Raw genomic sequence first — 57,671 nt, forward strand, 5'->3', positions numbered from 1 at the left:
CCGCAGACCTGCCGGGCTCTGGTCGCAGCCGTTGCCAGAGACAGCGACTGGCTGGTCAAACGTCCGGTTCCCACCGGCAAGGGGCATTTGCCGGCCGCCATCGGCAAACTCTCGGATACCCCTGCCCTGCATCTTCTCTTCGCGGTCGAAACCATTCTGGGCAATCTCGACCCCGGTACGGACTTCGAGGAGGAAGCGGCAAGCGAAGAGACAGTCGCATCCGATGTCACAACACCTCTTGCGATTGCTGACGACATTGGTGTCGTCTCGGACGTATCCGAGGAGACAGAAACAGCGGCAGAGCTTGTAGAAATGCCGGTCAATTTCGAAGACGACGCATTCGCTGCAGCTTCACGCGAATCGAACACACGCACGGAAATCGAACCGAACGAGATCGCAGCTCCGGCGGAAGAACTGAAAACAGAAACCGCGGCGACCGTGCAGGACGAACAGGCGATTTCCACGCCGGAGACGACATCCGGGACGGACGCTGATATTTCTGCTGAAGACGCTGAGGGCTCTGAGGCTGTTGGCGACGCCATCGTGACGGCCGCCGAACCGGATCAGCAAAACGCGGATGAAACCGGTTCGAGCCTTGAAACGGTCGTTGCGATGCTTGACCGGGCGGAATCGTCGGAAGCGGACGAAGCTGCACCCTCTTTCGACGCGAGTCTCGATGCGGAAACAGACATTGCCGCGGATGATATCGAATCCGATGGAACCATCGACGAAGATGCAAAGGCGGTTGCTGCGGAGAGCATGACCGCTATCGCCTCGATTGATGAGGGTGGCCAAGGCCCGGCCACGACGACCGACGCGGACGCGGACGCGGACGCGGACGAAAACAATCTTTTTGCTGACCAAAAGGCAATGGTGCCAGCGGGGGAACAGGTCGTGGCGGGTCACGACGAAGACTTTGCGCCGCTGGCGGAAGCCGAAACTGCCGAGACTTCCGAAGCTGTTCATGCTGGCTTCGTCTTCAATCCTAACAGCCGCGCCGTGCGTTTCGTCTGGAAGATCGATTCAGAAGGGCGGTTCCGGGAGATCTCCGATGAGTTTGCAATGGCGGTCGGCCCCGCCTCGGCGGATATTTCCGGCGTGACCTTCAGTGAAGTCGCAGAACGTTTTGACTTCGATGCGGGCGGCAAGATCGGCGAGCTTTTGAAGCGCCGCGACACATGGTCGGGCAAGACCATTCTCTGGCCGGTCGAGGGTACCGGCCTGCATGTGCCGGTCGATCTCGCCGCCCTGCCGACCTATTCCCGCACCCGCGAATTCGACGGCTTCCGCGGCTTTGGTATCGTCCGGGTCGCCGACGCGATCGTAGACCCACGCGGCACCGGTCTGAACCTCGGCCAGTCTATCGCAGAGCCGAAAGAACAGAACACGGACGCGCAGACGGATATGGCTGCGCTGCCTGTCATCGAAACCCTTACCGCCGAGGCAGACGATCACGTCGTTGCGACCGAACCGTCGTTGGACCAAGCGGACCTCGACGATGTGCAGGTGACGGACAATCAGTTGGACGATGCAATCATCGCAGAGGACAGCCCGTCGCTCTCCGAAGACAAGGACCGCAACACCGATGAATTGCCTGCCGAGCCTGCCGATGAAATTCAGACCGGCGACAGCAACGATGCGTCCGAGAACGACGACACGTTCGAGGACCCATTCCGCGGCGAGCGTCCGGCCCTGCAGATCGCCGAAAATCCGGGACGGCGCACCTCGGACAAGGTCGTGCGGCTCGACAATCATCGCCCAGGCATTGAAAGCCTGACGCGCGGCGAACAAGCGGCCTTCCGCGAGATTGCACGGCAACTCGGTGAGACCTTCGGGAAGCGGCAGGACGGCCCACCGCCTGCTGCAACCGACGAACCGGACGAAACGTTCGAACCAGCCTTGCAGCCGGAAACAATCGAACAGCAACCAGACGAGAACGCGGTTGCGTTGATCGGTGAGGTCTTGCCGGAGGCCGAAGGCAACGAAGCCACCATCGCTGACGAGGACATTGCCGGCGACGTGGATGTCGAAGAGGACGCGCCGAAAGCCATTGTTGACACTTTGCCGACCCGCAGCAGCATTGACGCAGGCGGCCTGAACCGGGATCTTCTGGACAGCCTTCCTATCGCTCTGCTGGTCCATGCCGGCGATGAACTGTTCCATGCCAATCCGGAATTCCTGGCCCTGACCGGCTTTGCCTCGCTGGACGAATTGCGCGAAGAAGGCGGCATCGACGCGCTTTTCGTTGCCGAAGAGGATGGCCTGTTCGACATGCCTGATGGCACGATGATGCTGATCCGCAATGACGGGCGCCTTGTGCCCGTCAAGGCACGGCTGCAATCGATCCGTTGGGAAGAAAAAAGCGCTCTGGTAATGGCGCTATCGACCGCAACACAAAACGAAAAACCGGCAGAGAACGCCCAGACGGAAATGGCAGCGGCACCTGTTGCGGAAAGCATAGACCAGAACACCATCGCGACGCTGCGGATGGAGGCGGAGGAACTGCGCTCCATCCTGGAAACCGCGACCGACGGCGTCGCCATCATCGGTGCCGATGGCGAAATCCGCTCGCTCAACCGCTCGGCCAGCGCTCTCTTCAATTATGATGACGCAGAAATCCGCGGTAAGCCCTTTGCCATGCTGTTTGCCCATGAGAGCCAGAAGGCCGTGCTCGATTATCTGGCCGGCCTCTCAGGGCACGGCGTCGCCAGCGTGCTCAACGATGGCCGCGAGGTGATCGGCCGCGAAGCATCCGGCGGCTTTATCCCTCTGTTCATGACCATGGGCAGGCTCGCCTCTTCGAACGGTTACTGCGCCGTCATCCGCGACATTACCCAGTGGAAGCGGACGGAGGAGGAACTGCGCAATGCCAAGCGCGCGGCCGAAACCGCCAACGCCCACAAGACCGACTTCCTCGCCCGCGTCAGCCACGAGATCCGCACGCCGCTCAATGCCATCATCGGCTTTTCCGACATGATGGCGAGCGAGCATTTCGGCGCTATCGGCAATCCGCGTTATGTCGAATATGCGAATGACATAGGCCGCTCCGGTCGACACGTTCTCGACATCGTCAACGATCTACTCGATATTTCCAAGATCGAAGCCGGCGAGATGGATCTCGAGTTTACCGCCGTCGAGATCAACGATGCCGTCGCCGAAGCCGTCGCTCTCGTGCAGCCGCAGGCGAACAGCCAACGGGTGATCATCCGCACATCGCTCTCCGGATCAGTGCCAAATATTGTTGCCGACAGCCGGTCTATCAAGCAGATGGCCCTGAACATCCTCTCGAACGCCATCCGCTTTACGCCGTCGGGCGGGCAGATCGTCGTCTCGACCGCTTACGAGGCAAACGGTAGCGTCATCCTGCGCATTCGCGATACCGGCCTTGGCATGACGCGCAGCGAGTTGGAACAGGCGATGAAGCCGTTCCGGCAGGTGACAACCGGCGTGCGCAAGCGCGGCGACGGCACCGGGCTCGGCCTGCCGCTGACCAAGGCCATGGCGGAAGCCAATCGGGCGCAGTTCTCGATCAACTCGGCCCCCAATGAAGGAACGCTGGTGGAAATCTCCTTCCCGTCGCAGCGCGTGCTGGCGGATTAACGGCGAGTAGGCTAGGAAATGTTGAGCGTTGCAAACCAGTTTGCCCGCGCTCGTTTTCGACCTTTTGCGGTGTCATGCCCGCGCTGCGGAAAGATGGACCTTGCCGGCTGATACCCCTGCCCTGAAGCGATCGCGGCTTTTCGCCGGTATCGGTGGTGCGCATCCGATGCTTGCCGCAGCGGCGGCGCTCACCTGCATCGTCGTGCTGCTGCCGGTTCTCGCCATCGCCTGGCTCGCCATAACCGGCGGCGACAGCGACTGGCCGCATCTGATGGCCAATGTGATACCGCGCGCGACGGGGCGAACGCTGCTGTTGATCGCACTGACCGGCATCGTTACCAGCATAACCGGCATCGTCACCGCTTGGCTGGTCGCAAGCTGTGATTTTCCGTTCAGGCGGTTTCTTGCGGCAGCGCTCGTGCTGCCGCTCGCCATTCCCGCCTATCTCTCTGCCTATGCCTTCGGCGAACTCTTCACTTATACTGGTCCTCTGCAATCCGCCGTGCGGGCTGTTTTCAGCTTTCAATCGAGCCGCGACTATTGGTTTCCGGATGTGCGATCGCTGGGCGGGGCCGTGCTGGTGCTGGGATCGGTGCTTTATCCCTATATTTATCTGGCCTGCCGGGCGATGTTCCTGATGCAGGGCCGGGCCGCAGCCGATGTGGCGCGCACGCTTGGCGCAGGGCCGCTCAAGGTGTTTCTCAAGGTCCAGATCCCGATGGCCCGCCCGGCGATCATGGTCGGCATCACGCTTGTCGCCATGGAAACCCTCAACGATATAGGCGCCGTCGAGTTTCTCGGGGTGCAGACCCTGACGTTTTCGATCTTCGACACCTGGCTCAACCGCGGCAGCCTTGCAGGCGCAGCCCAGATTGCCTGCATCATGCTGGTCTTCGTGGTCATCCTGATGATGATCGAGCGCGCTGCACGCCGGCGCCAGCGTTTCGCAAGCCAGAAGACGACGGCTGGTGTTCATGATGTCGTTAGGCTGCGTCTTGCCGGCTGGAAGAAATGGGCGGCGACGCTCATATGCCTTCTGCCGGTCCTGCTGGGTTTTGCCGTTCCGCTGATCGTGCTTGGCGGTTATGCCTTGAGGCGTCTCGACCAGTTTCTCGAGCCGCGACTCCTGAAGGCACTGATGCACAGCATTTTCGTTTCCGGTTCAGCCGCCGTGATTACCGTCATCCTTGCTTTCATCCTTGCCTATGCCGCCCGGACCAGTCGGTCCCGCTTCATCAGCCTTGCCGGGCGGTTGTCTGCCTTCGGTTATGGCGTTCCCGGCACGGTGCTTGCCATTGGCGTCCTGTTTCCACTGGCCGGTATCGACAACGGCATCGATGCCTTTCTGCGTACCCATATCGGCATCTCCACAGGCCTTCTCCTGTCGGGAACAGGCTTTGCCATCATCTATACCTGCTCGGTTCGGTTCCTCACCATGGCGGAAGGATCGATCGAGGCCGGCTTCCAAAAGCTGTCGCCCCATCTCGACATGGCCGCGCGCACGCTCGGCCGAACAAGCGGCCAGACGTTGAAGAGCGTTCTCTTGCCGATGATGCGCCCAGCCGTTCTGTCTGCGGCACTGATGGTTTTCATCGAAACGATGAAGGAGCTTTCGGCAACGATCATGCTGCGGCCGTTCAACTTCAATACGCTGGCAACACTTGTTTATGAAGATGCCTCGCGAGCGAAGGTCGAGGATGCCTCGGTCGCCGCAATCATCATCATAGTTGCCGGCATGATCCCGGTCATTCTTGTGTCGCGGTCGCTGGAGCGTCCGCGCTGACGCATTCATAGATTCGGCAAAAAAGAGGCAGCTCTGGGCTGCCTCGATAAGTTGAATGCTAACACACGCTCGACAGGGGAAAGACATCATGTCCGTATCAGCATCTCTGCTGCAAGCAGCCACTCCATTGGATGCCATCAAGTTGGGATCAACATGCGCCGCCAGTCGTTAACAAAACCTTGCCGCGATTCTCTCAAATTTTACCTGTCGGCTCTCAACTGAAAGCCTTGGTTAATTCCACGGCCCTGAAAAGGTTAACCGCGCCGGTTCAGGTCTTCAATTGCGCCAGATCGGCATAAAGGTCGAGCGCCTCCGGATTGGCGAGCGCCTCCTTGTTCTTGACGATCCGGCCATGGACGACATCGCGAACGGCGAGTTCGACAATCTTACCCGACTTCGTGCGCGGAATATCCGCTACCGCAACAATCTTTGCCGGCACATGCCGCGGCGAAGCCCCCGTGCGGATACGGGTCTTGATCGCTTTTTCCAGCGCTTCGGTCAGGGTGAAGCCAGAAGCCAAACGCACGAACAGCACGACGCGAACATCATCGTCCCAGTCCTGTCCGACGCAGAGCGCCTCGGCGACCTCTTCCATCTGCTCGACCTGGTTATAGATCTCCGCCGTGCCGATGCGCACGCCACCGGGATTGAGTGTTGCGTCCGAGCGGCCATGAATGACGATCCCATCATGCTCGGTCCATTCAGCGAAATCGCCATGGCACCAGACATTGTCGAACCGTTCGAAATAGGCCGCACGATACTTAGCGCCATCAGGATCGTTCCAGAACATCACCGGCATGGACGGAAAGGCCTTGGTGCAGACGAGTTCACCCTTTTCGCGACGAACAGGCTCGCCCTCGTCGTTCCAGACATCCATGGCAAGACCGAGACCCGGCCCCTGGATCTCGCCGCGCCAGACGGGCTTCAGCGGATTGCCGAGCACGAAACACGATACGATATCGGTACCGCCCGAAATCGACGCCAGTTGCACGTCCGGCTTGATGCCCTCGTAGACGAAGGAGAAGCCCTCCGGCGAAAGCGGTGATCCGGTCGATGTCATCAGCCGCAAGGCGCCGAGATCGTGGGTGCTCACCGGCGTGAAGCCGCCCTTGCGCACCGCATCGATGTATTTCGCCGACGTTCCGAAGATCGCAAACTGATCGGCCTGCGCATAGTCAAAGAGGACATTGCCATCGGGATGAAACGGCGAACCGTCATAGAGGCAGAGCGTCGCGCCGACGGCCAGCCCCGAGACCAGCCAGTTCCACATCATCCAGCCGCAGGTGGTAAAATAGAAGAGCTTTTCCCCTTCGCGCAGGCCGCAATGGAACCGATGCTCCTTGAGGTGCTGCAAAAGGTGCCGCCGGCCGAATGCACGATGCACTTGGGTACGCCCGTAGTGCCGGAGGAAAACAGGATATAGAGCGGATGCGAGAACGGCAGGCGGACATACTCGATCGCTTTGGCCTCGAAGGGCGCGACGAACTCGGGAAGCGTGCGTCCGTCCTCCAGTGAGAGCGCAAGCGAAGAGGCATCGCCGGCATAGGGGATAACCAGGGCCGGAACTCCTAGTTTTCGCGTCACAGCCTGCACCTTGACGGAGACATCCTGCAGCTTGCCGCCATACCAGTAGCCGTCGCAGGCGATGAAGAGCTTGGGTTCGATCTGACCGAAGCGGTCAAGCACGCCCTGCTCGCCGAAATCCGGAGAACAGGACGACCAGATTGCCCCGATCGACGTCACCGCCAGCATCAGCGCGATGGTTTCCGGCATGTTCGGCATCATCGCCGCCACCCGGTCGCCTTTTGTGATGCCCATGGCCATAAGTGCCTGCTGCGCCCGCGAAACCAGGGCATGCAGATCGTCCCATGACATGCGCGAACTGGCCTTGTCCTCGCCGCGAAAGACCATCGCATCGTCGCTACCGGTCTTTACCAGGAGATTTTCGGCAAAATTCAAGGTCGCGTCGGGAAAGAACCGGGCGTCGAGCATGATGTCGCCGTGGACCAGTGCGCGATCACCGCGATTGCCGACCACGCCGCAATGCTCCCAGACCGCCGTCCAGAAATCGCCGCGCTCGGCAACCGACCACGCATGGAAAGCGTCATAATCGGCAAACTCCCGCGAAAATCGCGTCTCGCACCAGGTCATGAAAGCACGCATCGGTGTCTGCGCGATGAAGCTTTCCGACGGTATCCACAAAGGCCGATCTGACTGCATGCTGTCCTCCACTCCAATGCCTGAGTGTATATCATGCTGCGCCGCAAGATAAATAGCTTGGCCCCGTCAGCAACGTCACTGCGGCGACATTTCCCTTCCTGCCATTTGATTTCTTTCGGTCATGAGACTATCCAGAGGCCGGGGTCGGCTGCGGTCGCAACAATCCGTCGGACATCAATGAGAAACCTTGCCAAGAACAGGATAACGATAGCCGGCTTGCGCAGGTTGCTGCGCTCCACCCTCTTCCGGCTGGCTCTGTTGTCAGCCATTGTTTTCCTGGTGCTTTTCAAGGTGGCCCTGCCTCAGTTCGTTTCGACGGCGAGCGTCAAGACGAACATGGAGAATGCGCTCTCCTCCTGGACCGGCGGCCGCGCGAGCATCAGCGGTGACCCGACGATCAGTTTCTGGCCGCGTCCGCAATTGACCTTGCATGATGTCACGATCGTTTCGGACGGCGCCAATCCGCAGCTCATGGCAAGAGCCGATGCGATCACCGCTGACTTCGATGTGTTGGCCGCCTTGCGCGGCATTCCGGTGTTTTACGATTTCCGTCTGCTCGCACCGGTTTTCCGCATCGAGCGGCTGAAGGATGACGCACTGAACTGGCGCCGAGCGGGGTGGATGGCCGATGCTATGCGCAGCAAGCCAGACCATGCACCGGTGCTTACGCGTGAAGTACCGATCGGCGACATCGCGATCGAAAACGGCGCCCTGGACATCATCGACAATATGAGCGGTAGCGTCCGGCGCATCGCGAATATAAGCGGCATGGTGACCTGGCCAACGCCGTCGGAGCAAGTCCGTATCGACCTCTCTGCCATGGTCAAGGGGAAGTCGTCAACTGGACCTTCGCCTGTGACGACCCCCTGTCGTTCTTATCGGGGCGGAGCACGGCGGTTGACACGACATTTTTTCCGCGCCTTTGAATTTGGCTTTTGATGGCACTGGCAGCCTATCGTCAAACGCCTTTTTTCCGGGCAATCTTCCGTTTCTGCTCCCTCGATTGCCGCCCTTCTTCGCTGGTACGGTATCGATCTCAGCGAAAATTCCATGCTTGGGGCGGTTAATCTCGACGCTGCAGTGACGATTGGAAGTCAGGCAGTGAAGCTCGACAATCTCGCCCTGACGATCGACAGTGCAACTGCGACCGGCGTGCTCGATATCGCCCTTCCCGTGGACCAGCTTCCCCGCTTCGGCGGAACTCTGGCCTTCGACCGGCTTGATCTCAACAGTTTGTTTCTGGCCCTGTCACCGAAACCGGTCGCATCCGGCGGAATAGCGAGAGCAGTCGATACCAACTTTCTGGAATGGCTGCGTCTCGATCTGCGGCTTTCAGCCCAGCAGGCAAACCTTGGACCTGTAGTGCTGACGGATCTTGCGGCCGGCGTCATGGTGCGGGATGGGCGGGCATCCTTCGATATCGGCGACAGCGCCTATGCCGGAGGCTCACTTAGCGGTCGCATCGCCATATCCGAGCAATGGATCAATGGCGGCGGCCAGTTGGCACTGTCGCTCAAGGGCGCCGATCTGGGACCAATTGCCAGCCAACTCGGCCTGCAAGGTCCTTTGCCGATCGGCCAAAGCGATCTCAGCCTCGAGCTTTCGACCGATAAGCCGATGTGGGCCATGACCCTTGGCGATCTGTCCGGTCGCATCAGGCTGGCGGTCGATGACGGGACGCTAGTGAATTTTAACGAAGCAAGCTTCGAAACACTGGTGGCTAAGGACGCATTCTTCAACCTCTCCGACGTTTCAGCGGGCGCCTATTCATTTTCGAGTGCCGACATAGAGGCGACCCTCAAGGATGGGGTTGCCGAGCTGACGCGCGCAGACATTGCCGGCCAGGACAAGATGCTCTCGCTGTCGGGCCGCATTCTCTATCGAAGCGGCAGTCTCGCCCTTGCCGGCGCGTCGAAACCGGCGGATCCGCAGTCGAGCACGATGCCCCTGCGCTTTTTCGTCGGCGGCTCCTGGCCAAACGCGGTGATTTCACCGATTTCCGCGCTGATACAGCCTTGAAGACGGTGGATCGCCACCGAAAGCCTTATGCGCATCGCCTGATAAACCTCTAAAATAAACCATCGAATCAGCCCGCGGGAGATGTGCCGTGCTGCGTTTTCTGGCCGCCGTATTCAAGATTGCGCTTGCGTCACTGCTGGCAGGCGCCGGGCTTTCGCTGTTCAACATCTCGTCTGCGCAAATCCTGGAGCAGATCGGCATGACGCCGGAAGCGGTCTGGGGGTATGTGCTGCGGGCCACGAATTGGGCGGTGCCAAACATGCTTCTGGGATCGATGATCGTGCTGCCGCTGTGGTTTCTCACCTACGTTTTCATACCGCCGCGGGAACGCGAGCGCGACTGACCGCCGCCTTCAGAGATTTGGCGGACAAGCGGCTCGGGCCAAAGACCTCACGAATCTTCGTCCAGTGCCTTGAGGACACGCTTCAGCAGCTCTTCCTCATCGTGAACACCGTGCCTGTACAGCGTCAGGACCAAGGCAGCGACCGGGTCGTTGGCATCGCTTTGGGCAGATATTTTCCTTGCCGCGCGCGCTCTGTCGAAGACGCGCTGACAGAGATCGACATGATGCGGCAGCATGGGTTCATTGCGCCATTTGCTCATTCCACCGCCTCCATCAAAATACCCCCAGCCCTCTTGTCCGCCACTGAAGCACCGTGAGGACGTTGGACTCAAAGGGGAGCCGGCCTTTGCGCGGCTCCCGGCTTCTTTAGACGTCCGGAAACTGTTCAAATCATGTCACAATCAAAGCCCGCACGCCCGCATATAGCAAAACGCAAGACAACTTTAGCAGATCGGCCCTTCGCATGACGCCTGCGCTAGTGCCCGAACGCCGCTTGTTCGTCCTTGACGCGCTGCGTCTCGCGTTGACGAGAGACGACCGACGCGATGATGACGCCAATGGCAACGATGCCGATCAGGATGGTGCAGACCGCGTTGATTTCGGGCGTCACGCCGAGGCGCACTTGGCTATAGATTTTCATCGGCAGCGTCGTCGCTCCCGGCCCGGAGGTGAAGCTGGAAATAACGAGATCATCCAGTGACAGGGTAAAAGCCAGGACCCAGCCGGAAAAGACGGCCGGCGCAATGATCGGCAGTGTGATCTTCATGAAGGTGGTGACCGGCGTTGCCCCCAGATCCATCGCCGCTTCCTCGACCGAGCGGTCGAAGCTGAGCAGCCGCGACTGCACGACGACAGCCACAAAGCACATGGTGAAGGTGATGTGAGCCAAGGTCAACGTCCAGAAGCCACGATCAAAGCCGAGAGCAACGAAGAGCAAGAGCAGGGAAAGGCCGGTGATGACCTCGGGCATGACGAGCGGGGCAAAGACCATGCCGGAAAACAGCATGCGTCCGCGAAAGCGTGTGTAGCGCGTCAAGGCAAGCGCGGCGAGTGTTCCAAGCACGGTCGCGCAGGTGGCAGACACAAGCGCCACCCGGATCGTCACCCAGGCGGCGTCAAGAAGCGCCTGGTTCTGGAAGAGTTGCACGTACCATTTCGTTGAGAAACCAGCCCAGACGGTGACGAGCTTGGATTCGTTGAACGAAAAGATCACGAGAAGCACGATCGGCAAATACAGAAAGGCAAAGCCGAAGATCAGTGAGACGATGTTGAAGCGGGACCAGCGTTGCATGTTATCTGCCCTCCCCGTCGGCCTTGGCCTGCGCCTGCTGGAAAAACATGATCGGCACCACCAGGATGAGCAGCAGGATCGTCGCCACGGCCGCCGAGACCGGCCAGTCCCGGTTGGCGTTGAACTCGTTCCACAACGTCTTACCGATCATCAGCGTTTCGGATCCGCCGAGCAGGTCGGGAATGACGAATTCGCCGACGGCGGGGATGAAGACCAGCATGCAGCCGGCGATCACGCCGGGCAACGACAGCCGGAACGTGACCTGCCAGAAGGCGGAAATCGGCGTGCAGCCGAGATCCTGTGCGGCTTCGTTCAGACTGTGATCCATCTTTTCCAGCGCGGAGTAGATCGGCAGAACCATGAATGGCAGGTAGGAATAGACGATGCCGATATAGATCGCCCAGTTGGTGTTGAGGATGATCAATGGTTGATCGATCACCCCGATGCCGAGCAGAAACTGATTGAGCAGGCCTTCCGGCTTGAGGATGGCGATCCAGGCGTAAACGCGAATAAGGAAGCTCGTCCAGAACGGCAGGATCACCAACATCAATAGCGTCGCCCGGAGATTGCTGGGGGCCTGCGCCATGCCGTAGGCGATCGGATAGGCGATCAGGAGCGTGCACAGCGTGGAGACGCCGGCGATCCAGAGGCTGGCGCCATAGGCATTGATGTAGAGCGCGTCCTGGGTCAGCCAGAGATAGTTGTCGATCGAAAATTCGCGGATACCGGAAAAAATGCCGGAAAGTCCATCGGCGAGATCGAAGACCGGTAGATAGGGAGGCATGGCAACCGCCGTCTGGGACAGCGAAATGCGAAAGACGATGAAGAACGGGATGAGGAAGAAGAACATCAACCAGGCATAGGGAATGATGATCACGAGCCGGTTGAACACTGCCGATCCGAATTTTGTCATGGTCAATCCCTCAGCACGACGCCGGCATTTTCATCGAACCAGATCCAGACTTCCTGATCGTAACCGAGCGGGTCTTCGACGGCGCGCACGGCGTTCAGCGACGAGGCCTTGACCACGCGACCGTCCTTCAGCTTCACATGGAAAACCGTCATATCGCCGAGATAGCCGATGTCCCAGATCACGCCCTCAGCGGCGTTGAGCGGTGCGCAGGCAGGCCGGGCGTTGCCGACCCTGATCTTCTCCGGGCGAACAGCAAAGCCGGCCTTGGCACCGACCGACGGTGTTTCCGGCGACGCCACGCGAATTGAAAGACCGCCGTCGGTGGTCAGTTCAACATAACCGCCGCCCGCCGCGGATACCGTGCCGTCAAAAATATTCACGTCGCCAATAAAGTCCGCAACAAAACGCGAGTTCGGCGCCTCGTAGATCTCCGGCGGGGTCGCCACCTGGATGACTTTGCCATGGGCCATCACGGCGATACGATCGGCCATGGTCATCGCCTCTTCCTGGTCGTGCGTGACGACGACGAAAGTCAGGCCCAGTTCCTGCTGCAGATCCATCAACTCGAATTGCGTTTCCTCGCGCAATTTCTTGTCAAGCGCGCCGAGCGGTTCGTCCAGCAATAGCACCTTCGGGCGCTTGGCCAACGAGCGGGCAAGCGCCACGCGCTGACGCTGTCCGCCGGAGAGTTGGTGCGGCTTGCGCTTGGCGAACTTGTCGAGCTTCACCAGCTTCAGCATCTGGTCGACGCGTTCAGCGATCTCGGTCTTCGGCATGCCATCCTGTTTGAGACCGAAGGCGATATTGTTCTCGACCGTCATATGCGGAAACAGCGCATAGGACTGGAACATCATGTTGACCGGCCGGCGGTAGGGCGGAGTGCCGGCAAGGCTTTGTCCGTCGAGAATGATTTCGCCCGATGTCGGCTGTTCGAAGCCGGCGAGCATGCGCAGAAGCGTCGATTTTCCGCAGCCCGACGCCCCCAGAAGCGCGAAGAATTCGCGCGGGAAGATATCGAGCGACAAATTGTCGACGGCAACGAAATCACCGAATTTTTTGGTGACGTTCCTGAATGAGATGAACGGCTTGGACGCGGGGTCCGACCATGGAGCAAAGGAACGCCTGATACTGCCGAGTGATTTCATCACTGATCCCCGAATGACAAAGACAGGGTGCCCCCGGCACCCACAGAAAGAAATTGCCCGGATTTTCAAGGTCCGGGCAATTCACTTCTTGAGTTATTGGCCAGTAACGACCTTGGTCCACAACCGCGTCACGACGCGCTGCGTTTTCGGATCGTACGGCAAGAAGGAGAAGAGCTTGGCGAGCACATCGTCTTTCGGATAGATCGCCGGATCATCGAGGACCTCCTTACTGACGAAGGCCTGCGAAGCCTTGTTGCCGTTCGCATAGAAGACGTAGTCGCTGGCCTTTGCGATGACTTCCGGCTTCATCAGGTAATTGAGGAAGGCGTGGGCCTCCTCGACATGCGGCGCATCACCCGGAATGGCCATCATGTCGAACCACATCTTCGCGCCCTGGGCGGGAACGACATAGCCGACCTCGACACCGGCCTTGGCTTCGGCGGCACGGTCGCGGGCCTGAAGCACGTCACCCGACCAGCCGACGGCGAGGCAAATATCGCCATTGGCCAGCGCGTTGATATATTCCGAGGAATGGAACTTGCGGATGTTCGGACGCACCGTCAGCAACAGTTCCTCGGCCTTCTTCAGGTCGTCGGGATTGTGACTGTTGGGGTCGAGCCCAAGATAGAGCAGTGCGGTCGGCACGATATCGGTCGGGGAATCGAGCAGATAGATGCCGCAATCCTTGAACTTGGCAGCGATTTCCGGCTTGAATATCACGTCCCAGGTCGGCGCGTCAGCGCTGCCGAGGATCGCCTTGGTCTTTTCGACATTGTAGCCGATACCGGTCGTGCCCCACATATAATCGAGGCCGTATTCGTTGCCCGGATCATACTGGGCGGTGCGTGTCATCACCATGTCCCACATGTTGGAAATATTCGGCAGCTTCGATTTGTCGAGCTTCTGGAAGGCGCCGGCCTGGATCTGTCGCTGGAGGAAGTCGGCCGTCGGCACCACGACATCGTAGCCGCTTGAGCCAGCGAGAAGCTTGGTTTCGAGGATTTCGTTGGAATCGAAGACGTCATAGACGACCTTGATGCCGGTTTCCTTGGTGAAATCTTCCAGAATGCTGGCGTCGATATAGTCCGACCAGTTGTAGACGTTGACGACCTTCTCCTGTGCCGCCGCAAAAGTCGCCGACCCGGCAACCAGCAGGGCGGACAGGGTTGTGACAATCTTTTTCGACATAAACTTCCCCTTTTATCGGCCCGGATGAGACCGCGGCGCACCGCCGGCCTCCTCCATGACCCGTCTCTCTTGATTGTTCAAATTGGAAGTTAGGCATGTTTTCAAACAACCACAAGCGCTTTTACGCAAGCTTGCAAGGCAAGTTCGAGCCATGCAAAAAATTCAGGCAAATGGGAAATAGGCAAACTTTTCAGTACCCTTTGAGCAAGACAATACGCCTCGGACAAAATGGGGCGCATTTTAACCATATGCGCAGTTCGTGCGGGCGCAACCGGATTAATGATTGATTAACCCTGTCCGAGCTGCGATTTTGGAGCTTCTAGTTTCGGCGTTACGGGGTTGAGCATCATGAGTGTGAAGTCGCAGCGGATTGACCCGCGGGAGTTGAAACGGCTCTCCGTCCTTCAGCCCCACCGGACGCTTCTGGCGATCTTCGCGGACTGGGCGATCATCGCCGCCGCAATTGCGGCTAGCAAATATCTGCAACATCCGCTCGCCTACATCGCGGCCGTGCTCGTGATTGCCGGCCGGATGCACGCCTTCGGCTGCCTGATGCACGAGGCGGCTCATTACCGGATCATCAAGAACCGCAAGGCGAGCGACTGGATGAGCGACCTTCTGCTCGCCTGGCCGATCATGGCGACGGTCGACGGCTACCGGCAGAACCACCTCGCCCACCACCAGCACACCAATACCGACGACGATCCGGACTGGGCGGCAAAGCTCGGCATGGCGCAGTTTACGTTCCCACAGAAGCTGATGCACGGCATCATCCAGCTGCTCGGCTATCTCGTGGCGATCAATTCGATCCGTGATATTCTCCACATGTCCAAGCGCATCGGCAAGAACGACCGCTCAACCCGCACCTACAAACTCCTGCGCATCGGCTTCTACGTCTTCGCTTCGATCATCTTCACGGTTTTCGGCCTGTGGACGGACTTCGCCGCCTACTGGCTTGTGCCGTTCTTCACTTTCTTCTGCCTTTTCCTTTATGTCCGCAGCGTTGCCGAGCATTTCGGCAGCATGGACTATTCCGACGAACTCGGCAGTTCACGCACCGTCTATCCGCATGCCTGGGAGAAGCTGTTCTTCGCGCCCCACAACATCAACTACCACCTCGAACACCATCTCTATCCGGGCGTGCCCTACTACAATCTACCGGAACTGCATGCCGTGCTCATGCGCAACGGCAATTACGCCGAGCGGGCGCATATCACGCGCGGCTACACCACCGGACTTGCCTCGGAATGCTTCGCCCCCAGCGCGCCGCTTCTGCCGAGCCACCACCCCGTCAGCTATTGAGCGCTACTGGAAATCGAAAGCGCTGAGGCCCGTTACCATTTCGTCGAGCCCCAGCGGCCGTGTGACGGGCGGCTCCGCCCTTGAAAGACAGCCCTGCCGCTCGCAGAGGCGGCAGGCGGTACCGGCGAGAACCGGTGGCAGTGCCGCATCGCCATAGACCGTCTCGCCGGCATGGGCGACATCGCAGCCGAGTAGCAGGGCGGTACGACGCACGCGCTCCTGAAAACCGGCCTGCGGCCCCTCCAGCGTCCGCGCGACCGTCAGGAAGGTCGCTCCGCCGAGAATTTCGACCCTGTCGACCAGAACCTGCCCCGGCTGCGTGAAGGCTGAATGGATTGCGAGCTTCGGACAGTGGCCGCCGAAGCGCGCCCGCGGAAACCCCTGCGCACCGCCTCGGCGCAGCCGATGGCCGGCATTGTCGATTTCCATCAGGAAGAAGGGAATGCCCATGGCATCCGGACGCTGCAATGTCGTCAGCCGACATGCCACCTGTTCAAATGAAACCCGGAAACGCGCCCTGAGCAGATCCAGATCATAGCGCGCCCGCACGGCCGTCGTGTGGAAGGCGACATAGGGCATCATCAGCGCATGGGCGGCATAGCGCGCCAGCTCGAAACGGGCGATGCGCCGCGCCTCGCCGCTCGACAAGGACATGCCGTCCAGCGTCTCCGTGAAAACATCCGGAAACGCCAGCGCCGAGGCCTCCATGGCGATTTCACGCAATTGCTCATCCGGTGACAGCCGCTCGGACAGGAACAACCGCATCGAGTGACGGTCGTAGCGGCGGCGCAGGTTCGGCATGGCGTGGATCGGCAAGGTGCGGACGGCAAGCCCCTGCTCCCGGCGCAGCCAGTCCTTCAGCGCGGCCACCAGATCATCCGCCGGCGCAAGCCGGGCATGAAACGCTTCGGCCGCCGCGTCGATACAGTGGAAATAGGCGGGCCGGGTCTCGAACACGTCGCGAACCTCGTCGATCGGCAGGCGCGTTTCGGACAGGGCCGCGGCATGGCCTTCCTGTGACAGCAGTCCCGTCAGATCCTTCAGCCGCAGCGACTGTTCGCGATAAGCCCGGTAGAGCTTGAGGATGCCGCTCGCCGCATTCGGGGCGGCTTCCGCCACCTCGATCAATTCCTGGTCGCCCGGCAGTTCGCCGGCAAGCAGCGGATCGGCAAACACCTCGCGCAATTGCGCGGCACTTCCTGAAGTTTCGCCCTGCAACTCGTCCAGATCGACCTTGTAGACGGAGGCCAGCTTCAAAAGCAGCTGGACGGTCAGCGGCCGCTGGTTGCGCTCGATGAGGTTGAGATAGGACGGTGAGATGCCGAGGGCCTCGGCCATCGCCGTCTGCGTCAGCGCCAAACCATTGCGCACACGCCGCACACGCGGCCCCGCAAAAATCTTGGTTTCAGCCATCCTGTCACATCCTTTACAGCATCAACCGCAGATATTTAATTTACAGTATTTACAAAATTACAAGCACGCTCTGTCAAAATCAAGACACCATAACCTCTTTATAGAGTGTATTTTCTCGTTTCATCTGGCGATATTTTGCTCTGCAGTGTAAATCTTGTCACATCAAACAACACATCAAACGCACCTTAAACGAAAGTCTAAGCGCGGCATTTAATTTTACGGAGAATAACATGACTGAATTTTACAATCTCATATCAAGCGCACCGCAGGGCCGTTTCGACGGTATCGAGCGCCCCTACACGGCTGATGACGTCAAGCGCCTGCGCGGTTCGGTCCAGATCAGCCACACGCTGGCAGAACGCGGCGCCAACCGTCTGTGGCAGCTGATCCACGAGGAAGATTTCGTCAATGCGCTGGGCGCGCTGTCCGGCAACCAGGCCATGCAGATGGTTCGCGCCGGCCTGAAGGCGATCTACCTTTCCGGCTGGCAGGTTGCGGCCGATGCCAACACGGCATCGTCCATGTATCCGGACCAGTCGCTCTATCCGGCCAATGCGGCCCCTGAGCTTGCCAAGCGCATCAACAAGACACTGCAGCGCGCCGACCAGATCGAAACGTCCGAAGGCAACGGCCTTTCCGTCGATACCTGGTTTGCACCGATCGTTGCCGATGCCGAAGCCGGTTTCGGCGGACCACTGAACGCTTTCGAGATTATGAAGGCCTTCATCGAGGCGGGTGCCGCCGGCGTTCACTATGAAGACCAGCTGGCATCGGAAAAGAAGTGCGGCCATCTCGGCGGCAAGGTTCTGATCCCGACGGCCGCCCATATCCGCAACCTGACGGCAGCACGCCTTGCAGCCGACGTCATGGGCACGCCGACGCTGATCATCGCCCGCACCGATGCCGAAGCCGCAAAGCTTCTGACATCAGACATCGACGAGCGCGACCAGCCTTTCGTCGATTACGATGCCGGCCGCACGGTCGAAGGCTTCTATCAGGTCAAGAACGGCATCGAGCCGTGCATCGCCCGCGCCATTGCCTATGCACCCTATTGCGACATGATCTGGATGGAAACATCCAAGCCGGATCTCGGCCAGGCGAAGAAATTCGCCGAAGCCGTGCACAAGGTGCATCCCGGCAAGAAGCTTGCCTACAACTGCTCGCCGTCGTTCAACTGGAAGAAGAACCTCGATGACGCGACGATCGCCATGTACCAGCGCGAACTCGGCAAGATGGGCTACAAGTTCCAGTTCATCACGCTGGCCGGCTTCCATCAGCTGAACTACGGCATGTTCGAGCTTGCCCGCGGCTACAAGGATCGGCAGATGGCCGCCTATTCGGAGCTTCAGGAAGCGGAATTCGCAGCCGAGGTCAACGGCTACACCGCCACCAAGCACCAGCGCGAAGTCGGCACCGGCTATTTCGACGCCGTGTCGATGGCCATCTCCGGCGGCAAGTCGTCGACGACGGCCATGAAAGAATCCACCGAGCACGACCAGTTCCGCCCAGCGGCGGAGTGACGAACTTCCCTCCCCAACCCTTCCCACAAGGGGGAGGGTTGGGGAGGGTCTCAAAACAACTTCAAAAACCCCGAATAGAAGAGGAGAAATGCCATGACAGTCCAGACCCCAATCAAGACCCACGTCAAGGAACGTGCCGAGGAACAATCGTCGGCCATGACACCGGAACAGCAGGCGATGATCCGCATGGTCGCCAACGACCTGCACCGCCTCAATCAGGCCGTCATGAAGGCAGTCGATGCCGGCGTCTCCGTCGAACTCGTCCGTTCCGCCCGGCATCACGGCGGCGAAGGCAACTGGGGCGATCTGCTGATCCCCGTCATCGTCACACAGGGCCGCGGCTGAGGGAAGAGCAGCCGCGTGTCTGAAAACCCGGCGGATCGACGTCCGCCGGGTTTTGCATGTTTATACCGCCAAGCATGAAATCGCGTCGGCCTTTGCGGTACAGCCTCCCTGGACATCGTCGCCTTGGACGCAGACAGTATCGTCGTCATCTCGTAACAGGCCGCGGGCGATCACACCGTCCGGCTCGGCCGCTTCCCAGCAATGAGGTCGGCGTGACTTTTCAGAAGACGAAACAGCCGCTCAGAAACCGTGCGAATGTCGCGGCGGTGCCGATCCTCGCTGTTGGTGACGATCCACTGTGGGTGGCGCAAGGACTTGACCTCGTCGCCGCCCCGCTCCAACCCCGGATCGAGATCGCCGACGAAACAGGGTAAAATCGCTTGCCCGGCGCCGCCCCGCGCCAGATCGAGCAAAGACCGCGGGCGGCTGACGATCACGGCAATGGAAGAACCGGCATTCTCATGCGGCCACCGCAGATAGGGCGAGATCGCATCCTCTTCCGATACGGCAAGCCAGGAGAGCGATGAGCCATCCGGTGCATTGCGCTGCCGATAGGCAGCGTAGGCGACCTCGCCGGCACTGCGACGCGTAAGATTCGGCTCGTCCGGCGCGACCGCCCGGATGCCGATGTCATGCTCGCGGTGCGTCAGCGTTGCCCGGCGCTCCGACACTGACATATCGAGCCGGAAACTGTCCCTGTCGCTGCGGATCGCCTGGATATTCTCGCAGATCAGCCAGGTCCCCCAGGTGCCTGCCATCAGGCGCACCACAGAAGAACCCTGCGCCTGCTCGCGCCAGCCATCGACCTTGCGGGCAGCCGATTCCATCGCCTGGACCTGCTCGAATAGTCCCTGCCCGTCCGGGGTCAGCCGGTAGCCCGTCTGGCTACGCAGGAAAAGCTGGTGACCCATGGCCTGCTCGAGATCGAGCACCCGGCGCCCGACCGTGGCTGGGCTCAGGCCACTTGCCAGGGCGGCACCGGTGAGCCCGCCCTGGCGGGCAACGAGCAAGAATATCTGATAGGAATCCCAGGTTATGTTTTTCATGGTTGAAAAACATAACTCACTTTTTTCATTTATAAATCAAATTTTGATCGATAGGGTCACTGGGTAGAACGAGCGCGGCCAGAGGATGTCGCCTCCCCCGAAACATCCGGAAATGCACGCTGGACGATGTCTCGGCGCGGCTTTCCGTTGCCTATGGAGATACGTGATGCACGATATGCTGGGAATGATCCTGTACATCGAGATGTTGCAGAAGGACAATCGTCGGCAACATGAGTTCGAATATCTGCAGCGTCGAGTGACGCTCAGGGAAAGGCTCGTTGCGGGTCTGCGCCGGATCCGGACACGCCTTCCCACCTGAGCTGTATGCCGAGGCGCGAACGGCCCGGATTGCTCCGGGCCGTTTCAATTCCAGTCGATCCCTGTGTCCGGATCAGGCAGCCCGGCCCCGCTGCGGCGCTGAGGTCGCCGCATTCAGGCGGAATTGCTCGACCAGCATCATCAGCGTATCGGCCTCATTGGCGAGCTGGCGGCTGGCCTGCGTTGTCTCTTCCACCATCGCGGCATTCTGCTGAGTCATCTGGTCCATCTGGTTCACGGAGCCGTTGACCTCGGAAAGTGCCGCCGACTGATCGCTGCTGGCGGTTGCAATCATTTCGACATGCTGGCTGATCGCGACGATCTGGGTGCTGATCGAGGCCAAGACCGCGCCGGTTTCCTGCACGAGCCGCGAACCGGTGCTGACCTCGCTGGTCGATTTGTTGATCAGTTCCTTGATTTCGCGTGCGGCACCCGCCGAACGCTGCGCCAGTTCGCGCACTTCCTGAGCGACGACGGCAAAGCCCTTGCCCGCATCGCCGGCCCGTGCGGCTTCGATGCCGGCGTTCAGGGCGAGCAGGTTCGTCTGGAAAGCGATTTCATCGATGACTTCGATGATCTGTTCGATCTGATGGGACGCATCTTCGATACGCCCCATCGCGGCAATCGCGTTGGATACGACGGTGGCTGAACTGTCGGCACTCTTCTTGGTTTCGGCAACGGCGCGGTTGGTCTCATGGGCTCGGCCGGCCGACGATTTTACGGTGACGGTGATTTCCTCCACCGCAGCGGCGGTCTCTTCGAGAGAGGCGGCCTGTGCTTCGGTGCGCTTCGACAGGGCATCGGCGGAAGACCGCATCTGCGTGCCGTTGCGCTGGATCGCCATTGCATTGTCGCGAATGTTTCCAAGCGTATCCTGAAGGCGCACGATAGATCCGTTGAAATCGATACGCAACTGCTCGAGACGGCCGGTAAACGGCGTTTCGATCTGGCGCGAAAGGTCACCCTGCGACAGGCGCCCGAGACCGGCAGCCAGTTCGCTGACGGCGAAATCGATCTGGCGGTCGAGATCCTTCTTTTCCGCGTCGCGGTGCGCACGTTCGGCGTCCGTTTCCAGGCGGCGGTTTTCGCTTTCACTTTCCATCTGGCGCTTGGCCAGCGCGTTTTCCCGGAAGACGGCAAGCGCGCGAGCAATGCCGCCGAACTCGTTCTGCTTTTCGAGATAGGGAACATCGACGTCGAGATTACCGGCGGAAATGCTCTGCACGGAGCCGGTCAGCTTGCTCAGCGGGCTGATCGACGCGCGGATGGCGACATAGGCCAAGCCACCGAACAACAGCATGACTCCGACGCCAATCGCCAGGATCAGATACTGCAGATCCGTGATCTTCTGGAAATAGACTTCGGTCGGAATACCGATGAAGAGCATGCCGACATTGGCGCCCGCCGCATTCTTGACCGGGAAATAACCCGTGATGAAATCACGGCCGAACAGGACGGCCGGGCCGTAATAGGCCTCGCCGCGGGCAAGATGGGCGTGTGCTGGATGTTCAGGTGCGAGTTTCGTGCCGACGGCGCGTTCACCGTTTTCCTTTTTCACATTGGTGGACATGCGCACGTAGTCGTTGCCCTGTTTCTCGAATATGGTCGCAACGCCGCCGATGGTTTCGGCCGTGCGATCCACGAGATCATGATCCGGCAGGGCTGCCATCTTTTCTTCGGTAACAGAGGCGAGGGTTCCGTCCTTCACCTGGATCGACGCATCACCAACCTTCATCCCGTAAAGGACGGCCAGGGCACGGCTGGCGTCCCGCGCATCGGTCGTCGCATCCTGCATCACGGTTGAGCGAAGATTATAATGCATGACGCCGGCAATTGTCGCGATGCTGAGAAATATCAATCGGAGCGTAATGGCGACATTCTGGTAAACGATCGACGACTTGAAGAGGCGGAACATGCGTTGACCCTTTGTCCAAAACTTAAAATTTGAAATGACTTTGAAATAGAAGTCTTTAAAAAGCCTTATTCAAATAGGGTCTTTTCTTCCCCTATAAGTTGTCCCGAATTCTGCCGTTTTCAACATCCGCTCAAACAACAATACCCGGCTGTGGCCGGGTATTGGCTTGTGATTTTGTGCTTGAGTTCAGGCTGCGCGATAGCTTCGGCTGGCCGGCACATCGGCTTCCAACCGGAACTGCTCGACCAGCATCATCAGCGTATCGGCCTGATTGGCGAGTTGACGGCTGGCGGCCGTTGCCTCGTCTACCATGATGGCGTTTTGCTGGGTCATCTGATCCATCTGGTTGACCGAACCATTGACCTCGTGCAGCGCTGCGGCCTGGTCGCGGCTGGCGGTTGCGATCATGTCCACATGGTTGCTCACGGATACGATCTGCTGGCTGATCGAGGCCAGCACCGCTCCAGTCTCCTGAACAAGGTGGGAGCCGGAATTCACTTCCTGCGTCGATTTGTTGATGAGATCCTTAATTTCGCGGGCTGCACCTGCCGAACGCTGTGCAAGTTCACGAACCTCCTGAGCGACGACGGCAAAGCCCTTGCCCGCATCGCCGGCCCGGGCCGCTTCGATACCGGCGTTGAGCGCCAGAAGATTGGTCTGGAAGGCGATCTCGTCGATGACCTCGATGATCTGCTCGATCTGTCTTGAAGCATCCTCGATACGGCCCATCGCCGAAATGGCATTGCTGACGACCACGGCAGAGCTGTCGGCGCTTTTCTTGGTCTGCGAAACCGCGAGGTTGGCTTCATGGGCGCGATCGGCAGAAGAGCGGACCGTGACCGTAATTTCATCGACGGCGGCCGCGGTTTCCTCAAGCGAAGCGGCCTGAGCTTCCGTACGCTTGGAAAGCTGGTCGGCCGACCCATGCAGATCATTGCCGCTGCGCTGGATTGCCAGCGCATTGTTGCGGATCTGGACCAGCGTATCCTGCAGGCGAACCAGCGAGCCGTTGAAGTCCATGCGCAACTGTTCGAGACGACCACTGAACGGCGTGTCGATCTGGCGCGAGAGGTCGCCCTGGGCCAGGCGACCGAGGCCGGCGGCCAGTTCGTTGACCGCGAAGTCGATCTGCCGATCGATCTCGCGCTTTTCCGCATCGTTGCGCAGGCGCTCTTCTTCGGCGCGGGCGCGCTGTTCTTCGCTTTCCGACTCGATTCGGACCTTCGACAGCGCATTTTCCTTGAAGATGCCCAGCGCGCGCGCCATGTCGCCGATTTCGTCGCGGCGTGCGTCACCCTCAATGTTCGTGTCGAGTGCCCCATCGGCGAGGCAGCGCATGGCAGCAGTGATCCGCCCGATCGGGCCTTTCAACGTCAGCACCAGCGCACCGCCGGCGACAAGCGCGATCAGCACGCCGCCGATGGTCGCGGCCACTGAAATAGTGTTGGCTTCCTGGCGTTCCGTACCGGCGCTTTGCTTCTGCTCCTCGGCAAAGTCGCTCAGGTGCCCCCAGATCGTATCGATCGAGGCCGCCGCCGCCGCGAATTCGCGCGCACGATCCTGGCTGATGGTGACGAGCGAGGCACTGTCGGCTTCCATTCTGGCAATCGCTGGCAGCAAGGTCTCGGTAATCGAGTCGAAGAATGTCAGACCGCTGGCACTGCCTTTCAGGGCCTCCATGTCGCTTTTCACGATCCCGAGCTGGGTAAGGAGCTTGGCGCGGTTTTCCTCCGTGGTCTTGCCAAGAAAGCCGGCCGCGCTGATCTGGATCGCATAAACGGAATTGACCAACGTGCGGGTCGCACCCAGAACCGCTTCGCTCCTGATGATCGGTTCATCGAGCTCGCTGAAGGTCTGGCTCGCCTGCAGGGTCTTGGTCCGCGACAGGGTTTGAAGCTGGGTGGTGACACTGCGGAAGCGGGACACCATCACGGACATCTCGGACGCCATGACGTCAATGGGTCCACCAGCGGCCATACGCGCGTTGATATCGGTCACCGTCTGCGTAATGGTTTTTCCAAGATTGACGAGGTTTTTGGGAAGGAGCGGTGTCACGATGCGCTGGTTCTTGGCGATGAAGGGCATCTTGTCCTTGTAGGCCTTGATCTTTGCTTCCGGCGTCCGGCCCATGGAATAAGCAGAAACCAGATCGCCAAAGAACTTGGCGCCGTTCGACAGGCGGTCCGCTTCGCGCAGCATGGTTTTTGCCGAGTTTTCGTCCTTGCGGACCGAGCGCTGGATCTTCGTGGCCTCCTCGAGGACCTTGATCTGCTCACCCGCCATGAAGTTGAGATTCTTGGTCATGGCTTCGCGCAGGGCCTGCTCGCCGACATACAACTTCCAGAGACCGTCCATCTTCGTTTCGATGTCGGATGTCTGTGCCGTCGCCTCGGCTAGCTTGCTGGTATCGACGCCCTCGCCAACGCCGCCCATCGTATTGGCAAGTACCGTTTTCTGCGCGGTCAGGCGGGCATAGACCTCGTCGCGGCTCTTTTCGCTGGTATTCTGCAAAAAGCGTTCATGCCGGCATAGACATCCTTGAAGCCGCTCAGCGACTGGAGGACATTGTTGGAAATCTCCATCCGCCCCTGCAAGAGGCCCGACGCATAAAGACCCGTTATGCCGACGGCGCAGATGCTGACGACGAACGGAAAGATGAACAGAAGCACCTTGGTCTGAATTTTGAATCGGGCAAGAATCTTGTCGATGAACATGAACGCACCTTGGCTCGCAGCCGAGCGCGTCCCCCAACCTTTTAAAAGGTCTCCCTGGACACGGCACGGCTAATGTTATGGCGATACATGCGGAATGGCGCCGCGAGCCTGCCAGGCAATCATTGCATGATCGTGCGACATTCATGGCGCCAATCACGGCAGACTTCTTTGGAGAGCAATCTTCGGCTGGAAACTTTAATATTTAAATAAATGTGATTTAATCGTTTCGCACGGCTGCAAAATTCCATTGGCCGGTGAAACGCGCAGCAACGATCAGTCGCCTCAATATCATTGTCGCACAGGCAGCGACGGACATACCAAACTGAATAGGCCCGGAGAATCGGAACTGGAGGCGCGTGGCTTAGAAGGACCAGATCGATGGCAGGACTGCAAAGGCAGCAACGGCGCAAAGGGCAATGAGCGTCAGCTTGATGGCGACGATCTTCTGCGCACGACTTTCGTCGGCACGGGTGATTGCGATGGCACGAGCGGTAGCACGACGAGTGTTCTGGTTCATGGCTTCCTGTCCTTCAGACAATGCACAACAATAGACCCGGTTGATCCAGACCGCCAGCCCAGACCATAGTCGAAAGCGCTCAAGCCCAAAAATAAACAGCAAACAGCTGCCTTTTTGTCGAATCCGCGTTTCCCTACGGCCGCGCACGGTTGCCCCGGCTTAAAGCAGCGTCTCGTATATCCGTTAACAACCGCTGAACAGAGGTAGCCGCTGCGCCGATGGCGTCACGCAGCCTGCCCGGCCGAGAATCCCGACGACCAGGCCCATTGGAAATTATAGCCTCCGAGCCATCCGGTGACATCGACGCATTCGCCGATGAAATAAAGACCCGGAACATCCTTGGCCTGCATGGTGCGAGAATCAAGCGCATGGGTATCGACACCACCCAACGTCACTTCTGCTGTGCGGTAACCTTCCGACCCCGCGGGCCGGATCGTCCAATCGCGGATCCCGAGACACAAAGCATCGAGCGCCTTGTCCGAGAGATCGGCAAGCGCCTTGTTGGCCAGCCCGGCCTTGTCGGCAAAGAATTGCGCCAGCCTCTTGGGCAGATGCTCGGCAAGCGCCGTCTGCGGCGCCTGTCGTCCGTTGGCCTTGCGCGCGGCCTTCAACGCTGCCAGCAGGTCGATGTCCGGCAAAAGATGCAGGCGGATCTCGCCGCCCTCTCGCCAGAAAGACGACAACTGCAGGATGGACGGACCGCTCAAGCCCCGATGGGTGATCAAGAGCGCTTCCCGAAAAGCGACCTTACCACTCTTGGCCTCGGCCTCGACGGCGACGCCAGGCAAATCCTTAAGGCTTTCGAGTTGAGCCTGATCGAGCGTTAGCGGCACGAGGCCCGGGCGCGTCTCAACGAGCGGCAGTCCGAATTCCTCCGCCACCCTATAGGCAAAGCCGGTGGCCCCCATCTTGGGGATCGACTTTCCGCCCGTGGCGATGACCACAGAAGCGCTCTCGATCGGTCCTTCGCTGGTCAGGGTGCGAAAGCCGGTTGGCGTTCTTTCAACGGACTGGATGGAGACGCCAAGACGCAAGGATGCGCCAGCCGCCCTCATCTCCGTCAACAACATGCGGATGATATCTTTCGCACTCTCGTCGCAGAACAATTGCCCAAGTGTCTTTTCATGCCAGGCAATGCCGTGACGCTCGACGAGGTCGATGAAATCGCGGGGCGTGTAGCGGGCAAGAGCGGATTTGCAGAAATGCGGATTGTCCGACAGGAAATTCTTCGGCGACGCATGGATGTTGGTGAAGTTGCAACGGCCGCCGCCCGAGATGCGAATTTTTTCGCCAGGCGCCTTGGCATGATCGACGATCACGACGCGTCGTCCGCGTTTGCCTGCTTCGATCGCACACATCATGCCGGCCGCCCCCGCACCGATGATGACAACGTCCTGTCTGTCTGCCAAGATCCGCTTCCTTTTCTCCCTTCCTTCCGCCAGCGGCGGCGAAAGTCAATTCCAACGGCATACCCGCCATGGCAAATACAGCCTGTACGGGCTTGAAAACACTGGTTTTCACCCTAGCCAATTGGCAAACTCCGGCTATGATGGCCGCATCCGAACCCAAAACCGGTGATTTATGCCTTCAAAAAGAACCATTGCCCAACAAACAACGAAAACCAGCAAGAGTTCAAAAATACCCGCTGCCCTGCAATCGCCAAGAGGCGTCAAGACCTGGAAGGAAGCCGCCGACTGGCTGAAGATCCGTGGTATCGAAGATATCGAGTGCATCACGCCGGATATTGCCGGCGTTCCGCGCGGCAAGATGATGCCGTCCTCGAAGTTCACGTCGAACACCTCGCTGGCGCTGCCTTCGGCGATCTATCGCCATACGATTTCCGGCGAGTATCCCGAAGAGACGGGCGAATTCCGCTATGACGCCCGCGACAGCGACATCAAGCTGGTTCCCGATCTCTCTACCCTTTCCGTCGTTCCCTGGGAAAGCGACCCGACGGCGCAGGTCATCTGCGACATCGCCGGCTCCAAGGGCGAGGATGTCGCCTATACCCCGCGCAACGTGCTGAAGAACGTGCTCAAGCTCTATACCGCAAAGGGCTGGAAGCCGGTCGTGGCACCGGAGATCGAATTCTACCTCGTCGCCAAGAACGAGGATCCGGACTATCCGCTGCATCCGCCGAAGGGCCGGTCGGGGCGCGCCATCCAGGGCGGCCAGGGCTATTCTATCGCCGGCGTCAACGAGTTCGACGAGTTGATCGACGACATCTATCACTTCTCGGAAAAGCAGGGTCTGGAGATCGACACGCTGATCCATGAAGAGGGTCCGGCGCAGCTTGAAATCAATCTTCGTCACGGCGATCCGATCGAGCTGGCCGATCAGGTCTTCATGTTCAAGCGAACGATCCGCGAAGCAGCGTTGAAACATGGCATCTACGCGACCTTCATGGCCAAGCCGATGCAGGCGCAGGCAGGTTCCGCCATGCACATCCATCAGTCGGTGATCGAGATCAATACCGGTCGCAACCTGTTTTCCAACGCCGACGGCTCCGCCTCGAAGGAATTCTTTTCCTTCATCGGCGGCATGCAGAAATACGTGCCGAAGGCGTTATCAATGATGGCGCCCTATGTGAATTCCTATCGTCGCCTGACGCCTGACATGTCGGCGCCGGTCAACAATGCCTGGGGCTACGACAACCGCACAACGGCCTTTCGCGTGCCGGTTTCCGAGCCGATTGCCCGGCGTGTCGAAAACCGGCTGCCAAGCTCGGATGCCAATCCCTATCTGGCGCTTGCCGCTTCGCTTGGCTGCGGCTATCTCGGCATGGTGCAGGGCCTCGAGCCATCCGCCCCGGCGGAAGACACGGTGAACGGCGGCACGATCGACCTGCCGCGGGGACTTTTGGAGGCGATTTCGCTTCTGGAATCCGAACCGGCCTTCCACGATATCTTCAGCGCCGAGTTCATCGCCATCTATGGCGGCGTCAAGCGCGGGGAATTCGAAACCTTCATGCAGGTGATCAGTCCCTGGGAACGGGAATACCTGCTTCTCAATGTCTGACCGGAAAGGCGTGGCCATGCCGTGGCAAAGCCCGATTTCGCCGGGAATTTCCTGGTATGAGGCAAATGTAGCGGTGCGACCGGAATATCCGCCGCTGTCAGGTTCGGTGCAGACGGACGTCGCCATTGTCGGCGGCGGCTTTACCGGGCTGCAGGCTGCCTATAACCTTGCCCGCAACGGCGTGCACGTGACGCTGATCGATGCCTGTCGCTTCGGCGATGGCGCATCGGGGCGCAATGGCGGACAGCTTGGCACCGGCCAGCGCTGGTGGCCCGAGGAATTTGAAGCGACACTCGGCTACGAGCGCTCGAAGGCGCTGTTCGACCTGGCGGAAAACGCCAAGAAGCACCTGCTCGACTTTTCAGAAGCCCATGGCATAGACATCGAATATGTGCAGGGGCACATGTCGGTCTCCCACAAGAGCGGCATGGAAAAGGATTATCGGGCGAATGCCGAAATTGCCGCCACCCGCTACAACTATCCGCACCTGAGCTTCATGGATGGCAAGGAGACAGCCGAACGTCTTGGCTCGACCTTCTACAAATACGGCGTTCGCGACAACGGCACCGGCCATATCCAGCCGATGAAGCTTCTGGTCGGGCTGGCGAGACAGGCGGCCCTTGCCGGAGCAGCATTGCACGAGAAAACCAAGGCATTGAAGGTGGAAAATGCCTCCGGAAAGGTCATCGTTCACACAGACAAGGGCATCATCACCGCCGACCGCGCCCTGATCGCCTGCAATGGCCACATCGGTAATCTTGAGCCGATCACCGCGAGCCGCGTCATGCCGATCCGCTCCTTCATCGGCGCGAGCAAGGTTCTCATCGATCATCCGGACGTGCTGCCCGGAGGCGAATCGGTGGCGGATTCGCGGTTTGTCGTGCGCTATTTCCGCAAGTCGAAGGATGGACGGTTGCTGTTCGGAGGTCGCGAGGCCTATACGGCGGATAATCCCAACGACATCTCCAACCATATCCGGCGGCAGATCACGGAAATCTACCCGCATCTCGCCGATATAGAGATGACCCATTCCTGGGGCGGTTCCGTCGGCATCACCATGCCGCGCCAGCCCTTTGTGCGCGAGGTCATGCCGGGCGTAACCTCGATCGGCGGCTATTCCGGCCATGGTGTCATGCTGTCGAACTATTGCGGCAAGCTCTATGCCGATATGGTGCTGGGCAAGGCGACCGAACTCGAACTATTCAGGGAGTTGAATATACCCGGCTTCCCGGGCGGCGCACGGTTCCGGCCAGTGCTTCTATTTCTCGCCCTCAGCTGGTATGCCTTGCGAGACAAATTCTAGACAATCGAGTTCCGCATCATTTTGTTGCGCCGCACAAAAAGGCGGATGATTTTCGCCTGCATCCGGGCTAAAATCCAAAATCGGCTCACAGTCGAAGACGGAGCGAGACGCAGACGGAAACCGATTTGCACTTTTCCTCATCCCGCCCTAGCGCTTTTAAATCGATTAGATTATAAACCTCTCCGAACAGAACGAGATCGAGATTTCTCATGAGCAGCCAGATCATCCCCGTCGAACCCTTTGATTATGTGGTTTTCGGAGGCACCGGCGACCTTGCCGAGCGGAAACTTCTCCCCGCGCTCTATCATCGCCAGCTGGATGGCCAGTTGAGCGACCCGACGCGGATCATCGGGGCTTCGCGCAGTGCGCTGAGCCACGAGGAATACCGCAAGTTTGCGACCGATGCCCTGAAGGAACACCTGAAGAAGGGCGAATATGACGACGCCCAGGTGAAGACCTTCACCGATCGCCTGTTCTACATTTCCGTCGATGCCAAATCCGACCAGGGTTGGGACAAGCTGAAGGCACTGCTTGACGAGGGCAAGGAGCGCGTGCGCGCCTTCTATCTCGCTGTCGCCCCGGCCATCTTCGGCGATATTTCCGAGAAGATCCGCGATCACAAGCTGATCACCAAGACGACGCGCATCGTCGTCGAAAAGCCGATCGGACGCGACCTTGCCTCCGCGCTCGAACTCAATGACACGATCGGCAAGGTGTTCAAGGAAGAACAGATCTTCCGCATCGACCACTATCTCGGCAAGGAAACCGTGCAGAACCTGATGGCGCTGCGCTTTGCCAATAAGCTGTACGAACCACTTTGGAACTCTTCCTATATCGACCATATCCAGATTACGGTTGCCGAGTCTGTCGGCCTCGAAAGCCGTGCAGGATACTACGACAAGGCCGGTGCGCTGCGTGATATGGTGCAGAACCACATTCTGCAGCTTCTCTGCCTCGTTGCTATGGAAGTGCCACCGTCGATGAACGCGGAAGCGGTGCGTGACGAAAAGCTGAAGGTCTTGCGGGCGCTGAAGCCGATTAATCCGGGCAATGTCGAGAAGATGACCGTGCGCGGCCAGTACAAGGCCGGTGCTTCGGCAGGCGGCGCCGTGAAAGGTTACCTTGAGGAGCTGGAAGGCGGCGTTTCCAACACCGAAACCTTTGTCGCTATCAAGGCAGAGGTCAACAACTGGCGCTGGGCCGGCGTTCCCTTCTACATCCGCACCGGCAAGCGCATGGCCGGCCGCATGTCGGAAATCGTCGTCAATTTCAAGCCGATTCCACATTCGATCTTCGACGAGGCCGCCGGTCGCATCGAGGCCAACCAGCTGATCATTCGCCTGCAGCCGGACGAAGGTGTGAAGCAGTCGCTGATGATCAAGGATCCGGGGCCTGGCGGCATGCGCCTGCGCAACGTCTCGCTCGACATGACCTTTGCCGAAGCCTTCAATGCCCGCAGTGCCGATGCCTATGAGCGGCTGTTGCTCGACGTCATCAGGAACAACCAGACCCTGTTCATGCGCCGCGACGAAGTCGAGGCTGCTTGGCGCTGGGTCGATCCAATCCTGAAGTCATGGGAGGCCGTCGGCCAGAACGTCCAGAACTACACCGCCGGCACCTGGGGTCCGAGCCAGGCCATCGCGCTGATCGAGCGGGACGGTCGCACCTGGCATGAAGTGATCTGAGGACGAAACCATGGCGGCAGAAATGCACGTGTTCGACAATGGTCCAGCCCTCGCACTAGGGCTTGCCGGTGCAGTGAGCGCAGCATTGAGTGCTGCGATCAAGGCACGCGGGACGGCCAGCATCGCAGTTTCGGGCGGCTCGACGCCGAAGGCCTTCTTCAAGGCTCTTTCCCAGGCAAAGATCGACTGGGACAAGGTCTGCGTGACGCTTGTCGATGAGCGTTTTGTAGAGCCGGACAGTGATCGCTCGAATGAAAAGCTGGTTAGAGACAACCTGCTGATCGACGGCGCATCGGGAGCAAAGTTCGAGCCGCTGTATTATCCGACGGCAATGGCAGAGGAAGCCGCGGCCACAGCAACGAAACAGACCGCAGCCATCGGCTCGCCCTTTGACGTTGCGATCCTTGGCATGGGAACCGATGGCCACACTGCCTCGTTCTTTCCGGGCGGCTCGCGGCTTTCCGAAGCGCTGGATGGCGCGACGCCGCGCGGCGTGATGACCATGGAAGCGGACGGGGCCGGCGAACCGCGCCTGACGTTTACGTTCTCAAGCCTTCAGGATGCCGGGCTTCTCGTGCTCCACATCGAAGGTTCCGGCAAGAAAGACGTGCTTGCCAAGGCGCAGGAAGACGGCGGCGAGGCGGAGATGCCGATCCGCGCCATGCTGCGCCGGGCAGCCTCGCCGCTGCAGATTTACTGGGCTCCCTAAGCCCGAAATCCGGGACCCCAAGACCCGGGCAACCGCAACCATGCAGACCACAGGAGTGCCGAACACTCCGGAACAGGATTGCCATGTCCGCTGACAGCCGTATCGCAGCGATCACCGCCCGCATCATCGAACGCTCCAAGCCGTACCGCGAACCCTACCTGGCACGCGTACGGGCTGCCGCATCCAAGAGCGTCACCCGCTCCGTACTCGGCTGCGGCAACCTCGCCCATGGCTTTGCCGTCTGTTCCCCCTCCGAGAAGGTCGCGTTGTCGGGAGATACCGTACCCAACCTCGGCATCATCACCTCCTATAATGACATGCTCTCGGCCCACCAGCCGTTCGAAACCTATCCGGCGCTGATCCGCCAGGCTGCCCATGAAGCAGGCGGCGTGGCGCAGGTCGCCGGCGGCGTTCCGGCCATGTGCGACGGCGTGACACAGGGGCAGCCGGGCATGGAACTGTCGCTATTTTCGCGCGACCTGATCGCCATGTCGGCCGGCGTTGGCCTCTCGCACAACATGTTCGACAGCACCGTCTATCTCGGCGTCTGCGACAAGATCGTGCCTGGCCTGATGATCGCGGCGATGACCTTCGGCCACCTGCCCGCCGTCTTCATTCCCGCGGGGCCGATGACCACAGGCCTGCCGAACGACGAGAAATCCCGCGTGCGGCAGCTTTTTGCCGAAGGCAAGGTCGGCCGCGACGAATTGCTCGAAGCGGAGTCGAAGTCCTATCACGGCCCGGGCACCTGCACCTTCTACGGCACCGCCAATTCCAACCAGATGCTGATGGAGATCATGGGCTTCCACCTGCCCGGCGCCTCCTTCATCAATCCCGGCACGCCTCTGCGCGATGCCCTGACCAAGGAAGCAACGAAACGGGCGCTGGCCATCACGGCCCTCGGTAACGAATTCACGCCCGCCGGCGAAATGATAGACGAGCGTTCGATCGTCAACGGCGTCGTCGGCCTGCACGCCACCGGCGGCTCGACCAACCACACGATGCATCTCGTCGCCATGGCCCGTTCGGCCGGCATCGCACTGACCTGGCAGGATATTTCGGAACTGTCCGACATCATCCCGCTGCTTGCCCGCGTCTATCCGAACGGTCTGGCCGACGTGAACCATTTCCATGCGGCCGGCGGTATGGGCTATCTGATCAGCCAGTTGCTGAAACACGGCCTGCTGCACGACGACGTGCGCACGGTCTTCGGCCAGGGGCTGGCATCTTACGCGATCGACGTGAAGCTTGGCGAAAACGGCACGGTCGCGCGCGAGCCGGCGCCGGCCCATAGCCATGATCCGAAGGTGCTGTCGACGGTCGAGCATCCCTTCCAGCAGTCCGGTGGACTGAAGATGCTGACCGGCAATCTCGGCAAAGCCGTCATCAAGATCTCCGCCGTGAAGCCGGAGCGGCACATCATCGAAGCGCCGGCAAAGATCTTCCACGACCAGTTGGAACTGCAGGCGGCCTTCAAGGACGGCAAGCTCGGGGGCGACTTCGTTGCCGTCGTGCGTTTCCAGGGGCCGAAAGCCAACGGCATGCCGGAACTGCACAAGCTGACGACGGTGCTCGGCATCCTGCAGGATCGCGGTCAGACCGTGGCACTGATCACCGACGGCCGCATGTCCGGCGCCTCCGGCAAGGTGCCGTCGGCGATCCACATGACGCCGGAAGCCATGGATGGTGGGCCGATCGCCAAAATCCAGGAAGGCGACATCATCCGTCTCGACGCGACGACCGGCAAGATCGAGGTCATCGTCGATGCTGCCGAGTTTGCGGCCCGCACACCGGTCAAGGCCGATCTCTCCGGCAATGAATTCGGCATGGGCCGCGAACTTTTCGCCCCATTCCGTGCTGCCGTGGGAACGGCAGACCACGGTGCGAGCGTGTTTTTTCACTGAGATCGATGGCTGAGTTTAGTGGAATCTCAGTCCTAGAGTGTGCCGAGCCTTACCCCCCTCTGTCGGCGACGCCGACATCTCCCCTCAAGGGGGAGATCGACCGCTGAACTGTTGCGTCCCTTACAGCGAGTGTGAGGGAAAAGAATGATCTCCACCCTTGTGGGGGAGATGTCACGAAGTGACAGAGGGGGTAAAGCCCCGCACTCCGTGCTTGACACCCACAACAACAAATCAGCCGTAAATATCCAGCGTCAAATTCCGATGCTTCGGATGGGTGCTGTAGACGAAGATGCGTTTCAGGTCGCGTTCCGCCATCAGGCGCAAGAAGCGGGCTTCGACGACATTGTTGATATGGACGCGCTTGACGACGCAGCCAATCATGCCGATGCGGGCGCTTGGAACGTCGAGGTAGAAATTCGGCGGCAGGCGGAACTGGGTTGCGATGCCGAGAACGACACTGCTTCGGGAAATCTGCAGGATTTCGCAGCGACGCGAACTGAGGTTCGTCATGCCGTTTTCGGTGTATTCGATACGGGCGTCATTGCGGGTTTCCTCCATCGGGAAATTGACTTCCCGATCATACATGAAGGATTCTTCCCGACTGAGATATGTCGGACGATCGCCCGTTGTCTGGGTCGCCATGTGCCTTGCCACCTCTTTGCCCGCTTTTCCCCGCTACTTTAGCGGCAGACATTTAAAAACCCGTCACCGCAGCCGGCGTGGAGACAGCAAAAGACCGGAAGACGTTGCCGCCTTCCGGTCTATTCAAATGGGCCCATCAATTGCGGTAGCTGCGGCCTTCGGCGTTGAAGAGGTGCAGTTTCACCCGATCGCCGGTGAAGCGGATTTTCTGTCCACGCTTGATATCGAGAATACCCGGCAGCTTGGCGATGATCGGCTGGCCATCGACCAGACCCTCGATGTACAGCAACGTAACTTCACCAAGCGCCTCGACGATGGCGACCGTGCCCTCGAACAGGAAATTGTCGTCGGTGGCGATCTGCAGATCTTCCGGCCGGATGCCGAAGCTGGCTGTCTTGCCCTCCTCGGATGCCGGTGTGGCGATATCGAGCGTCACGGACTTGCCACCCGTCAGGATGACAGTGGTTTGCTGTCCTGCCGTCGTGATCTTGGCCGGTATGACGTTCATGGCAGGCGAACCGATGAACTGCGCAACAAACAGGTTTGCCGGGCGCTCATAGAGTTCGAGCGGCGGACCGACCTGCTCGATATGACCGCCGGACAAGACGACGATCCGGTCGGCAAGCGTCATCGCCTCGACCTGATCATGCGTGACATAGATCATCGTCGTATCCGGCATGGATTCGCTGAGCTTGGCGATCTCGATACGCGTTGCGACACGCAGTGCTGCGTCGAGGTTGGACAGCGGCTCATCGAAAAGGAAGACCTTCGGATCGCGGCAAATGGCTCGGCCGATGGCGACGCGCTGGCGTTGGCCACCGGAGAGCGCCTTGGGCAGCCGGTCGAGATATTTCGTCAGCTGCAGGATATCGGCGGCTGCACGAACGCGGCGATCGATCTCTTCCTTGCTCTCCTTGGCGATGCGCATGCCGAAGGCCATGTTGTCATAGACCGTCATGTGCGGGTAGAGCGCGTAGGACTGGAAGACCATGGCGATGCCGCGCTGGGAGGGGGTACGTCGTTGACGAGACGCTCGGCGATATACATCTCGCCGCCGGAAATCTCTTCGAGGCCGGCAATCATACGCAGAAGCGTCGATTTTCCGCAACCGGAGGGGCCGACGAAGACAATGAACTCGCCCTGCCTGATATCAAGATCGATGCCGTGAATGACATCCACCGCGCCATAGGACTTGCGGATATTCTTCAGTTGCAGGCCTGCCATGTCATCCTCCCCATTCATTCCGTTGTTCTTTGTCCGTCATCAGCCATGCGGCCGTGCCGGCGCTTATGTCAGTCGCGCGAAAAACCCGCCCCATGCCGGAAGCGTGATCGTGTCGCCGTTGATCGTCGAGGTGAAACCGTGTCCATCCAGAGCTTCCAACTGTTCCAGCGGACGCTTCGTCGTCACCGCCACATCGCTCATATTGTAGAGGCAGAAGATCTGCTCGTTTCCATAGGTTCGCACGAAACCGAGCAGCGGCGCCTCATAGGCCCGGAATTCGATCTCGCCCTTGGCAAAGGCCGGATACTGGCGGCGGAACGCCAGAAACCGCCGGTAATGATGAAGGACCGAGGCCATATCCGCCTCCTGGACCGACACGGCCTTGGGTAGATGCTCGGGCGCCACCGGCAACCATGTCTTGCCGGTCCCGAAACCGCCATTGATGGCCTTGTCGTCCCAGACCATCGGCGTGCGGCAACCATCGCGGCCCTTGAAATCGGGCCAGAACTGAATGCCATAGGGGTCCTGCAGATCCTCGAAGGCGACATCGGCTTCGGTTAACCCAAGCTCCTCGCCCTGATAGATGCAAACGGAACCGCGCAGCGTCATCAAGAGGCTGGCGAGAAACTTCGCATAGGCTTGCTCGTCCGCAATCCCCTGCCCCCAGCGACTGACATGGCGCACGACGTCATGATTGGAAAAGGCCCAACAGGCCCAGCCCTTCGGTGCAGCGCGCTCGAAATCGTGCTGGACTTCAGCCACGCGTGCCGGCGTCAGCGGATCGGGCGCCAGGAACTCGAAGGCGTAGCACATGTGCATCTTGTCGCCGCCGGACGTGTATTGCCCGGCAATCTCCAGGCCGATCTGGCTGTCGCCGACCTCGCCCACCGCCGCAATCGCCGGATACTCGTCCATCACCGCACGGAAGCGCTTGAGGAATTCAAGGTTCTCCGGACGGTTCTTGTCGTAGAGATGCTCCTGGTAATTATAGGGATTCACGGCCGGCGCGGTATTGGCGTTGCGCCGTTCCGGCGCCAGCGCCGGATTGTCGCGCAGATCCTTGTCGTGGAAGTAGAAGTTGATGGTATCCAGGCGGAAACCGTCAACGCCGCGTTCCAGCCAGAACCGTTCGACGGCTAGAAGCGCGTGCTGTACCTCCGGATTGTGCAGGTTGAGGTCGGGCTGCGAGGTCAGGAAGTTGTGCATGTAATATTGCAGCCGGGTCGGATCCCACTGCCAAGCCGAGCCACCAAAGATCGACAGCCAGTTGTTGGGCGGCGTGCCGTCCGGCTTCGAATCCGCCCAGACATACCAGTCCGACTTCGGATTGAACCGGCTGGAACGGCTTTCCTTGAACCACGGGTGCTGGTCGGACGTGTGCGACAACACCAGGTCGATCATCACCCGGATGCCCAAGCGATGGGCCTGCGCAATCATCGCGTCGAAATCCGCGATATCGCCGAAGAGTGTATCGACGTCCTGATAATCGGAAACGTCGTAGCCGAAATCCTTCATGGGCGAGGTGAAGAACGGCGAGACCCAGATCGCATCGATGCCGAGCGAGGCAATGTACGGCAAGCGCGTGGTGATCCCCTTGAGATCGCCGACGCCGTCACTATTGGTATCCTGATAGGAGCGCGGATAGATCTGATAGATCACCGCACCCCGCCACCAGTCCCGGTCGGCTTTCAGGATGGACACCCCAGTCGCAGTCATTGCAGTTTCCCGTATGTTCATGTCGAAGGCACTCTGGATGCTCGCCTACTTGACCGAGCCGGCCAGAAGACCGCGGACAAGGAAGCGCTGGAGGCTGAAGAAGACGATCAGCGGCACGATGATCGTGACGAAGGCCGAGGCCGTCAGGATTTCCCAATTGCCGCCGCGCGAACCGAGCAGGTTCACAAGGCGACCGGTCAGAACCAACTCTTCGTTACCGGCGCCGAGGAAAACCATGGCGACGAGCAGGTCGTTCCAGGTCCAGAGGAACTGGAAGATGGCGAAGGAGGCGAGTGCCGGAAACGACAGCGGCAGGATGATCTTGACGAAGATGTCGAAGTCGCTCGCACCATCAACGCGGGCCGATTCCATGATTTCGCGCGGCAGTCCGACCATGTAGTTGCGCAGCAGGTAGATCGCCAGCGGCAGACCGAAGCCCATATGCGCCAGCCAGATGCCGACATAGGTCTTGGCGGGAACGCCGAGGAACAGGCCAACGCCGTTGTAGAGCTTGAGCAGCGGGATCAGCGACATCTGCAGCGGCACGACCAGAAGCCCGACGACGACGGCAACGAGTATGGCGCGGCCGGGGAATTTCATCCAGGCGAGCGCGTAGGCCGCAAAGGCCGCAACGAGGATCGGGATGATGGTGGAGGGAATGGCGACGGTCAGCGAATTGATGAAGGACGCCCCGATGCCGGCAGCGGCAAAGACCTCGCGGTAGTTGTCAAAGGTGAAGCGCGACGGCACGGTGGCCTGATAGAAGATGCGCTGGCCGCGCGTGCCTTCCATCGCCGTATCCGACACGATCTCGAAGGACCCATCGGCCTGCACGGTGAGCTTTTCGCCACCGTTGAGGTCGGCCGTCTGGCCCGGCTCGAAATCACCAGGCTTCAGGCTGGAGGAACCGAAGGCCGCGACTTCGCCGGCACCGCCCTCAAGCACATTGCCTGATATGACGAACTTGCCGTTCTTCTCGACCTGCTTATCGGCGCCAGGTGCGCGGAAGACTGCGTTCTGGGTGGAGTCGGCGAGCGAGGTCCACCAGCCGGAGACGGCGAGCTGGTCCTTGTCGCGCAGCGACGAGATGAGAAGTCCGGCGGTGGGTACCGTCCAGAGGATGACCAGAAGGGCGACGGAAAGGTGGACGACCCAGGCAAGGGGTGAGCGGGACGAAGCGATCATCTCAATGGCCCTCCATTTCCTTGGTTGCGTTGCGGATATTCCAGACCATGATCGGGACGACGAGCACCATGATGACCAGCGCAATGGCCGCACCACGGCCGAAGTCGCCGCCCCCGCGGAACATCCAGTCGAACATCAGATTGGCGAGAACCTGGCTCTGCCATTGCCCGTTGGTCATCGCGAGCACAATATCGAAGACCTTGAGCACCGTGATGGTGATCGTCGTCCAAACGACGGCGATCGTGCCCCAGATCTGCGGGATCATGATCTTGAAGAAAATCTGCAGGCCGTTTGCGCCGTCGATGACCGCAGCCTCGACCGTCTCTTCCGGAATGCCGCGCAGGGCGGCCGAGAGGATGACCATGGCAAAACCGGTCTGGATCCAGATGAGGATGACCATCAGGAAGAAATTGTTCCAGAAAGGCAGCGTCACCCAGGCCTCCGGCGATCCGCCGAAATAGACCACCAGCGCGTTCAAGAGGCCGATCTGCTCGGTGCCTTCAGGGCGATAGTCGTAGATGAACTTCCAGATGACCGAGGCGCCGACGAAGGAGATCGCCATCGGCATGAAGATCAGCGTCTTTGCGATATTGCCCCACCAGATGCGATCGGTGAGTGCAGCGATGATCAGCCCGAAGAAGGTGGCGAGTGCCGGCACGACCAGCAGCCAGAGGAAATTGTTGAAGATCGACTGGCGGAACTCGCCGTCGTTGAACATCCAGACGAAATTGCGGATGCCGACGAATTCGATGCCGCTCTTGTCGTGGAATGCCAAGCGAATGGACTCGATCACGGGATAGACGAGATAGACCGCAAGCGTGATGAGGGCAGGCCCAAGAAACAACCAGGGACGGATCGCATTGGTGATGCGCAGATTGCGCGAGGCGTTTGGTCCGCTCAAACCCTTCGACGGAAAGAGCCGGTCGAGGATGAAATTGGTTCCGAAGAAATAGACGACGCAGGCGAGAACCCCGGCGATCATCGTCAAAATGGCGAAAAACAACTGCTGCATGGCACCTTCCTCCCCAGGAATGCGCGGACTTGCACCGCCCCTTGCGCGCCGGTCGGGCGTTGAACCGCCCTTGGATGCACGCTCTTCTCGCCTTACCGGAAAAACGCGCGAGCGGCGCCAGCGGCAGGCCTTTTATTGTCCATCCCCCGAACCCGTGAGCTCGGGGGATCTTGTTAGGTCAGAGACAATGTCCCTGCTTACTTGATAGCGTCCCATGACTTCTGGATGCCGGCTGCGACATCAGCGGAAGACTTGCCGCCGACATAGTCGATCATGCCGGTCCAGAAGGCGCCGGCACCAATCTTCCCAGGCATCAGGTCGGAACCGTCGAAGCGGAAGGTCGTGGCGTTAAGCAGGATTTCGCCCTGCTTCTTCATCGGACCGTTGGCATAGGCATCCTGGTTGACGGTTTTCAGCGGTGTCAGGAAGCTCGACTGTGCCATCCAGACTTCATGCGCGATCGGCGTCTGAAGGAACGCGATGAAGGCGCGGGACGCTGGCGTGTCCTTGGTGATCATGGCAAGCGTGCCTGCACCGAGAACGGGATTGCCGAGATCCGGCTTGCTGGCATAAGGCGGCATGTAGAAGAAGTCTGCATCTTCGCCGACGACCGTGCCTTCCGGGAAGAAGGACGGAACGAAGGATGCCTGATGGTGCAGGTAGCACTTCGGCGGCGACGAGAAGAGGCCCTTCGGGCTGTCGCGGAAGTCGGTTGACGACACGGCGGCAGCACCACCAGCAACAAACTTGTCATTCTTGGAAAACCAGCCGAATTCGTCGATTGCGCCGGTGACGGCCGCATCGGTGAAGGGCATCGCGTTGGTGACCCACTTGTCATAGGCATCGGCCGGCTGCGTGCGCAGCATCATGTCTTCGACCCAGTCGGTCGCCGGCCAACCGGTTGCGCCGCCGGAACCGAGACCGATGCACCAAGGCGTGCCGCCATCGGCAACGATCTTTTCGGTCAGGGCCTTGAGGTCTTCCATGGTCTTCGGCACTTCATAGCCAGCGTCCTCGAAGTTTTCAGGCACGTACCAGACCAGCGACTTCACGTCGATCTTGTAAGGGAATGCGTAGAGTGCAGCCGTTCCGTCCTTGCCCTTGTAGGTCGAGAGATCGACCCAGGATTGTCCGGCGGCATAATTTTCGAGAAGCCACTTCTGGGTTTCTTCACCGAGCGGCGTCAGATAGCCCTTGGAAGCGAGGTCGGCGATGAGGCCCGGCTGCGGCAGGACCGCAACATCCGGCGGGCTGCCGGCCTGCGTGTCGATGACGATCTGCTGCTCGTAGTTTTCCGACGAGGAATACTTGACCTCGGCGCCAGTCGCATCGCGGAAATAATCGAGAACGGATTCGACCAGCGTCTGGTCTTCACCGCGCCAGGGGCCGAAGATCGTCAGCGTCTGCCCCTTGAGGTCATGACCCTTTTTGAATTCCTCGTAGCTTGCCCAGTTGAACTTGGCATCCTCGCCCGGCTTGAACTTGAGTTCTGCCCCATGCGCCGCACCAGCCATCAACGCCAGCGCCGCAACTCCCATTACCAATGATCTTTTCACGTCATTTTCCTCCCTGAAGGCCCGACCCTGACGGAGGCGGGCAGAATTTCAACACGCACTAAATTCAAAGCGCTTTGAAGTTGCTAACAAACCATTGCAGAGCAGCCTCGTCAAGGGATTTTCCCGTCTGCGACAAAAGCTGCTGTATTCTAGTGCGTTGCAGCGCATTTTGCGCCGCAACCAGCCCAATTTTCCTTTGAGAGCCGTCAAGCCGGTGATACAGAACGAAAAGCGAATTGTAGAGAAATACCGAAAATCGATTAGAAATCAAAGCGCTTTGGGAGAATGCGCAGCTCATGGGCGTGAACTTGAAACAGCTTTCGGAGATGCTTGGCCTGTCACAGACGACAGTCAGCCGCGCCCTGAACGGCTATCCGGAGGTCAATGCCGAGACCCGACAGCGTGTGCTGAAGGCTGTCCAAACCACGGGGTACCGGCCCAACAGGGCAGCCCAACGACTGGCAACCGGACGTGCCGGCTCCATCGGCCTTGTCATGCCCATAGCAGCAGGCATCGATTCCGACATCCACTTCGGCGAATTTCTGGCCGGCCTGGCCGAGGAATCGGTGAAGCACGATTTTCATTTCGTGCTCAATCCGAGTGCGCCTGAAGACGAGGAAACGACCTTCCGACGTCTCGCCGCCAGCGGCAATGTCGATGCGTTGTTCCTCGCCTATATGCGCGCCAGCGATCCGCGTATCTCGATCCTGAAATCCCTGTCGATTCCTTTCTCGTACACGGTCGATCGATGGACGGACCCGCCGATTATCCGTTTCTCGACATCGACAACACGGGCGCCTTCTATGATGCGACGCGATTGCTGATGCAGTTGGGCCATACGCGCATGGCGCTGCTCAACGGGCCGGACTATCTGGCCTTTTCACAGCGCCGGAAAAAGGGAATGTTGCGTGCCCTGTCAGAGCGGGGACTTGAGCTGGACGAACGGCTGGTGCACCATTCCTTCATGACGGATGAACATGGCTTTCGCAGCATGCAGCGTTTTCTCGAACAGGAAAATCCGCCGACTGCGGTTCTCTGTTCCTCCACCGTTCTGGCCCTTGGTGCCGTGCGCGCCATCAACCGCGCCGGCCTGCAGATCGGCCGGGATATCTCGCTCATCGCCCATGACGACGTGTTGCCGATGCTCAAGCCCGAGAACTTCACCGTGCCGCTGACCACGACACGCTCATCGCTACGCGCTGCCGGGGCGCGCATCGCGGCCCGGCTGATCTCACGCATCCTGAAGACGGCGGACTACCCCGATCAGGAACTCTGGCGCACCGAACTGATCGTGCGTGCCTCGACGGGCCCGGCCCCGCGAAACTGACCGCTACCGCTGTTAAAACTTGGGCGCCTTGCGGCCGGCCTTGCGGTAGGCGGCAATCACCGTGTTGGCCATCAGCATGGCGATCGTCATCGGCCCGACACCGCCGGGGACCGGCGTGATAACGCCTGCCACCTCCGCACATTCGGCGAAGGCGACATCGCCGACCATGCGGGATTTCCCTCGCCCTTTTCAGGAGCGGCGATGCGGTTGATGCCGACATCGATCACGGTCGCGCCGGGCTTCACCCAATCGGCCTTGACCATTTCGGCGCGTCCGACGGCGGCAACCAGAATATCGGCATTGCGGCAGACGGAAGCGAGGTCCTTCGTGCGAGAATGAGCAATCGTCACCGTTGCATTGGCGGCGAGCAGGAGCTGCCCCATCGGCTTGCCGAACAAGTTGGAGCGGCCAATGACCACGGCGTTGAGACCCGATAGGTCCTCGCCATGCACCCGGCGCACGAAGACCATCGAGCCGGCCGGCGTGCAGGAAACGAGGCCACCTTCGAGATCGCCGGTCGCCAGCTTGCCGGCATTGACGACATGCAGGCCATCGACGTCCTTCTCCGGCAGGATCGACTGGATGATCGGCTCGGAATTCAGATGTTTCGGCAAGGGCAGCTGGACAAGGATGCCATGCAGCGAAGGATCGGCGTTGAGCGTCTGCACCAGGGCCGCCAGTTCTTCTTGCGTCGTGTCTTCAGGCAGCGTGTGCTGCACCGACGTGAAGCCGCATTCCTTGGCCATCCTGCTCTTGGAGGAAACATAGGCGTGGCTGGCCGGATCATTGCCGACGATCACGACGGCGAGACCGGTCTTGACGCCATTTTCCCTCTGCAGGATTTCCGACGCCGCCTTGACGGCTTCGATCACGGACCCAGCCACTTCCTTGCCATCAATCACAGTCGCCACGGCGCTTCTCCCGATGTTCGTCTTTTCTTGGTCCACTGTAGTTTTCATTGAATACCACGATGGCCTCAATGCGTCCTATGCTGTCCCAATCGAATAAATACAAGCACGCGTGACAAGCCTCGTCACCTTGCATAACGCGGCACCAGCATTTTTCATCCAAGATGCAAGGATTGAAGCGCAGCGGGCCTGGTTCAGCGTCCCGTACCAGTTCGCTGGCGAGCATAGTGCTCGACGCGCGAGCGGAGCGCACGCAGATCGTCACGAACCTGGGAGACACCCGCGTCGCGCGGCGGTTCCTGGTGAAAGGCGTGTTGCGCGGCCCCGCGCGCGGCCAGGGCCGCCTGTTCATGATGCGGAGAGGGCATGGTCGAACGGGTGACGGGCTGGCGCCAGACAGGTGCTTCGGCTTCGTCGTCGAAGATGCGGCGACGGCGGTTATGATCATCGTCATAGCCGGGAGGATCCTGGTCGGGCATGCCGTCCGACGACTGGCGGGAGAGATTGATCGTGTTGCGCAGGCTTCTGTAAATGCCGAGAAGGATGCCGAGGCCCAGACCGCCCATCAGACCGGCCATCATGCCACCGATGGCGATCAGCTTGCGGGACGGACCTTCCGGCTGCAACGGCGGTTCCGCCGACGAAATTACCCTTATATTCTTCGAGGTCAGCTTTTCTTCCTGCCCGGTTTCGCTGGCCCGCTTCAGGAAGGATTCGTAGATCGAGCGTGTGGCCGCGGCCTTGCGTTCCAGTTCGCGCAGCTGGACGAAATCCTGCGATGAGTTGACCTGGCGCGACTTCTGCACGGCCAGTTGCCGCACCAGATCCTGCTCGGTACGTTTTGCGCGCTCCAGCTCCGTTTTTGTCGTCGCCGCTACGCGGCGCAGTTCATTCCCGATCTCGTTGCGGGCAACCTCCAGCGACTGTGCCGCCGCAAGCCGTTGCGGATGGCGCGGCCCCAGGCTCGCATCCAGCGCACCCAGCTGTGCCCGCGCCGAGGAGTATTGCTTGCGCAGTTCTGCAAGGGTAGCCGAGCCAAGCTCTTCCGGGTAGGCACCACTCAGGACGTCATTCAGCTGGATCTTGGTTGCGACATCGGCCTTTGCCTGCGCGTCGGCGATGCGGCTGCGGACGATCCCGACCTGGTCGTTCAGAGCGAGCAATTGCTTGTCCGAGATTAATTCGCCAGATGCACCGACGATATCATTGTCCGCCTTGTATTTCTCGACCGCGTTTTCGGCCTTGTCCAGTTCCGTGCGCAAATCCGCCAGGCGGCTGTCGAGGGCTGCGGTGGTCCGTTGGAAAAATCCGGATTGGGCTGCGGTTTCCTCGTTGAGGAACGTCTGCACGATTCGATTGGCGATCAAGGCCGATTTCGCCGGATCCTTGGTTTCGACCTCGATGGTCACGATGAAGGTTTTCGGATCGCGCGAGACCGTTACGGCGTCGCTGAGATTTTCCAGAGTCCGCGCGCCGACGCCGGTGCTTGCCGCCGGCAGGGGCTGCGTTTTGTCTCCGGTCATGAGGTCGGAAATGACACCGATCCCGGTTGCCATATTGCCACTATCTCCAGCGATGCTGCCGAATTCCGGATCCCGATCGAGACCGAGATCGGCCGCGACCTTTTCCAGCACGGTTCTCGAGCGGAGGACTTCCAGCTGGCTATCGACAAGCGCCAGGATCGCTTCGGTCGCAAGGCTTGCCTTTGAAAGATCGGAGTCCGTCAGGCGAATTTCGCGCGGATCCACATAGAGCTTGCTTTCCGCGATGTAGATGCTGGGCGTCGCCAGGGCCAGCATCACGCCGCCGACGGCGCCGAGAACGGTCGTTGCAAGAATAATGTGACGCAATTGCCATACGGAACCGACGATGATCCCCATATCGATCAGCGGCCGCTCTCTATCGGAGCCACCGCCATGGGGAGGCTCATTTGCCTGAATGTGCTCTTCCGCCTGAACGCGAGGCTGCGCTCGCGGCTCTTCCGCCGCCGGCTCAACGAAGGCGCGCTGACGCGAGTCGTCCGCGGCGGGATCGCCGTTCAGCCAGCGGGTCAATCGATTGCCTGTGCTGGCTTTGCCGGCATGCCGTGCCGATTCAACCGTTTCCGATCGAGAGGCGGCGCGGGATGTAGCCGGATCCAACTGGGGCCGGAAGTCCGATGCCCGGGCGCGCGCCGGGCGCATGCTGGCCGACTTTTCAGCCTCGGCCGCCAGGCGATCGAGAAGCGATCCGCTCTGCGCTCTGGATGTGCCGCCAGACGCCTGCGAACCATGCGCAACGGTCCTCTCCCCGGCGCGAGGTCGAGCAGAGAACGGCGGGGGACAGGCCGTTTTTTGTCTACCGGATCAAACATGAAAGGCCCTGCTTGCGCTCCAACAGCGCGGAAGTTCTTCAAATGTGAAGACAGGTTAAGTTTTTATGGAAAACAAATCGTTAATATCAGCCCAACAAGGCGCTTCATCGACCGCCCGCCGGACATTTTCAAACCGCTCATTAAACTTTAGCAGCTAGAAAAATGGACAAGCAATTGGAAGCCACCGCGTGATCACCTTCGCCAGCACACTCTACGGACGGCATCGCGCCCTCATCCATGCCTATCTGTCGATGACCGGCGGTTCGGCGGGACGGCTTGTGCTGTCGCTTGTCTATTTCATCTGTGTCGCCAACGGCCTTTCGATCGCGGAATTCGGCCTGTTCGCCACGGCTTCGGCAACGGGCATCATGATTTCCCGCACGCTCGCTTTCGGCTTCATGTCGCCGCTTTACCGCGTGGCAACCGTGAAGCCGCTGCTGGTCGGCACTTACAGTCTGGGTTTTCTCGTCGGCGCCCTGCTCTCCTTGCCGCTGATCTGCGCACTTTCGCTCGCCGTCTATTATGCTGTTTTTGCTGGAGACATGGCGCTTTGGGTTTTCGCAGCCTTCATGGCCGCCGAAATACTATTCTGGCGCGGGCTAGAAGTCGTGGTCATCGTTCTGAACGGCCTTGGCCGTTTCGGCCGCGCGGCCATGCTCGTCGTGATCGGTACCGCCATACGCACCGTTGCTGCGCTTGTGTTTTCCCTGCCGCAGGTCGCGGCATCGCTGGCCACGTGGTCGCTGCTTTATCTGCTGGCCAATGCCGTGTGCCTAGCGATTGCCATGATCGTTTTCTTCCCGAGGTGCGGCTGCGCTGGCGACCTGAACTGTATCTTCGCCGCTGGGCGGATTCGGTCAGCGTTGCGGGTGCCGAGGTGCTGTTCTATGTGCAGTCAGAATTTGACAAGATTGCTGTACTGGCCATCGGTGGCCCGGAAGTCTCAGGGATCTACGCGATCATCATGCGGCTTGCCGATCTTACCGCCCTGCCCGTGCGTTCCTTCAATATGCTTCTCGTGCAAAAGATCATGCGCACGCCGGAGACCATCGGATCCTGGAAGCTGCGCATCACTATCGAAGCGCTGATCGCAGCCGTCTCCTGCGCCGCCATCACCGCCATGGCAGTCTATCTGAGGATCATCCCGAACGGGCTCGGAAACAATGTCGCGCAAGTAGCGCCTTGGCTGCTGGCGGTGCTTCTTGTTCCGCCCTTCCGCAATCTGGTCGAATATCACTCCGAACTTCTCTATGCGACCGGCCATACAATCCGAAGGATTTTCAATCTCATCATTGCCGGCATTCTGAAGGTGGCATTGCTGGCCGCCGTGATGAAGACCAGCACGGACGTCACGCACTGGGCACCCCTGCTCAATGGCGTCTATCTAGCGCTCTATGCAGCATCTCTCCTCCTGACCTACAGCGCGTTGCGCAGGCAGATGGGACGCGTGATCTGAGGTCTCAGGCGGCTTTTTCCAGGAGGACGTTGCGGATATCGGATAGATCGTGACCGACGAAGGACTGCACGCCGATGCCGATCTGATGCGGCTCCATGTCGTTCATGAACTGGCGAAGGCCGCCAATATCACGCGGGTAGCTGTCATCAAACCAGAGCACATGACAAAGCCCGTTGGGTGAAGCCCGATGGCCAGCACCCATCAGCACTTCGTCGACAAAGCGACCATAGATCATACATTCGGAGAATTGCCGGGACCGAAGCATCGCACGGACCCAGTTGCGTCCGTGGAGCCTCTCGATGTGATCTAGCAAGGCCCGGCAGGTATCAGTGCGCCAGGCAATCAGCGTGCTGATGTAATCGTTGGCGGGAAGGCTATAGGGACCAATACCCAGCAACCGGTCGGAATGGGCGAGCCATTCCAGGTGGTTGGAACGCATAACGGCGCCGACGCCGCCATCCCGGCTATAAAGCGTCAGGCGGTCGCCTTGCCAGAGATCGACGACATCAAAATCACGCAGAAGCACGACATCTGAATCGATCGCGAACATGACGTGCTCTTGGATATGACGCGCCAGTGCAAGGCGGCGCAGCTGCTGCACGTGCCAGCCCCGCAAAGGCAGGCTATAGGGGTTGGCCCATATCCTGCGGCGACCGACCGACATTGGATCCGGCATCGACACCAGCCAGGACGGCAAGAGATCTCGCTCATCGATAATGCGCCGCCGCGGACCTTCCAGTCTTCTGAACAGCGCGACATCGCACGAAGCCACCAGGATATAGTGGACCCAATCGCCCTTTAGCCGCGCGTCGATGCTCTCGCACATCAGCCGGCAACGATCAAAATCGCTGACATAGGAAGCCGTTACGACTGCAGTGCGCATCCATTCACCTGTCAGAAAGAACCGGCACGCCGCGTATCAGTGCGGGTCTTCTTCCCGCGCCCAAGGAGCTTGTGGCGCAGGATGTAATATACGAACAAAGGATTCCCGATGATGTAACGGCGCCATAACCGTCCCGGCTCATGAACCAGCCGATGCAGCCACTCGAGCCGCAGACGACGAACGGTCGCCGATGCGCGCGGGACCTCCCCCATGAAATCAAAAAGGGCTCCGACGCTCATCACAAGACGCGCATGACCCGGGCCGACATAGCGATCAATCCATTTTTCCTGCTTCGGGCTGCCCATTGCGACCAGCAGAATATCCGGTCTGGCCGCGCGGACACGCGCCATGATTTCATCCGACTCGGCCATATCGAAATATCCGTCAACAATCGGGATGAACTCGTGCCAGGGCGCATGCTTGCGGAAATTCTCGACTGCCTTGGCCAACACGGACGGCGATGCCCCAATCAGTGCGATGCGCTTCGGTTTGGTCATGTACGTCATCAGCGCCGGTACAAAATCCGTGCCGTTCAGATTGGCTGGAAACATGCGACCATGGAAGAGCCGGGATGCAAGATCGACGCCATGCCCGTCCGGCAGCACCACATGTCGGCCAAGGATCGCACGGTATTCCGGGTCCGTCATCATGAGATTGGCGTTGTTGGCGTTGAGAAAGGAAATGACAGTCTGGCCGATCGGCATCGAGGCGAGCTCGTCGGTGAATGCCAAAGCATCCGCCCAACCGAAATCACATACGGGAAGATCGAGTATCGGTCTCTGGGATGCCACGATTGAGGTAGCAGAAAACAGGTTCACCGGGATATCCCTCCCTCATGCATGGAAAATTTGACGGGGCTGACAGAGCCGGTTCTCTGTCGTCCAACAGAAAGACGGATCGGATCGGCGATGGCCAGCGGCTCCTCACTTTCGAAGTTCTTCAACCCTTGTCGCATCGTCGCAAGCAGAGCGGACTTCTGGGCCGCATGAAAGGCAGAACCGGAAATGCGTCCCGGATTACCCGCCTTCACAGAGGCCACGCGCTCGATCAGACGCTGCGCAAAGATCGCCGGATCGTCGGCGACGGCACAATTTTCGGGCAGCGTATCGATGCCGCGCAGCGACGCGCGCGTTGCGACAGAGGGCATACCCAACTCGAATGTTTCGATGGTTTTCAGCTGCACCCCGCTGCCGCCGCGGGCGACCAGGGGCACAACCGCACTCGCACGGACGAAGTCGTGTGCATCGGCGACACGGCCGACAAAACGCACACCCGGATGGGAAAGGGTCGGTGAGTCCTTCAGATGACCTGCAATGGCAATCGTCATGTCCGGAGGCAAAAGCGGAGCCACCTCGGCCAGGAACCAATCGAGCCCGATACGGTTTGCTTTCCAGCTCCAGGTGCCGATCAGGCCAAGGTCATGCTGTATCGGAGCCGGTGCAGCGGCCGCAGGGCAAGCCCATTGCGTCACCAGCGGCAGGACCGATGAGCGCTGAGAGACCAGCTTTCCAGATCCGAAGCGATCGGCTTCACTGAACGTCCAGACGCACCCCGCACCCTGCGTCAAGCGTCGCTCAGATTTGCCGAGATGAAATGCCTCGCGCTCGAACAGGAAGCGTTCGATCAAGCCGCTGGCGGCGGCGGCGTTTTCCAGCGCAGAAGCTGCCTCCACATTGTGGGCGATATAGACCGAAGGATAACGCTGCAGAACATCGATATAGGCCGCCGGCAGCTGAACGGAATTGAGAACAAGCCCGTCGAATGGCTGCAGGGCGCGGAGAAGCGCTTCGATCCGCGCCTCGCCCGCTTTCAGCATTTTGGCCGATGATAGCGTGGTATGGTTGAGAATAGCGGTCGCCAGCCAGCGCAGCTTGGTCGCCGGCCCCACCTTGGCATTGGTGACCTCAAGCTCGCCGAGTAGATGCGTGTCCGAACCCGATACCGGCGCCTGCCCCGGCTGCAGATAGCCGATAACGCTCACGCGGTGCCCGAGCGCGCGGAGCGCGTCGAAAACGACGCGGTTGGCTATGTCGAAACCCGTGGATGGATTTTCGACTGGGACCAGCGATGAGACGAGGACGAGATTCATGTTGCCAGCGGACCTTGAAACGACTGATCCGAACCATAGCAACACGATATGAAATCACGTTTAAGCTATTCATTCAAAAGCAAATTTAGAAATTCAACATCTGTTTAGGAAGATTTGCTTTAGTGCTTGTCAGCAAATCGTCTCCGACAGGTTTTTTGATCATGACAGTGCCCGGCCAAGATGTGAGCGTCTTCCACCAGATCGCAGCGGACGCCCCCGACAGCATCGAATATGTTGTGACTTTGCCTACGTTCCGACGGCCGGAACATCTGATCGATACTCTGAAAACCATTGTTTCACAAAGACCTGACGCCCCCTTTGCAGTCGTGGTGATGGAGAACGACGCCGAGGGAATGGCCGGCGCCAACGCAGCAAAACAGTTCCTGTCGGAGCACCGTGCGAATGCCCTGGTCATCGTCGCGCACCAGCGTGGAAACTGCCACGCTTACAATGCCGGTTGGGCCATGGCTTTATCGACCTATCCCAATCTGCGCGGCATCGCCGTCATTGACGACGACGAAATCGCCTCGCCTGAATGGCTAAACAGTCTCATTTCGGTACAGAAGCAGACAGGAACTGCCATTGTCGGCGGCCCGCAATTGCCTGTCTTGGAAGACCGCACGCCCAACATCATCAAGAAACACCCGGTTTTCACGCCCCATTATGACACAACCGGCCCCGTTCCGATTCTGTACTCCTCCGGCAACGTGCTGATCACCCGAGACGTACTGCGATCAATGCCGCAACCGTTTCTTGACCCGTCATTCAATTTCATCGGTGGTGGAGACAGCGATTTCTATCGCCGCTGCCGCGAACGAAATTTTTCCTTTGCTTGGGCAACGGAAGCATGGGTGGCGGAATCCATCCCGGCAAGACGCACGGAATCATCGTGGATCCGCGCAAGAAGCCTGCGAAACGGAGCGATTTCGGCGCTACTCGAGCATCGCGCCAATCCGGGACTGGCCGGGCGACTGAAGACACTTGCCAAATCGCTGGCGCTTCTGGCCATTTCTCCCTGGCGCGGCGCGAGCCTTTGGAGACGGACAGGTCTGCCGAGTGCCGGGCTTTACCACTTCTACGTGGCGATCGGTCGTTTGATGATGGAGGTCGGGATCGTCAACGAGCAATATAGAAATCCGGAAAAGAATTAGGGCGAGCCGTCGGCCGATCGCCCCATCTCTCAAACACAGGGGATCCCAGGCAGGATCAGTGGGCGGCGGCTTCGGTCGAAGGTTTGCCAGGAACGACGTCATGCGCGGCATTGCCGTCCTTGTCCTTGATCGTCACCGGCTTCTCGCGCGGCTGGTTTTGGCTGTCGGCAATACGCGCGACATCGCCCTTCGACAGGTATTCCAACTGCTCGACCAGTACCTCGGTGATAACCTCATCGCGAATTTTGGCGTTGAGCCCGTCCTTCACCGCCGTCTTGAAATGCGTGAGGTCGAATTTGCTGGTATCGGCGACATTGATCAGTTGATCGCCGACAAGGATGTCAAAAAGCTGATCGGTGACCATTTCCTTCAGTGGAATCGGTAAATTCTTGATCTTGTCCTTCTTCACCGAAAACGACAGTTTCGTCAGGAAATAACCCTGCACGGAACCGTTGGTGATGACCGGCACGGTGACCATCTCGCCGGTTACGTATTCTTCCGAGGCGCGACGTTCCGCCTCGGCGTCGGTGACGACTGGGGCCGAGGCATATTTGATCGACGCATAGACGGAGCCCAGCGAGACTGCGCAGACCCAGACACCGGTGAAGACGAGTTTCAGCATCAGAAATCGCTGTAACGGAACTGTTGCTCGGAATAGATGCCGTCCGCATCCGCATCCTGGACGGCAGTCTTGAGAATATCGACGACGGAACGGATAGCCTCCATATGGGCTTCCACCTTCTGGGAATTCGCAACCAGCTTCGTCTGGATGTGTTTGGTCTGCGATACGAAGGCGGGTGAGAGGTCCATGACCGGCGCATTGCGGCGCAACATCGTCAATTCATAAAGGCAGCGGCTCTTGCGGGCATTCGACGCCTTCAGATCGAAGCTCGTATCGACGCCGATCCGGCTGTTTTCGTTGTCGATAATCATCTCCAGACGACCCAGCACGTTCTGGATACGCACGTCACCTGTTGCTGCAACTTCCATTCTTTCGCTCCGGTTAGCGCCTGTCGCGATCGATCGGAGACCCGACCGGAACGTCTATGCGCGGATTCAAACTGTCGAGCGTGCGAGGCGCACGTCAGGCCTTTTCTTTATCTCTGGTCTCGTCGGTCCCCATGAAATCGGCGACGGCCTTGCGCTGATATTCCTGGACCATGCTGGAGGCGACGTTCAGGTCGTTGCCGTCGAGCGAGGCTTTGACGCGGTCCGCATCCGTGCCTTGGACGAGGCGGTCGCTCACCATGCTTGAAGCAATACCGATACCGTCACCCTTGGCCATGACATTGCCGATCTGCTCGGCCATCATGCTCTTCCAGATATCGCCGGCCGTTCCTTTGCCGTAGACTTCCTCGCTCTCGGCCGGCAGCATCGACTTCACGAAATTCTGCAGCACCATGGCCTCGAACTTGCGGTAGGTTTCCGGAATCTTCTTCTGCTCGACGCGATTGCTGATATCGCCGAGGCTGTTCGTGGGGGCATTTTGATTGAGGACCGAGACCGCACTGGCAAAGCCCGCGCCATTTTCAGCGAGGCTCGTCGCCTGGAAAGCGGCACGATTGGCCTTCAGCCGCGACTGGGCTTCCTGCACCTCTGTCGGGTCCGCAGCGCGAACGACATCCAGAACGAGATCACTGGGAGGCGAGATGGCCATGTTTTTGTCCCCTTTGCCACGCGTGTTTCAAGCACGCGACGGACCGCGGTGAAACAGTTGCGATTTCAGCATATTAAACCCGATCGACCGCGCTTTTGGCAGGGCCGGCTTCAGGGTGAACTATGACCTGCCAAGCTTACCGGAAGCTGGCGAAGCACCAAGCACGTGCTGATCGACAAGATCGTAGACCGCGTCATCGGCCGCTGCCCTGTCTTCGAGATCGCGGGCGTCCCGCATATTGTCCTCGAGCCTGTCGCCCTTGGCGCGCTCCTTAAGAACGCGGTTTTCGTGGACCTGCTGAATGCCGAGCAGCATCTGGTCCTTCTGCGCAAGGCGGCCGAGTTGCGACGCATAATGCCCCGAGAACATGGCATGCAGCGGATTTGCCGATCCCATAGCATCGGCAACGACATCAATCGTATCGGCAAGTTCACGGCGCTGGCGTGAGGTCTCGGCAAGCTCGCTCTCCGCCATCTGTTCGAGATGGCGCTGAACGGCGACCAGTCGCTTCAGCTTTTCCGAACGCGTCTTCGTCATCGCTCAACTCCCCTGCATAACCACGCCAAAACCCGCAGCAAAGAGTTTCAGCATCGCGGATATGGCGAGATAGACCAGAAACATGCCACCCAGGATGAGATAGGGCGCTGAAATAAAGTAGATCGGAATCTGTGGTGCGAGCTTGTTGACCATGCCGATCGCAACGTTGAACAGCAGCCCGTAGATGATGAAGGGGCTGGCAAGGCGCAGCATGATATAGAAGGTCTGCTCAATCGAATTGGTAAGCGTGATCAAGACGCCTTGCGGATCAAAGCCAATGCCAAGCGGCATAACACGATAGGATTCCACGACGCTTTCCAGGATGACATGATGGAAATCGAGCATGAACAGCACCATCAGTCCCGCAAAGCTGATCATATTGGTCATCTGGTTTTCGGCCGTGTCTTCTAGAACGTCCGCCGCCGGCGGCGCATTGAAGCCGATCATCATGGTGATGACCGTACCGGCAAATTGAAGACCGAGTGCATAGTAGCGCGCAATCAGGCCGATGACGGTACCCACAACCGTTTCCGTCGCGATGATGTAAATATAGGTATGACCTTTGCCGTTGATCTGGGGATAGATATCGCCCCACATGACTGGCAGGATCGCCATAGATATGGCCAGCGCCAAAAAGAGACGAAGCTGAACCGGGACGCGGGCCGTGGAAAATCCGGGCATGACCATGATGCAGCCGCCGATCCGGCAAAAAGCCGCAAAAGGGCCAGCACCGTCCCTTCCGGATCGGTGATCATGAAATCGAGCCGATGATCTTTATCTCGAGGCCTTTTGCGAGCTCGACATGGCTGAGAACCGGCAATGTTGCAAACAAGCGTTCGATGATCATGCGCACATAAGAGCGGGATTCGGGTGAACTTACCAGCACGAACGGCATGCCGCGGTCGAGATGTTCACGGATAACCTTGGTCGCCTGTTCGCTGAACTCCTCCAGATGGCGTGGATCGATGTCGAACTCGACGACTTCGCCCTTTGCGTCCCGCTTCAGCGCCTGATGGAAGACCATGTCCCACTTGCTGCCAAGACGAAGCACGCGCAGCGTACCGTTGTCGGCCAGATCGCCGCAAAGCTGCTGCGACATGCGAACGCGGACATGCTCGACGATCTGCTCGGTCTTGCGGACATGCGGCGCCAATTCCGCGACGGCTTCGAGGATCAGGTGCAGGTTGCGGATCGAGACGCGTTCGGCGAGCAAGAGCTTCAGCACGGCCTGCAGGCCGGAATAGGACATGTGCGACGTGCAGATTTCATCCGCAAGCTTTCGATATTCCGGATCGAGACGCTCGATGAGGATTTTGACGTCCTTGTAGGACAAAAGCTGCGGAAGGTTGTTGCGGATCACTTCGGAAAGATGCGTCAGCACCACCGAGACATTGTCGATCGGGTGGAAGCCTTCGCGCTTCAGATCTTCGGTGAAGGCTTCGAGAATCGAAACGGCCGGCATGCCGAAGGCTGGTTCGCGGATCTCGTCGCCCGGAACGCTTGGCCGCCGACCACCGCCGGTGACCACAAGGACTTCGCCCACACGCACGGTGTTGGAGGCAATCGTCGTGCCGTGAATGCGGATGTGATAGGCCTTGTCCGGAATACTGATGTCGTCGGAGACCTTGATCTCGGGAACGATGAGACCGTACTGGCCGGCGAACTTGCGGCGCATCTTGCCGACCCGAAACGCGAGCTCCTGATGGGCGCCGAGAAGGCGTGTCGAGACCTGCTTGCCGAGCATCAGTTCGATTTCCGAAGTCTTCAGCACCGACTTGACCGAATCTTTTTCGGTATCTTTGGTCATCTGCTGCTTGGTGCTTTCTTCATCGCGCTTGACCTTGTTGGCCGCCTCAAGCTGGCGCGGGATCACCCAGGCAAGGAAGCCCATGCCACCGCCGAGAAGCGCGAACGGAATGAACGGCAGGCCGGGCATCAAGGCGAGCAGAAGGAGAAGGCCAGACGCAAGCATCAGCGCGCGGGGATAGCCGCTCAGCTGGTTCATGACGGCCTCGTCGGTCGAACCGGATGTGCCGCCGCGAGAAACGAGCAGACCTGCGGCGAGCGAGACGATCAGGGCCGGAATCTGCGAAACAAGACCATCGCCGACTGAAAGCTTGACGAACACGTCGGCCGCTTCGCCGATCGACATGTCATGGCGCACATAGCCGATGATGATGCCGCCGAAGACGTTGATGGCGGTGATCAGCAACCCTGCGATCGCGTCGCCGCGCACGAATTTCGAGGCACCGTCCATCGAACCGAAGAAGGAACTTTCCTCTTCCAATTCCCGGCGACGACGCTGGGCCTCCTTCTCGTCGATCAGGCCGGCCGAAAGGTCGGCATCGATCGACATCTGCTTGCCGGGGATGGCATCGAGGGTGAAGCGCGCGCCGACTTCCGCGATACGCGTCGCACCCTTGGTAATGACGATGAAATTCACCGTGATCAGGATGAGGAAGACGATCAGGCCGATGACAAAATCGCCCCCCATGACAAGCTCGGCGAAACCGGCGATGACGCCGCCTGCTGCATCGTGCCCTTCATGACCATGCGAGAGGATCACGCGTGTTGTGGCAATGTTGAGCGAAAGCCGGATCATCGTCGAAATCAGCAGGATGACCGGGAAGGACGAGAAATCGAGCGGCTTTTGAATCCACAGCGAAACCATCAGGATAAGGATGGAGAAGGCGATGGAAAAGGCCAGGCCCATATCGATCAGGAATGGTGGGATCGGCAGGAAGAGAATGGACAGGATGGCCACGATGCCGAGCGCGAAGCCGATATCCTTGCCCTTGGGCGCGACTTTCGGGATGATCAGAGCAGGTGGTTGTGCCATCGGTAAATCCGTCTCTTCATGAGAGGCGGGCAGCATTCATACCTGCTGCCCAAACTACCGACAGCACTAGCGCACCAAACTTGCGCGAAAATGGTAGAATCAAAGACGAGGAAGGATTTGCAGCTCAAAAGCCGCTTTGGATCCGCGAGAACACGACATTCGTGAAAATCGAAATCTGCGAGCCGACGAAGGGTGCCGAAATCGCCACGGTGATCAGCACCGCCAGGATTTTCGGCACGAATGTCAGGGTCATTTCCTGAATCTGAGTCAGCGCCTGGATAAAGGCGACAACGACACCAACGACCATGGCAGCGAGAACGGCCGGACCGGAGGCGACGATGACCGTCCAGATCGCCGCCTGCACCATATCGAGCGCGTCCGCCTCGTTCATGTCATGCTCACTTAATCTTGACACCTGGTCCGATGACGAGCGTCTTGCCTGTATCGAGCGTCGCTACGATTCCATCGGAATATAGCGTGACTTCCTTGACGACGCCAGTCGTCTTGCCGTCAGCGCTTGTCACGGTCTTTCCAATGACCGCATTCGCCTCGCCGAGCGACGTGCGCTGCAGCAGGCTTTCCAGATTAGTGTTGGTCTTGATCGTCTGCTCAACCTGCGAGAAGGTGGCGAGCTGCGCAATCTGCTGCGCCGAATCCATCGGCTCCGTCGGATCCTGATTCTTCATCTGTGCCACGAGGAGCTTGAGAAAGCTGTCGTAGTTCAGGTTGGCCTTGGCCGCATCGTTCGAGGTTGGCGCTTTGGCCGCCAAGTCAGCAGTCGATTGCGGAATGGTTCCCTGGATTGGGTTTACCGCCATGGTGCAATCTCCTTGCGAATCTGTTCGATGGTGGCCGGGGCGATTTCTTGATCGTTGAGGATGCGGTCCTCAATCGCATAGAGGCCGCGGATAGCCTTGAGGGCATC

The 57,671-nt window shown here is 59.5% G+C and carries 44 protein-coding genes and 6 pseudogenes (2 of these 50 running past the window's edge); 18 read left to right on the forward strand and 32 right to left on the reverse strand.

Going from position 1 to position 57,671, the window contains the following annotated elements; translation table 11 throughout:
• Both P6U16_RS06870 and P6U16_RS06875 read left to right on the forward strand, forming a co-directional pair.
• Positions 1-3,600: the 3' portion of a PAS domain S-box protein gene (locus P6U16_RS06870; protein WP_277703130.1), read on the forward strand. 507 nt of this gene lie to the left of the window's left edge; 3,600 of the gene's 4,107 nt are visible here — the last part of the coding sequence; its start codon lies off the left edge, out of view; its stop codon occupies positions 3,598-3,600.
• 166 nt (positions 3,601-3,766) lie between these two features.
• Entirely contained in the window at positions 3,767-5,383 is a 1,617-nt protein-coding gene (locus tag P6U16_RS06875) for an iron ABC transporter permease (RefSeq protein WP_277703778.1), read from the forward strand.
• Positions 5,384-5,651: 268 nt separating this feature from the next.
• Here the strand turns inward: P6U16_RS06875 and P6U16_RS06880 are convergent.
• Positions 5,652-7,603: pseudogene (locus P6U16_RS06880) on the reverse strand (acetoacetate--CoA ligase).
• 33 nt (positions 7,604-7,636) lie between these two features.
• On the opposite strand from P6U16_RS06880, the gene P6U16_RS06885 reads away from it, so the two are divergent.
• The 3 genes from P6U16_RS06885 (at position 7,637) to P6U16_RS06895 (ending at position 9,965) form a co-directional block, all read left to right on the forward strand.
• On the forward strand, positions 7,637-8,542 hold the full coding sequence (locus P6U16_RS06885) for an AsmA family protein (protein ID WP_277703131.1): 906 nt from the start codon (positions 7,637-7,639) through the stop codon (positions 8,540-8,542).
• A gap of 111 nt (positions 8,543-8,653) precedes the next feature.
• Complete coding sequence (locus P6U16_RS06890; RefSeq protein ID WP_277703132.1) at positions 8,654-9,622, forward strand: AsmA-like C-terminal region-containing protein; 969 nt, start codon at positions 8,654-8,656, stop codon at positions 9,620-9,622.
• Between the two features lie 88 nt (positions 9,623-9,710).
• Entirely contained in the window at positions 9,711-9,965 is a 255-nt protein-coding gene (locus P6U16_RS06895; RefSeq protein WP_277703133.1) for a DUF6460 domain-containing protein, read from the forward strand.
• A 47-nt stretch (positions 9,966-10,012) separates the two neighbouring features.
• On the opposite strand, the gene P6U16_RS06900 is transcribed toward P6U16_RS06895, so the two are convergent.
• From P6U16_RS06900 to P6U16_RS06920, 5 genes are all read right to left on the reverse strand, one after another.
• Positions 10,013-10,225: a hypothetical protein gene (locus tag P6U16_RS06900; protein ID WP_277703134.1), complete on the reverse strand. Its 213-nt coding sequence runs from the start codon at positions 10,223-10,225 to the stop codon at positions 10,013-10,015.
• Between the two features lie 215 nt (positions 10,226-10,440).
• Entirely contained in the window at positions 10,441-11,256 is an 816-nt protein-coding gene (locus P6U16_RS06905; RefSeq protein WP_277703135.1) for an ABC transporter permease subunit, read from the reverse strand.
• Position 11,257: 1 nt separating this feature from the next.
• On the reverse strand, positions 11,258-12,169 hold the full coding sequence (locus P6U16_RS06910; RefSeq protein WP_277703136.1) for an ABC transporter permease subunit: 912 nt from the start codon (positions 12,167-12,169) through the stop codon (positions 11,258-11,260).
• 2 nt (positions 12,170-12,171) lie between these two features.
• Positions 12,172-13,314 carry an ABC transporter ATP-binding protein gene (locus P6U16_RS06915; protein ID WP_277703137.1) on the reverse strand — a complete coding sequence of 381 codons (1,143 nt, stop codon included), beginning with the start codon at positions 13,312-13,314 and terminating at the stop codon, positions 12,172-12,174.
• Positions 13,315-13,407: 93 nt separating this feature from the next.
• Positions 13,408-14,502 (reverse strand): polyamine ABC transporter substrate-binding protein, encoded by a 1,095-nt coding sequence (locus P6U16_RS06920; protein WP_277703138.1) that lies wholly within the window; start codon positions 14,500-14,502, stop codon positions 13,408-13,410.
• Between the two features lie 348 nt (positions 14,503-14,850).
• Here P6U16_RS06920 and P6U16_RS06925 point away from each other — a divergent pair, with 348 nt between their 5' ends.
• On the forward strand, positions 14,851-15,804 hold the full coding sequence (locus tag P6U16_RS06925) for a fatty acid desaturase family protein (RefSeq protein ID WP_277703139.1): 954 nt from the start codon (positions 14,851-14,853) through the stop codon (positions 15,802-15,804).
• 3 nt (positions 15,805-15,807) lie between these two features.
• Here the strand turns inward: P6U16_RS06925 and P6U16_RS06930 are convergent, their stop codons facing one another.
• The gene (locus tag P6U16_RS06930; protein WP_277703140.1) at positions 15,808-17,217 is read right to left on the reverse strand and encodes an XRE family transcriptional regulator; all 1,410 of its coding nucleotides are present in this window, start codon (positions 17,215-17,217) and stop codon (positions 15,808-15,810) included.
• A gap of 230 nt (positions 17,218-17,447) precedes the next feature.
• Here P6U16_RS06930 and aceA point away from each other — a divergent pair, with 230 nt between their 5' ends.
• Together aceA and P6U16_RS06940 are read left to right on the forward strand one after the other, a co-directional pair.
• Positions 17,448-18,737 (forward strand): isocitrate lyase, encoded by a 1,290-nt coding sequence (gene aceA / locus P6U16_RS06935; RefSeq protein ID WP_277703141.1) that lies wholly within the window; start codon positions 17,448-17,450, stop codon positions 18,735-18,737.
• A gap of 93 nt (positions 18,738-18,830) precedes the next feature.
• Positions 18,831-19,082, forward strand: a complete 252-nt coding sequence (locus P6U16_RS06940) for a hypothetical protein (RefSeq protein WP_037156405.1) — start codon at positions 18,831-18,833, stop codon at positions 19,080-19,082.
• Between the two features lie 170 nt (positions 19,083-19,252).
• Here the strand turns inward: P6U16_RS06940 and P6U16_RS06945 are convergent, their stop codons facing one another.
• The gene (locus P6U16_RS06945; RefSeq protein ID WP_277703142.1) at positions 19,253-20,128 is read right to left on the reverse strand and encodes a LysR family transcriptional regulator; all 876 of its coding nucleotides are present in this window, start codon (positions 20,126-20,128) and stop codon (positions 19,253-19,255) included.
• A 166-nt stretch (positions 20,129-20,294) separates the two neighbouring features.
• On the opposite strand from P6U16_RS06945, the gene P6U16_RS06950 reads away from it, so the two are divergent.
• A complete protein-coding gene (locus tag P6U16_RS06950) occupies positions 20,295-20,447 on the forward strand; it encodes a hypothetical protein (protein ID WP_277703143.1) in 153 nt (50 codons plus the stop codon).
• Between the two features lie 72 nt (positions 20,448-20,519).
• Here P6U16_RS06950 and P6U16_RS06955 read toward each other — a convergent pair whose 3' ends face one another.
• The 4 genes and pseudogenes from P6U16_RS06955 to P6U16_RS06970 form a co-directional block, all read right to left on the reverse strand.
• Positions 20,520-22,361 (reverse strand): methyl-accepting chemotaxis protein, encoded by a 1,842-nt coding sequence (locus P6U16_RS06955; protein ID WP_277703144.1) that lies wholly within the window; start codon positions 22,359-22,361, stop codon positions 20,520-20,522.
• A gap of 186 nt (positions 22,362-22,547) precedes the next feature.
• A pseudogene (locus P6U16_RS06960) lies at positions 22,548-25,075 on the reverse strand (HAMP domain-containing methyl-accepting chemotaxis protein).
• Positions 25,076-25,436: 361 nt separating this feature from the next.
• Entirely contained in the window at positions 25,437-25,592 is a 156-nt protein-coding gene (locus tag P6U16_RS06965) for a hypothetical protein (RefSeq protein ID WP_277703145.1), read from the reverse strand.
• 224 nt (positions 25,593-25,816) lie between these two features.
• The gene (locus P6U16_RS06970) at positions 25,817-27,001 is read right to left on the reverse strand and encodes an NAD(P)/FAD-dependent oxidoreductase (protein ID WP_277703146.1); all 1,185 of its coding nucleotides are present in this window, start codon (positions 26,999-27,001) and stop codon (positions 25,817-25,819) included.
• 172 nt (positions 27,002-27,173) lie between these two features.
• On the opposite strand from P6U16_RS06970, the gene P6U16_RS06975 reads away from it, so the two are divergent.
• The 5 genes from P6U16_RS06975 to edd all read left to right on the forward strand — a co-directional run bounded on the left by P6U16_RS06975 (position 27,174) and on the right by edd (position 34,211).
• Positions 27,174-28,610, forward strand: a complete 1,437-nt coding sequence (locus tag P6U16_RS06975; protein WP_277703147.1) for a glutamine synthetase family protein — start codon at positions 27,174-27,176, stop codon at positions 28,608-28,610.
• 16 nt (positions 28,611-28,626) lie between these two features.
• Entirely contained in the window at positions 28,627-29,913 is a 1,287-nt protein-coding gene (locus P6U16_RS06980; protein ID WP_277703779.1) for an FAD-binding oxidoreductase, read from the forward strand.
• Positions 29,914-30,122: 209 nt separating this feature from the next.
• Positions 30,123-31,598: a glucose-6-phosphate dehydrogenase gene (gene zwf, locus P6U16_RS06985; RefSeq protein ID WP_277703148.1), complete on the forward strand. Its 1,476-nt coding sequence runs from the start codon at positions 30,123-30,125 to the stop codon at positions 31,596-31,598.
• A gap of 10 nt (positions 31,599-31,608) precedes the next feature.
• On the forward strand, positions 31,609-32,307 hold the full coding sequence (gene pgl / locus P6U16_RS06990; RefSeq protein ID WP_277703149.1) for a 6-phosphogluconolactonase: 699 nt from the start codon (positions 31,609-31,611) through the stop codon (positions 32,305-32,307).
• Positions 32,308-32,390: 83 nt separating this feature from the next.
• Positions 32,391-34,211 carry a phosphogluconate dehydratase gene (gene edd / locus P6U16_RS06995; RefSeq protein ID WP_277703150.1) on the forward strand — a complete coding sequence of 607 codons (1,821 nt, stop codon included), beginning with the start codon at positions 32,391-32,393 and terminating at the stop codon, positions 34,209-34,211.
• Positions 34,212-34,442: 231 nt separating this feature from the next.
• Here the strand turns inward: edd and P6U16_RS07000 are convergent, their stop codons facing one another.
• The 6 genes and pseudogenes from P6U16_RS07000 to P6U16_RS07025 all read right to left on the reverse strand — a co-directional run bounded on the left by P6U16_RS07000 (position 34,443) and on the right by P6U16_RS07025 (position 41,546).
• Positions 34,443-34,853, reverse strand: a complete 411-nt coding sequence (locus P6U16_RS07000; protein WP_277703151.1) for a hypothetical protein — start codon at positions 34,851-34,853, stop codon at positions 34,443-34,445.
• A 136-nt stretch (positions 34,854-34,989) separates the two neighbouring features.
• Positions 34,990-36,077, reverse strand: a pseudogene (ugpC, locus tag P6U16_RS07005) (sn-glycerol-3-phosphate ABC transporter ATP-binding protein UgpC).
• A gap of 63 nt (positions 36,078-36,140) precedes the next feature.
• Positions 36,141-37,793, reverse strand: coding sequence for an alpha-amylase family glycosyl hydrolase (locus tag P6U16_RS07010; protein ID WP_277703152.1), 1,653 nt, complete (start codon positions 37,791-37,793; stop codon positions 36,141-36,143).
• A 45-nt stretch (positions 37,794-37,838) separates the two neighbouring features.
• The gene (locus P6U16_RS07015) at positions 37,839-38,978 is read right to left on the reverse strand and encodes a carbohydrate ABC transporter permease (protein WP_277703153.1); all 1,140 of its coding nucleotides are present in this window, start codon (positions 38,976-38,978) and stop codon (positions 37,839-37,841) included.
• Position 38,979: 1 nt separating this feature from the next.
• Positions 38,980-39,990, reverse strand: a complete 1,011-nt coding sequence (locus P6U16_RS07020; protein ID WP_277703154.1) for a sugar ABC transporter permease — start codon at positions 39,988-39,990, stop codon at positions 38,980-38,982.
• A 197-nt stretch (positions 39,991-40,187) separates the two neighbouring features.
• Positions 40,188-41,546, reverse strand: a complete 1,359-nt coding sequence (locus P6U16_RS07025; RefSeq protein WP_277703155.1) for an ABC transporter substrate-binding protein — start codon at positions 41,544-41,546, stop codon at positions 40,188-40,190.
• Positions 41,547-41,842: 296 nt separating this feature from the next.
• Here P6U16_RS07025 and P6U16_RS07030 point away from each other — a divergent pair.
• Positions 41,843-42,873, forward strand: a pseudogene (locus P6U16_RS07030) (substrate-binding domain-containing protein).
• 12 nt (positions 42,874-42,885) lie between these two features.
• Here P6U16_RS07030 and folD read toward each other — a convergent pair.
• Both folD and P6U16_RS07040 read right to left on the reverse strand, forming a co-directional pair.
• Positions 42,886-43,784 (reverse strand): annotated as a pseudogene (gene folD, locus P6U16_RS07035) (bifunctional methylenetetrahydrofolate dehydrogenase/methenyltetrahydrofolate cyclohydrolase FolD).
• Between the two features lie 191 nt (positions 43,785-43,975).
• On the reverse strand, positions 43,976-45,835 hold the full coding sequence (locus tag P6U16_RS07040) for a GumC family protein (protein WP_277703156.1): 1,860 nt from the start codon (positions 45,833-45,835) through the stop codon (positions 43,976-43,978).
• A gap of 487 nt (positions 45,836-46,322) precedes the next feature.
• On the opposite strand from P6U16_RS07040, the gene P6U16_RS07045 reads away from it, so the two are divergent.
• Both P6U16_RS07045 and P6U16_RS07050 read left to right on the forward strand, forming a co-directional pair.
• Positions 46,323-47,222: a hypothetical protein gene (locus P6U16_RS07045; RefSeq protein ID WP_277703157.1), complete on the forward strand. Its 900-nt coding sequence runs from the start codon at positions 46,323-46,325 to the stop codon at positions 47,220-47,222.
• Positions 47,165-47,590 (forward strand): hypothetical protein, encoded by a 426-nt coding sequence (locus P6U16_RS07050; protein WP_277703158.1) that lies wholly within the window; start codon positions 47,165-47,167, stop codon positions 47,588-47,590. The genes P6U16_RS07045 and P6U16_RS07050 overlap by 58 nt, the downstream gene beginning before the upstream one ends.
• 4 nt (positions 47,591-47,594) lie before the next feature.
• Here the strand turns inward: P6U16_RS07050 and P6U16_RS07055 are convergent, their stop codons facing one another.
• The 3 genes from P6U16_RS07055 to P6U16_RS07065 all read right to left on the reverse strand — a co-directional run bounded on the left by P6U16_RS07055 (position 47,595) and on the right by P6U16_RS07065 (position 50,562).
• Complete coding sequence (locus P6U16_RS07055; RefSeq protein ID WP_277703159.1) at positions 47,595-48,473, reverse strand: DUF6492 family protein; 879 nt, start codon at positions 48,471-48,473, stop codon at positions 47,595-47,597.
• A gap of 11 nt (positions 48,474-48,484) precedes the next feature.
• Entirely contained in the window at positions 48,485-49,204 is a 720-nt protein-coding gene (locus tag P6U16_RS07060) for a WecB/TagA/CpsF family glycosyltransferase (RefSeq protein ID WP_277703160.1), read from the reverse strand.
• Positions 49,205-49,287: 83 nt separating this feature from the next.
• Positions 49,288-50,562: a glycosyltransferase family 4 protein gene (locus P6U16_RS07065; RefSeq protein WP_277703161.1), complete on the reverse strand. Its 1,275-nt coding sequence runs from the start codon at positions 50,560-50,562 to the stop codon at positions 49,288-49,290.
• A 161-nt stretch (positions 50,563-50,723) separates the two neighbouring features.
• On the opposite strand from P6U16_RS07065, the gene P6U16_RS07070 reads away from it, so the two are divergent.
• The gene (locus tag P6U16_RS07070; protein WP_277703162.1) at positions 50,724-51,713 is read left to right on the forward strand and encodes a glycosyltransferase; all 990 of its coding nucleotides are present in this window, start codon (positions 50,724-50,726) and stop codon (positions 51,711-51,713) included.
• Between the two features lie 55 nt (positions 51,714-51,768).
• Here P6U16_RS07070 and P6U16_RS07075 read toward each other — a convergent pair whose 3' ends face one another.
• The 9 genes and pseudogenes from P6U16_RS07075 to flbT form a co-directional block, all read right to left on the reverse strand.
• Complete coding sequence (locus P6U16_RS07075; protein WP_277703163.1) at positions 51,769-52,335, reverse strand: hypothetical protein; 567 nt, start codon at positions 52,333-52,335, stop codon at positions 51,769-51,771.
• Positions 52,335-52,703: a hypothetical protein gene (locus tag P6U16_RS07080; RefSeq protein ID WP_277703164.1), complete on the reverse strand. Its 369-nt coding sequence runs from the start codon at positions 52,701-52,703 to the stop codon at positions 52,335-52,337. Before P6U16_RS07080 ends, P6U16_RS07075 begins: the two co-directional genes overlap by 1 nt.
• Positions 52,704-52,797: 94 nt before the next feature.
• Positions 52,798-53,370: a rod-binding protein gene (locus P6U16_RS07085; protein WP_277703165.1), complete on the reverse strand. Its 573-nt coding sequence runs from the start codon at positions 53,368-53,370 to the stop codon at positions 52,798-52,800.
• Between the two features lie 120 nt (positions 53,371-53,490).
• On the reverse strand, positions 53,491-53,907 hold the full coding sequence (locus P6U16_RS07090; RefSeq protein ID WP_277703166.1) for a hypothetical protein: 417 nt from the start codon (positions 53,905-53,907) through the stop codon (positions 53,491-53,493).
• Between the two features lie 3 nt (positions 53,908-53,910).
• A pseudogene (fliR, locus tag P6U16_RS07095) lies at positions 53,911-54,662 on the reverse strand (flagellar biosynthetic protein FliR).
• Positions 54,659-56,746: a flagellar biosynthesis protein FlhA gene (gene flhA, locus P6U16_RS07100; protein WP_277703167.1), complete on the reverse strand. Its 2,088-nt coding sequence runs from the start codon at positions 56,744-56,746 to the stop codon at positions 54,659-54,661. Before flhA ends, fliR begins: the two are co-directional and overlap by 4 nt.
• 124 nt (positions 56,747-56,870) lie before the next feature.
• Positions 56,871-57,137: a flagellar biosynthesis protein FliQ gene (gene fliQ / locus P6U16_RS07105; RefSeq protein WP_277703168.1), complete on the reverse strand. Its 267-nt coding sequence runs from the start codon at positions 57,135-57,137 to the stop codon at positions 56,871-56,873.
• Positions 57,138-57,144: 7 nt separating this feature from the next.
• Entirely contained in the window at positions 57,145-57,564 is a 420-nt protein-coding gene (flgD, locus tag P6U16_RS07110) for a flagellar hook assembly protein FlgD (protein WP_277703169.1), read from the reverse strand.
• Positions 57,555-57,671, reverse strand: partial view of a flagellar biosynthesis repressor FlbT gene (flbT, locus tag P6U16_RS07115; RefSeq protein WP_277703170.1) — the 3' portion only. The gene runs 333 nt beyond the window's last position; the window shows 117 of its 450 coding nt (coding positions 334-450); its start codon lies beyond the right edge, outside the window; it ends in the stop codon at positions 57,555-57,557. The genes flgD and flbT overlap by 10 nt, the downstream gene beginning before the upstream one ends.

It is taken from the genome of Rhizobium sp. 32-5/1 (genome assembly GCF_029537235.1).
In the GTDB taxonomy this organism is placed as follows: Bacteria; Pseudomonadota; Alphaproteobacteria; order Rhizobiales; family Rhizobiaceae; genus Pararhizobium.

What these genes read in the sequence shown, in the direction of transcription:
- P6U16_RS07055 (WP_277703159.1), bottom strand. Translation starts at nt 48,473, where the DNA reads ATGCGCACTGCAGTCGTAACGGCTTCCTATGTCAGCGATTTTGATCGT.
- P6U16_RS06980 (WP_277703779.1), top strand. Translation starts at nt 28,627, where the DNA reads ATGCCGTGGCAAAGCCCGATTTCGCCGGGAATTTCCTGGTATGAGGCA.
- P6U16_RS06890 (WP_277703132.1), top strand. Translation starts at nt 8,654, where the DNA reads ATGCTTGGGGCGGTTAATCTCGACGCTGCAGTGACGATTGGAAGTCAG.
- P6U16_RS06975 (WP_277703147.1), top strand. Translation starts at nt 27,174, where the DNA reads ATGCCTTCAAAAAGAACCATTGCCCAACAAACAACGAAAACCAGCAAG.
- flhA (WP_277703167.1), bottom strand. Translation starts at nt 56,746, where the DNA reads ATGGCACAACCACCTGCTCTGATCATCCCGAAAGTCGCGCCCAAGGGC.
- flgD (WP_277703169.1), bottom strand. Translation starts at nt 57,564, where the DNA reads ATGGCGGTAAACCCAATCCAGGGAACCATTCCGCAATCGACTGCTGAC.
- P6U16_RS07050 (WP_277703158.1), top strand. Translation starts at nt 47,165, where the DNA reads ATGCGCACGCCGGAGACCATCGGATCCTGGAAGCTGCGCATCACTATC.
- P6U16_RS06885 (WP_277703131.1), top strand. Translation starts at nt 7,637, where the DNA reads ATGCTGCGCCGCAAGATAAATAGCTTGGCCCCGTCAGCAACGTCACTG.
- P6U16_RS06945 (WP_277703142.1), bottom strand. Translation starts at nt 20,128, where the DNA reads ATGAAAAACATAACCTGGGATTCCTATCAGATATTCTTGCTCGTTGCC.
- P6U16_RS07020 (WP_277703154.1), bottom strand. Translation starts at nt 39,990, where the DNA reads ATGCAGCAGTTGTTTTTCGCCATTTTGACGATGATCGCCGGGGTTCTC.
- pgl (WP_277703149.1), top strand. Translation starts at nt 31,609, where the DNA reads ATGGCGGCAGAAATGCACGTGTTCGACAATGGTCCAGCCCTCGCACTA.
- fliQ (WP_277703168.1), bottom strand. Translation starts at nt 57,137, where the DNA reads ATGAACGAGGCGGACGCGCTCGATATGGTGCAGGCGGCGATCTGGACG.
- P6U16_RS06875 (WP_277703778.1), top strand. Translation starts at nt 3,767, where the DNA reads ATGCTTGCCGCAGCGGCGGCGCTCACCTGCATCGTCGTGCTGCTGCCG.
- P6U16_RS06930 (WP_277703140.1), bottom strand. Translation starts at nt 17,217, where the DNA reads ATGGCTGAAACCAAGATTTTTGCGGGGCCGCGTGTGCGGCGTGTGCGC.
- P6U16_RS07085 (WP_277703165.1), bottom strand. Translation starts at nt 53,370, where the DNA reads ATGGCCATCTCGCCTCCCAGTGATCTCGTTCTGGATGTCGTTCGCGCT.
- zwf (WP_277703148.1), top strand. Translation starts at nt 30,123, where the DNA reads ATGAGCAGCCAGATCATCCCCGTCGAACCCTTTGATTATGTGGTTTTC.
- P6U16_RS06965 (WP_277703145.1), bottom strand. Translation starts at nt 25,592, where the DNA reads ATGAACCAGAACACTCGTCGTGCTACCGCTCGTGCCATCGCAATCACC.
- P6U16_RS07070 (WP_277703162.1), top strand. Translation starts at nt 50,724, where the DNA reads ATGACAGTGCCCGGCCAAGATGTGAGCGTCTTCCACCAGATCGCAGCG.
- P6U16_RS07090 (WP_277703166.1), bottom strand. Translation starts at nt 53,907, where the DNA reads ATGACGAAGACGCGTTCGGAAAAGCTGAAGCGACTGGTCGCCGTTCAG.
- P6U16_RS06940 (WP_037156405.1), top strand. Translation starts at nt 18,831, where the DNA reads ATGACAGTCCAGACCCCAATCAAGACCCACGTCAAGGAACGTGCCGAG.
- P6U16_RS06925 (WP_277703139.1), top strand. Translation starts at nt 14,851, where the DNA reads ATGAGTGTGAAGTCGCAGCGGATTGACCCGCGGGAGTTGAAACGGCTC.
- edd (WP_277703150.1), top strand. Translation starts at nt 32,391, where the DNA reads ATGTCCGCTGACAGCCGTATCGCAGCGATCACCGCCCGCATCATCGAA.
- P6U16_RS06955 (WP_277703144.1), bottom strand. Translation starts at nt 22,361, where the DNA reads ATGTTCCGCCTCTTCAAGTCGTCGATCGTTTACCAGAATGTCGCCATT.
- P6U16_RS07010 (WP_277703152.1), bottom strand. Translation starts at nt 37,793, where the DNA reads ATGACTGCGACTGGGGTGTCCATCCTGAAAGCCGACCGGGACTGGTGG.
- P6U16_RS07065 (WP_277703161.1), bottom strand. Translation starts at nt 50,562, where the DNA reads ATGAATCTCGTCCTCGTCTCATCGCTGGTCCCAGTCGAAAATCCATCC.
- P6U16_RS06920 (WP_277703138.1), bottom strand. Translation starts at nt 14,502, where the DNA reads ATGTCGAAAAAGATTGTCACAACCCTGTCCGCCCTGCTGGTTGCCGGG.
- P6U16_RS06950 (WP_277703143.1), top strand. Translation starts at nt 20,295, where the DNA reads ATGCACGATATGCTGGGAATGATCCTGTACATCGAGATGTTGCAGAAG.
- P6U16_RS06905 (WP_277703135.1), bottom strand. Translation starts at nt 11,256, where the DNA reads ATGCAACGCTGGTCCCGCTTCAACATCGTCTCACTGATCTTCGGCTTT.
- P6U16_RS07080 (WP_277703164.1), bottom strand. Translation starts at nt 52,703, where the DNA reads ATGGAAGTTGCAGCAACAGGTGACGTGCGTATCCAGAACGTGCTGGGT.
- P6U16_RS07015 (WP_277703153.1), bottom strand. Translation starts at nt 38,978, where the DNA reads ATGATCGCTTCGTCCCGCTCACCCCTTGCCTGGGTCGTCCACCTTTCC.
- P6U16_RS07000 (WP_277703151.1), bottom strand. Translation starts at nt 34,853, where the DNA reads ATGGCGACCCAGACAACGGGCGATCGTCCGACATATCTCAGTCGGGAA.
- P6U16_RS06900 (WP_277703134.1), bottom strand. Translation starts at nt 10,225, where the DNA reads ATGAGCAAATGGCGCAATGAACCCATGCTGCCGCATCATGTCGATCTC.
- aceA (WP_277703141.1), top strand. Translation starts at nt 17,448, where the DNA reads ATGACTGAATTTTACAATCTCATATCAAGCGCACCGCAGGGCCGTTTC.
- P6U16_RS06910 (WP_277703136.1), bottom strand. Translation starts at nt 12,169, where the DNA reads ATGACAAAATTCGGATCGGCAGTGTTCAACCGGCTCGTGATCATCATT.
- P6U16_RS06915 (WP_277703137.1), bottom strand. Translation starts at nt 13,314, where the DNA reads ATGAAATCACTCGGCAGTATCAGGCGTTCCTTTGCTCCATGGTCGGAC.
- P6U16_RS07075 (WP_277703163.1), bottom strand. Translation starts at nt 52,335, where the DNA reads ATGCTGAAACTCGTCTTCACCGGTGTCTGGGTCTGCGCAGTCTCGCTG.